The following is a 57,671-nucleotide window of genomic DNA, read 5'->3' as shown; positions in this document are numbered from 1 at the left end:
GTTTATCAGATACGAAACGCGCAACATCAGACATTGAATTGCCCCGGATCACGACAGACAGGTCGTATACGCCCGACATCAGGTAGACTGATTCTACCTCCTGGAATCGGTAAATCCGCTCCGCCACTTCGTCAAAACCGACTCCGCGCTTCGGAGTGACTTTAACATCAATCATGGCTGTTACGCCTTCATGGCCGTCCACCTTCCGCCAGTCGATCATAGCGGAATAATCGATGATAACCTTTTCTTTTTCCAATTTGTCAATGATCGCTTTTACTTCATTTACAGGGATACCGGCCATCTTTGCGATTGTTTCTAGGTCGGCGCGGCTGTTTTCGTCTAAAATTTCTAATATTTCTGTTTCTTTCTCAGTCAATTTCATTCAATTCACACCTTTGCAATGTCAAGAAATCTCATGACATTATATCACGTTTTTTGACGAATGCTAAGAAAAAACGAAGAGAAACTTCCGCTAGAACTGACAATTTCAGGGCATAATACAGGACATCCTATGAAGGGAGTGACGGCAAAATGGAGGCGGTTACACCAATAAGGCGTGTTAAAGTCGGAGGAGTACATGTATATTATGAGCACTATCAAAACCCGGGCAAACAAACAATTGTCTGCGTACACGGGTTTTTATCTTCTGCTTTCAGCTTCAGAAAATTAATCCCCTTGCTTCGGGACCAGTATGACATCATCGCGCTCGATTTGCCTCCTTTCGGCCAATCAGAAAAATCAAGGACATTTATATATACCTATCAAAACCTCGCCATGCTTATCATCGGACTCCTGGAGCACTTGCAAGTCAAACAGGCGGCGCTTGTCGGGCATTCGATGGGAGGACAGATATCGCTGTCGGCTGCTCTATTAAAGCCTGAACTCATCTCGAAGATTGTGCTTCTTTGCAGTTCAGGTTATTTAAAACGCTCGCACCCGACGATTATCTTCGGGACTCACCTCCCATATTTTCATCTTTATATAAAACGCTGGCTTTCCAAAGAAGGCGTGATCAAAAACTTATTAAATGTCGTCCACAACAAATCGCTGATTGACGAGGCGATGATTGACGGCTACGGCAAACCTTTTCAAGATGAACAGATTTTCAAAGCAATGACAAGGTTCATCCGGCACAGAGAAGGAGATTTACAGTCTGAGGAATTGAAAAAGATCAACAAACCCGCTTTATTGATTTGGGGCGAGGAAGACAAGGTGGTTCCGTTGAAAATCGGCGAACGCCTGCACCGGGACCTGCCGGATTCCAAACTGTATTCATTGCGGGAAACAGGGCATTTGGTGCCGGAGGAACGCCCTGAATTCGTTTCCGAACGAATTGCAGAGTTTATCACAGAATAAAAAAACCGGTTTGTATACCGGTTTTTTCAAGGCGTGCAAGAGCTGCTGTCTTTAATGAACAGCAGCTGGCCAGCCACATTCCGGCAGCTGTCGATCGGAAGTGTTTGTTCAAAAGAAGCTTCGAAAATATGCTGTATGCTTTTCGCTAACACTTCAGGATCGTCTTCATCATAGACGGCCTGTACGACATCAACAGCCTCCGTGTCATAAAAATCTTCACCATATTTAAACGGGTCCCATTTGGCAATGACATTGATCATTTCCCTGACCGCTTGACTTTCTTCCATTTTCATCACCGCTTATAATAAAATTTGCAGATCTATTTTATCATAGTTACGCTAAGAAAAATAAACATACATAAGAGGTGGAACAGAATGAACTTTGACAAACAAGAACAGCGCCTCGGCACCCAATCCGTCAAATGGGACAAGACGGGCGAATTGTTCGGCGTGACAGACGCACTCCCGATGTGGGTGGCGGATATGGATTTTCGTGCGCCGGAAGCGATAACAGAAGCATTAAAACAGCGCCTAGAACAAGGGATTTTCGGATATACAGCTCCAGATCAGAAAACAAAAGATGCAGTGTGTGCATGGATGCATAACCGGCACAGCTGGAAGGTGAACCCGGAAAGCATTGCATTCAGTCCCGGTGTTGTCACAGCTTTGGGCATGGCGGTACAGGCTTTTACAGAACCAAAGGATCAAGTGATTGTCCAATCCCCTGTCTACACGCCTTTTTACCATATGATTGAGAAAAACGGCCGGCGTATTTTACATAATCCGCTTAAAGAAAAAGACGGAACATATGTAATGGATTTTGAAGATTTGGAGACAAAAATCAGTGATCCGAGCGTCAAAATGTTTATTTTATGCAATCCGCATAACCCTTCAGGGCGTGCCTGGGGCCGGGAAGATTTGCTGAAGCTCGGCGAATTATGCCTGGAACACGGCGTTACAGTCGTTTCAGATGAAATTCATTCCGATTTGATGCTCTACGGAAATACCCATACACCGTTTGCCTCTCTTTCTGACGATTTCGCTGAGATTTCTGTGACTTGCGCAGCACCGAGCAAAACGTTTAACATCGCGGGTTTGCAGGCGTCAGCAATCATTATTCCAGACCGGCTGAAGCGCGCTAAATTTTCAGCAAGCCTGCAGCGAAACGGTTTAGGCGGATTAAACGCGTTTGCCGTGAGCGCAATCGAAGCCGCTTACTCAAAAGGCGGGCCGTGGCTTGATGAACTGATTTCATATCTTGAGAAAAATATGGATGAAGCGGCCGCCTTTTTGACCAGCGAGCTCCCGAATGTCAAGATGATGAAGCCTGATGCGTCTTACCTGATCTGGCTCGATTTCCGCGCATACGGCCTGTCTGATGCGGAGCTGCAGCAAAAGATGCTGCACAAAGGGAAAATTATTTTGGAGCCCGGCAAGAAATACGGCCCTGGCGGAGAAGGATTTATGCGTTTGAATGCAGGGTGCCCTCTGGCAACCTTGCAGGACGGACTGCGCCGGATAAAAACAGCGTTGGAGTAAATATTCGTCACAAACGCCTTTACGCATCAATCGTAAAGGCGTTCTTTATAAAGAAATTTTGTATTTTACTTCTAATGATAAGTGTTATAATAGATTCATATTTTATACGAAAGGATTTCACTCGAATGGAAATTCTAAAAGACTATCTCCTGCATATTTGCTTTATTTTGTTTCCCATTCTTCTTTACCAAGTGTTTTGGCTTGGAAAACCTTCAATCCTTGTACCAAAAATCAACAACGGATTGGTCACGTTATTTGCATGCGGCGCCTCCGTTTTATGCATTATCTTCCCTATACAGGAAATGGACTACATCCAATACGGTCTTCAAATCATTCCTGTCATCATTTGTTTATTTTACATAAACACTGCTTCCGGGCTAACAGTCGCCGCATCCGTCTTATGTTTTGAACTGCTGTTTTTTGAGCCTTCCGCCATTTTTGTTTTCACTTTGCTGCCTTTTCATATCATCATCCCAATTTTGCTTCAAAAAAAGTGGCCATTCATGTCCAAAGCGAGAAAACTGCTGCTGTCTTTATTCATCGGTTGCTTGGAGATCTTCTTATTTTTCGCCTCCATCTTGGGTTTTTCCGCCGTGAATATTTTAAATTTTCAAAATTCCGAATCCTTATATTATGAGGCAGCTGTATCGGGTTTGTTCCGCTGCACCGTTCTTCTTTTAAGCATTTATATTATAGAAAGCATCGCAGAAAATATCGCCCTGCGTTCCCAGCTTATTCATTCGGAAAAAATGGAGATTGTGAGTGAACTTGCGGCAAGTGTGGCTCATGAAGTTAGAAATCCGCTGACAGTTGTCCGGGGATTTGTCCAGCTGCTTTTTAATGATGAATCCTTTCAAAACAAATCCAGTGCGGATTATAAAAAGCTTGTGCTGTCAGAGCTTGACCGGGCTCAGGGCATTATTACAAATTATCTTGATATCGCCAAACAGCAATTATATGAAAAAGAGATTTTTGATTTATCTTCTCTTATCAGAGAGACGAGCTCCCTCATGATTTCGTATGCCAATTACAAATCTGTGACAGTAGAGGCGGACGCCGAGCCGGACCTTTTGGTATACGGGGATGCAACAAAGCTGAAGCAGGCTGTGATCAACCTCATGAAAAACAGCATTGAAGCCGTTCCCCCTGGTAAAGGGGTCATCCAAGTTTCAGCCAAAAGAAGCGGCCATATGATCGTAATCAAAATCTCAGATAACGGTGTCGGCATGACGGATCACCAAATGCAGAAGCTGGGTGAACCTTATTACTCTTTAAAAACGAACGGAACGGGACTTGGACTGACTGTGACGTTTTCCATCATTGAACATCATCACGGTACCATTTCGTTCAGCAGCAGCTTTCAAAGAGGAACCATTGTGACGATCAAGCTCCCTGCCGACCTTCCTCACTAGCAAATCAATTGGAACTTTTATAGAATGAATGCGAGGTGATAACAGATGAGTACATTTGAGAAAGGCTCTATCGTAAAAGGATTTTACAAAACAGGTGTATACATAGGAGAAATAACAGATTGCAGACCGCAGCATTATTTAGTCAAAATCAAGGCGGTTCTTACCCATCCCGCTCAAGGAGACCTTCACAATCCAAAACAGGCAGATGTGCCGTTTTTCCATGAGAGAAGAGCGCTCGCTTTCGGCGAACAGACCAATATCCCTCATCATATGGTGAAGCCCTATGACAGTGAAGTGCCGGATTATAACGAGTCTTTGCGGGAAGCGGTTGCACAGCTGAGAGCCAAACTGACCGGAGATGATTCAGAATGGGCCAAGCGCTCCCTGAACAATCTGGACGTTTTAGAAAAAGAATACTTTACCCGGCCATAACCCAGTCTGACGAAAGATTGGGTTTTTTATGTGGCGCGCCGGAACAGTTCAGATAAATCAATCCTCTCGCCGATTGTCGGCGGTTTTGGTTTTTCAAGATACTGCTTATCCTGCTCGACAAGCTTAAAAAGCTTATAGGCTGTAAGAGCATCGTCAAGCGCCTTATGATGGGTGCCGGTTCCTTTATCTCCGTACTCTTCCGCGGCCTTCCACAAGCCGGTCAGTGTCCGGTCTCCAAAAAAGTTTTTATATTCAAGCGATAAATCTCTCATCTCCCCTTTAAAAGGGAAAGGAATATGGTTAAACATACAATTTTGCTTCAGCACTTTCATATCCATGTTTCCCCACGTGATGATCGTGCAATTTTTTTCAGGATCAAGCTCATTTAATTTACGGATAAAGTCCTCGAACCTCATCCCCTCATCTACCTGGTTTTGCGTAATGTTTAAAAATGATCTGCAGCGTTTCGTCAGCTTGGGGAATTTTTTCGGCCTGATATAACTCGAAAACGTCTCAACTACTTCACCATTAACCGACTTTACAATTCCTGCTTCAATGATTTCCGGAAAAAAATTTTGCGGACTGTATTTTCCTTCGGGCATCGTAAATTCGAAATCAATAATGAGTAAGTTGCCTGCCTCCACTATTTTTACACCTGCCTTTCCTCCGATCAGAAGAATGCTATCTTTATAGTATATCAATTCTCCTTCTCTTCATTTCTTCATTTTCTAAAAATAATGAATTTTCCCAGCCGCATTGTTTCTTTTAAATGGTGCACTGTTTCTTTATAATTAGTAAGGAACCCGAAATAATAAGAAGGTGATGTTATTTCTATCCGCAAGAAAAACTTTGTCATTGTGTGGCTGGCGAATTTCTTTGTATCAGCCAGCACAACGATGATCGTCCCTTTTCTCTCCTTGTATATTGAGACGCTCAGCACCTTTTCCAACGGCTTTGTGCAAAGGTGGAGCGGTTATGTGTTCGGCATTACATTTTTAATGGCTTTTTTGGTATCCCCATTCTGGGGGCGATTCGGAGACAAACGCGGTTACAAGAAAATCCTTTTGACAACCGGAACCGGCATTGCCGTCAGCATTTTATTAATGGGCTTTGTCACGTCGGTTTATCAATTGTTTTTTCTGCGTATGGCAATGGGGCTTGTAACCGGATTTATCCCGACATCCCTTGCGATGATTTCCGCACAGACGCCTAAAAGCTCAGCCGGCAAAACGCTTGGCACGCTCCAAATGGGGCAAGTGTCCGGAAGCTTGTTCGGCCCGCTTTTGGGAGGCGTTCTTGCTGACCACTTCGGCTTTACGTATACCTTTTTTATCACATCCTTTGTGATTTTCTCAGCCGTTCTTCTCGTGTTATTCGGGGTCAAAGAACAGCCGCTCACAGAGAAGATAAATAAACGTCAGTCTTATACGAGAAAAGAAGTGCTCTCCTATATTTTTCACCAGCCCGCGCTTTGGGTCATGATGCTGTTAACCATGCTGATTCAAACAGGAAATTTCAGTATCCAGCCGTTGCTCGCTTTATATGTAAACGAGCTGCACGGATCTGACAATCTGACCTTTTTCTCCGGCATGGCATTTTCGGCAACCGGACTCGGCAGTTTGCTGCTGGCAAGAAAATGGGGAGATTTAGGAGACCGCTACGGCCACCGCCGCATTTTAATCGGGCTTTTAATCGCCGCCTCTTTATTTTTTATTCCGCAGGCACTCGCTTCTTCATTCAGTGTGCTGCTAGTTTTCAGGTTTTTATTCGGGATGGCGATGGGCGGCCTTCTGCCATGCATCACGGCGGCGATCCGCGTTCAGGCTCCCGGCTCCATCCAGGGAGAAGTCCTCGGCTACAATGTCAGCTTTCGCTTTTTAGGAAACGTTCTCGGACCTCTTCTCGGCGGTATTATATCAAGTCACTTCAATATCTCTGCAGCCTTTTATGTCACAGCATTTCTCTTTTTCGCAGGTGCCTGCCTGCTTTGGATCATGAAGAAATTCCAAAAAGAATCGTATGCCAAAGCAAGCTGATTCTCAGCAAAAATTGAGGAGTCTTCTAAATTTAACCTTCTCGTAAACTCAAAAGAATGGTACGATATGGCTAGAATTTAGGAGAAAAGAGAGTGACCATGTTACGAAAAATGATCGGATGGATTTTGCTCCTTTGCATAATCCCATTGTTTGCATTTACAGTTATCGCTTCCGGAAAAGAAGTAAAACAAATGAAGTCCCTGGATCAGGTGCTTGATAAGAATATTGATTTGAAAGAGATCAGCCTTGTTCAGAACAGCTACATGTACGACAGGGACGGATCTCTGGTCTCGGAAATCGTCAGCGATGATGAGAACCGTGTGCTGGTTCCCTTCAAGAAGATTCCCGAAGAAGTCAAACAGATATTTTTAACGTCCGAGGACCGCCATTTTTACGAACATAAAGGCTTTGACTTTATGGGGATGGTGCGGGCGGCCGCTTCCAACGTGAAGGACAAAAAGATTGACCAGGGGGCCAGCACCATCACACAGCAGCTTACAAGAAACTTGTATTTGAGCCACGAGCGCTCCTTCAGCCGCAAACTGACTGAGCTCGCGTACTCCTATCAGCTTGAGAAAAAGTATACGAAAAATGAGATTCTTGAAGCCTACCTAAATACGATTTATTTTAATAACGGCGTTTATGGCGTCGGATCAGCTGCTGAATTCTATTTCAGCAAACCGCTGAAATCTCTCACACTGGGAGAAATGGCTTTTATTTGCGCTATACCTAATAACCCTACATTATATGATCCTCTCAAGCATTTTGACTACACGAAAAGCCGTCAAGAACGCTTGCTTAAAGGGTTAAAAAATGCCGGAGTCATTACGGACAAAGAGCTGAAAAAAGCCGTAAAACAAAAAATCAAACTGGATGTCGAAGAGAAAGAAGACAAATATCCGGACTACGTTTCCTACGTAAATGATGAATTCACTCAACTAGTGTCTGAATCTGAAGGCTTTGATAAGCGTCTTCAAAAAGCGTCAGGAAAACAAAAAGACAAGATAGAAAACGAGCTGTCCGCCAGAGTCAGCACACTTCTGAAAGACGGCGTAAAAATTTATACCGCACTTGATCCGTACATGCAAAATCAAGTCGTGGCACAAATGAATTCGAAGCTTCCGTATGCGGGCGTACAGGGCGGAGCGGCTGTGATTAATCACCAGACGCATCAAGTTGTCGCTCTATCCGGCGGCAAAAACTATCATAAGTATGATTTTAACCGTGCCTACCAAGCATACAGACAGCCAGGGTCATCCATTAAGCCGCTTCTCGATTACGGACCTTATATTGAACAGACAGGTGCGACGGCAAGCAGCACAATTGATGCCGGCAAATTTTGCAGCAGGGACTACTGTCCGCAAAACTACAATAACCGCACATACGGCACAGTAACGCTCGATACAGCGTTTAAAAACTCGTATAATACACCGGCCATCAGAATGCTGGACCGCGTTGGCATCCAAAAAGCATTCAGCTATATTGAGCCGTATCATTTTTCAAAGCTTGTCAACAGCGACTATCTTCTGCCGGCGGCGCTTGGCGGATTTACACACGGCATGACGCCTCTTGAGATGACAAAGGCGTATACAACATTCGGCAACAGCGGAAGCTACTCGCCGAGCCACGCGATTACAAAAGTGACGGATTTAAAAGGAAAAACGATTTATAAATGGAATGACAAAGCGACACAGATATTCAGCGTCCGCACAAACATGCAGCTGAAAAAACTGATGTCTTCCGTTGTTAAAAGCGGGACAGGGAAAAAAGCATATTTCAAAGCGCCTTATATCGGCGGTAAAACGGGAACCTCAAATGATTATCATGATATGTGGTTCGTCGGCCTGACAGATACGTACACAATGGGTGTCTGGGTCGGAAAAGATACACCGAGCAGCGTTGAATACCTTCACAGTATCAGCCCTCAGCTTTCCATCTGGAAAGGAACGCTGCAGGCAGCTTATTAAAGAATCGGAGGGGATCTGCAGTGACATCAAAACAAATTCCAAATCGCGTATTGCTGTTTGACGGTGTGTGCAACTTATGCAACGGTGCCGTTCAATTTATCATAAAGCGTGATCCAAACGGTTTGATTTCATTTGCATCGCTTCAATCGGAAACAGGACAGAGCCTGCTGAAAAAAAGCGGGCTTCCGACTGAGCATTTTGACAGCTTTGTCTTTATTGAAGACGGCCAGGTTTACACTAAGTCAACTGCAGCCATAAAGGTTTTCAGGCATCTGCGGGGCCCATGGCGGCTCTTCGTCCTGTTTTTTGCAGTGCCGAAACCTGTCAGAGATATGCTCTATTCTTTTATTGCCAAAAACCGCTATAAGTGGTTCGGCAAAAAAAATGAATGTATGCTCCCCTCCCCTTCTATAAAAAATAGATTTTTACCATAAACGAAAAAATGGCTAGCTTACACAGGTAAGCTAGCCATTATGCTATTATAAAGCTTGATAAATATGAACAGAATACCGATAACAAATGTAAACCAAAACAGCAGTTCCAACAGAATGAATCCTACCAATGACATGATAGAAAGTGTTGAATAAATCCGGTAAACAACGAACACAAAGTAAGCAAGTGTAACAACTGCAAACCAGATCACAATCCAGATGACATTTTGCAATAGCACAAAGGATAAGATCCCGCCGCCTAAATATATGATAGAGCCCATTCTGACTGTTTTCAGGTTTTTTCCTTCCGGATCATTTGCGAAAAACAGCAGTGACAGCTCAGTCACGGTATTTGCAATTAATTTCAGAGCGGACAGAACCATAAAATATAAAAGTGCAAAGGCCGCAAATAACGCAAGTCTGATTCCTTTCTCTGAGAAGTAATCGAGCATCCCATCGTACATTCCAAATGAAGACAGCATCTTCAATGCATAGAGTGAAGTTGAAATGGATAAAGACGAACTAAAAAGCAGGATCGCAATCAGCGGAAAGTATCCTGTCAAATAAGTATTTTTCATATAAAAAAGTCCCTTTCTGTAATCTACCTCATTTATTATGGAGGACTTAAAACACATTGACAAGATAAATTATTCCATTTTTTCTCCTTTTTACGAATTACGGTCCCAAATCTTCACAAAGCGGCATTTTGAGAGTAAAGTAGTACGCAGGAATCATAAAACGTAAGGAAGTTTTATATGAAAAAAACATTAAAACTGCAAACCAGACTCACCATATTTGTCTGTATCGTCGTGTTAATCGCACTGCTCATCACCTTTTTTACCGTCGGTGCCCAAACCTCTAAAAGGATACGTGATCAGGAAAGAGACACAGCGCTGCAAACGGCTGAAATGGTTGCCGACGCACCGATTACTGCCTCCGCTTTGGAGAGCGGAAAAAACCAGAAGGAACTGCTCAGCTACACGCTGGACGTCCAGAAAATTACCGGTACAGAATTTGTCGTTGTCATGGATATGAACGGCATTCGCAGAACCCATCCGGACCACAGCAAAATCGGAAAAAAATTCAGGGGCGGAGATGAAGCCGAAGTATTAAAAGGACATGTCCATATCAGCACCGCCTCAGGCACGCTTGGGAAATCGCAGAGAGCGTTCGTGCCTGTCTACGCCAAGAATGGAAAACAAGTCGGAGCCGTTGCGGTCGGCATCACAGTGAATGAAATTGACGAAGTCATCAGCCACAGCTTACGGCCGCTCTATTTTATTATTTGCGTCAGTATATTCGTCGGCGTCATCGGAGCTGTTATCGTCGCACGCACGGTGAAAAATATCATGTACGGACTTGAACCGTATGAAATCGCGACACTTCTTCAAGAACGAAGCGCGATGCTTGAATCAACGAAAGAAGGCATACTCGCTGTCGACGAACACGGTAAAATCAAGCTTGCCAATGCGGAAGCAAAGCGCCTTTTCATTAAAATGGGCATAGAAACAAATCCCGTCGATCAGGATGTCAATGACATCCTGCCGAAGAGCCGTCTGAAAAATGTCATTGAGACCCGAAAACCTCTTCAAGACAGAGATGTGCGTATTAACGGATTAGAGCTTGTATTTAATGAAGTGCCCATCCAGCTAAAAGGACAAACCGTCGGAGCGATTGCGACATTCCGGGACAAAACCGAGGTAAAACATTTAGCTGAACAGCTTTCCGGTGTTAAAATGTATGCAAACGCACTGAGAGCGCAGTCTCATGAATTTATGAACAAACTGCATGTGATATTAGGTCTCGTCCAGCTGAAAGAGTATGACGATCTTGGAGATTATATTAAAGATATTGCCATTCAGCAAAAATCAGAAACAAGTGAAATCATAAATGATGTCAAAAGCTCCGTGCTGGCCGGATTTCTGTTGGGAAAACAGAGCTACATACGAGAGCAGGGCGCAAATCTCGATATTGAATGCAGCGGAGTTATTCCAAACGCAGCAGATCCTTCAGTCATTCATGAACTGATTACGATTATCGGAAATCTCATCAACAACGCCTTGGACGCTGTTGCCAATATGCCGAAAAAACAAATCACGATGTCCATGCGTTTTCATGACAAGATATTGGACATCGAAATTACTGATACAGGAGCCGGCATGTCCGAAGAAGACCAAGTCAAGGTATTCGAACAAGGCTATTCAACAAAGGGCAAAAACCGGGGATTCGGCCTTTATTTCACCCAGCAAAGCATGGAGAATTTAAAGGGCCAAATGATTATCACCAGCGAAAAAAATGAAGGAACCACATTCAGTCTTCGCATCCCGTACGAACCGAAGGAGGAAAACCATGATTAATGTACTAATAGTTGAAGATGACCCCATGGTGGGTGAATTAAATAAACGATATTTAAGCCAAATAGAAGGCTTTCAGCTGAAAGGAATCGCCTCTTCCTTTCAAAGCGCTCTGCATATTTTAGGAGAGCATCACATCGATCTTATTTTGCTTGATATTTATATGCCGGGCAAAAACGGGCTTGAGCTGCTGACGGAATTGAGAGCCCAAAATGAAGCGGTTGACGTGATTGTCATCTCTGCGGCAAGCGAGCTGGACGTCATCAAAAAAACACTTCGTTACGGAGCTGTGGATTACTTAATCAAACCGTTTGAATTTGAACGTTTTCAGACTGCCCTTTCTGATTACAGACGAAAACAAAAAGTGTATTCCACCCATCGAAACATGAGCCAAAAAGAATTGGACGCGGAACTGTTTCATAAGAAGGAGGCGACAGAAAAAGTGCACCTGCCAAAAGGGCTGACAAAAAGCACGCTGAAGCTGATTTGGTCCAGCATTCAATCCTTTGAAAACGAGTCCTTTACGACAGAAGACCTGGCAAATCATACTGAAATATCTCAAGTATCCATCCGAAAATACTTAAAATTTCTTGAGGATATACAGGTTCTGAATGTCGAAATGGCGTACGGCACGATCGGAAGACCGGTGTTTCAGTACAATGTCAATACAGGCAACCTTAACGGAATTAAGCAATATTTATAAAAAAACGCACTGTTCATGTCGAGCAGTGCGTTTTTTTCTGTCACATCTCTTGCCAAGGTGCTTGAACATTTCGCCAATAAGCTATACAAGAATAATAAAGGACTTTTTTGCATATCTGATTACACAATTCCAAAAATACATATTTTTTAAAAAATTATGCGTAATTCTATTTATTTCTTGTAAGTAAAATGATAAATTATGAGTGGTTAGTTGATCCCTAGACTAAGTCATAAGTCACACTTCAGAAAGAGATGTCTCGGTTTTCCGCCCGGAACACCTTCAACATCCTTCTCTTCCCCGCCTTTCGAAGGAAACACTCACGCCACACTTACTAAGGGAAGATCAGAACTGTCTCAGCTCATTCTAATTGTTATTATCTGAAAATTTTATCGATTCTAAGAATTGAGTGAGGCATCCCATCTCATGACTGTCCGGATCAGCTCAGGCCAAATTTTCCTGGGGGGTTTTATCTTGAATAAACGCAAAATCGGATTGGCGATGTCACTTGTAATCGCAGCGGGCACCATTTTAGGCGCATGCGGAAACAGCGAAAAAAGCAGCGGAAACAGTGAGGGCAAAAACAAATTCAGTGTGGCGATGGTCACCGACATTGGCGGGGTGGATGACAAATCCTTTAACCAATCAGCATGGGAAGGCATCCAAGCCTTCGGTAAAGATAATGGTCTGGAAAAAGGAAAAAACGGATACGACTACCTGCAATCTAAATCAGATGCAGATTATACAACAAACTTAAATAAATTAGCGCGTGAGAATTTCGACTTGATCTATGGCGTTGGTTATTTGATGGAAGATTCAATCAGTGAAATCGCCGATCAGCGCAAAAATACAAACTTTGCGATTATTGACGCAGTCGTCGATAAAGACAACGTCGCAAGCATTACGTTTAAAGAGCAGGAAGGCTCATTTCTCGTCGGAGTGGCCGCAGCTTTAACAAGCAAATCAGGAAAAATCGGATTTGTGGGCGGCATGGAATCCGAGTTAATCAAAAAATTCGAAGTCGGCTTCCGTGCAGGGGTTCAGGCTGTAAAACCTGACGCAACTGTCCAGGTGAAGTATGCGGGCGGATTTGATAAAGCGGACGTTGGAAAAGCAACCGCCGAGAGCATGTATAAATCAGGCGTTGATGTGATTTACCACTCCGCAGGCGCCACCGGCACAGGTGTCTTTACAGAAGCCAAGAACCTGAAAAAAGAAGACCCGAAGCGTGATGTTTGGGTGATCGGAGTCGATAAAGATCAATACGCAGAAGGCCAAGTAGAAGGAACAGACGATAACGTCACCCTTACTTCCATGGTCAAAAAGGTTGATACAGCAGTTGAAGATTTAACAAAGAAAGCAAGCGAAGGCAAATTCCCCGGCGGAGAAACGCTTACATACGGACTTGATCAAGACGGAGTCGGCATTTCTTCCTCTAAACAAAACCTATCGGATGATGTAATCAAAGCAGTTGATGATTGGAAGAAAAAAATCATCGACGGATTAGAAGTGCCGGGAACAGAGAAAGAGCTGAAAAATTTCAAAGCTGAATAAGAATCGCGGGGATAAGGAGAAGAGCCCTTATCCCTTGTTTTTCTTTCAGAGCAAAGCTGCACATGTCCTTGCGGCTTTGTTAAAAGCATCTTGAAAAAAGGAGCGGTCAATTCTGTGGAATATGTCATTGAAATGCTCAATATACGCAAGGAGTTTCCCGGTATCGTCGCAAATGACAACATTAATCTTCAGGTCAAAAAAGGCGAAATCCACGCGCTGCTCGGTGAAAACGGAGCGGGCAAATCAACTTTGATGAACGTCCTTTTCGGGCTGTATCAGCCAGAAAAGGGAGAAATTCGGGTCCGCGGTGAGAAGGTGCACATCAACAGCCCGAACAAAGCGAATGATCTCGGAATCGGCATGGTGCATCAGCATTTTATGCTTGTCGATACATTTACAGTTGCTGAAAACATTATTCTCGGGAAGGAGCCGAAAAAGCTCGGGCGGATTGACCGAAAACGCGCTGTCCGAGAAGTTCAGGACATTTCCGACCGATACGGACTTCAAATTAATCCCGAGGCAAAAGTAGCTGACATATCCGTCGGCATGCAGCAGCGTGCAGAAATTTTAAAAACCCTCTACCGCGGGGCTGACATTCTGATTTTTGATGAACCGACAGCTGTGCTGACGCCTCATGAAATCAAAGAACTCATTCAAATCATGAAGAACCTCGTTAACGAGGGAAAATCAATTATTTTAATTACCCATAAACTGAAAGAAATCATGGAGGTTTGTGACCGCGTTACCATTATCCGCAAAGGAAAAGGCATCAAATCACTGGATGTCCGGGATACAAATCAAGACGAGCTCGCCAGTCTGATGGTCGGCCGCGAGGTATCGTTCAAAACAGAAAAAAAAGCGGCTCAGCCGGGATCTGAAGTGCTGGCGATTGACAGAATCACTGTAAAAGATACTCGCGGAGTAGAAGCTGTAAGGAATTTATCGCTTTCTGTCAATGCCGGAGAAATTGTCGGCATAGCCGGCGTTGACGGAAACGGACAGTCAGAGCTGATTGAAGCGATTACAGGACTCCGAAAAACGGAGTCTGGAACCATTTCCTTAAACGGAAAACAGATACAAAACCTGACGCCGAGAAAAGTAACGGAATCCGGAATCGGGCATATTCCACAGGACCGCCATAAACACGGCCTCGTTTTGGATTTTCCGATCGGTGAGAATATCGTGCTCCAAAGCTATTACAAAAAGCCTTATTCAGCATTCGGTGTTTTACATAAAGGCGAAATGTATAAGAAAGCACGCAGCCTGATCAGCGAGTACGATGTCAGAACCCCCGATGAATATACACAGGCGCGGGCATTGTCAGGCGGAAACCAGCAAAAAGCAATTATCGGAAGGGAAATTGACCGCAATCCTGACTTGTTAATCGCCGCCCAGCCGACTCGCGGCCTTGATGTCGGAGCGATTGAATTTGTCCATAAAAAACTCATTGAACAGCGTGATGCCGGAAAAGCCGTTCTTCTTCTATCGTTTGAGCTGGATGAAATCATGAATCTCAGTGACAGAATCGCTGTCATTTTTGAAGGCAGCATCATATCCAGCGTCAATCCGCAGGATACGACTGAGCAAGAGCTCGGCCTCTTGATGGCGGGAAGCACGCAAAAGGAAGCGGGGAAAGCAAATGGTTAAACGACTCTCTCATTTACTCGTGCCGCTCATTGCAATCATGCTCGGCTTGCTGGCCGGCGCACTTATTATGCTTGCGAGCGGATACAGTGTGATCAGCGGCTATTCCGCTTTATGGAATGGGATATTTGGAGAAATCTATTACATCGGGGAAACCGTCCGGCAGATTACACCTTATATTTTATCCGGATTAGCTGTTGCTTTCGCTTTCCGAACCGGGCTTTTCAATATCGGGGTAGAGGGACAGCTGCTAGTGGGCTGGACAGCTGCCGTTTGGGTTGGAACGGTGTTTGACGGACCGGCATATATTCATATGCCGCTTGCACTGATCACAGCGGCTGCAGCAGGCGGTTTATGGGGATTTATTCCCGGCTTTTTAAAAGCACGGTTCTATGTTCATGAGGTCATTGTCACCATTATGATGAATTATATCGCGCTGCATATGACCAATTATTTGATTTCAAAAGTTATGACAGACAATCAGGATAAGACGGAAAAAATTCACGAATCGGCCTCACTGCGCTCGCCGTTTCTTGAGCAGATTACGGATTATTCAAGGCTTCACTGGGGGATCGTCATCGCCCTTCTCGCAGCTGTTGTTATGTGGTTTATGATTAACAAAACAACGAAAGGCTTTGAGCTTCGGGCAGTCGGATTCAACCAGCACGCGTCCCAGTACGCCGGTATGAGCGTGCGGAAGAATATTATGACCTCCATGCTCATTTCAGGAGCTTTTGCAGGCCTTGCAGGTGCCATGGAAGGTCTGGGAACGTTTGAATACGCAGCTGTCAAAGGCGCATTTACCGGCGTCGGCTTTGACGGTATTGCCGTCGCTCTTCTGGGCGGGAACACTGCGGTCGGTGTTGTGCTTGCGGCAGCTTTGCTTGGCGGACTCAAAATCGGGGCATTAAATATGCCAATTGAATCAGGCGTACCTTCTGAGGTTGTCGATATTGTGATTGCCATTATCATTCTGTTTGTTGCTTCAAGCTATGCCATTCGTTTTGTCGCGGATAAATTGAAGAAAAAGGGGGCGAACTAAGTGGACTTTCTGCAGATTGTATCAATCATTGTCCCTGCCACACTCGTATACGCAGCCCCGCTTATTTTAACCGCTCTCGGCGGCGTATTTTCCGAGAGATCAGGCGTCGTCAATATCGGCCTTGAAGGCCTTATGATTATCGGAGCGTTCACCAGTGTTTTATTCAATTTATTTTTAGGCCCTGAATTGGGAGCCGCAGCACCTTGGCTTTCGCTCATTGCCGCTATGGCAGCCGGCGCGCTGTTTTCACTGATTCATGCGGCAGCGGCGATATCGTTTCGCGCTGATCAGACAGTCAGCGGCGTCGCCATTAATATGCTGGCGCTTGGGGCTACTTTATTTATCGTAAAGCTGATTTACGGAAAAGCGCAAACTGACAAAATTCCCGAGCCTTTTTATAAAACAAGTATTCCCGGCTTGAGCGACATCCCCGTATTGGGAAAAATCTTCTTTTCAGATGTCTATTATACGTCTATTCTCGCAATTGTCCTGGCCTTCATTTCGTGGTTTATCTTGTTTAAAACCCCGTTCGGCCTCCGTATTCGTTCCGTCGGAGAACATCCGATGGCGGCCGATACTATGGGGATCAATGTTTACAAAATGCGCTATATCGGCGTGATGATCAGCGGATTGTTCGGCGGCCTCGGGGGCGGCGTATATGCGTCAACAATTGCCCTCGACTTTACGCACTCTACTATTTCCGGGCAAGGCTTTATCGCACTCGCCGCCCTTGTATTCGGAAAATGGCATCCGATCGGCGCACTCGGCGCTGCCCTGTTTTTCGGATTCGCGCAAAGCTTAAGCATTATCGGCTCACTGCTCCCTCTTTTTAAGGACATACCGAATGTATATATGCTGATTGCCCCTTACGTATTAACCATTCTCGCCTTAACCGGCTTTATCGGACGCGCAGATGCGCCAAAAGCAAATGGTGTGCCTTATATCAAAGGAAAACGGTAACCATATCTCCCTGGGAAGCGGCTTCTCAGGGATTTTTCTGCTCCAAAATACCCAATTAATTTAGTTGTTTATTAATTATTTAACTTAAAAAAATATCCTTTGTTAGCGCTTTCTTGTAGACTGTAACAAACAATACATGGGGGTGTATGACAATGGGAGCAATTCACAAAACAGAGGAAGTTTTACCTGAGCACAAAGACACACAGGAGAAAAGCCTGTTTAAAAAAATATGGACTTGGGAAATCGGCGTGATTCCTCTCCCATTATATACAGCATTAGCTGTCATTATTATTCTTGCGGCCTATTACAACGAGCTGCCTGCAAACATGCTGGGCGGGTTTGCCATCATTATGATTTTAGGTGTCTTTCTTGGCGATATCGGCCAGCGGATTCCAATTTTAAAGGATATTGGCGGGCCTGCTATTTTATCTTTGTTTGTGCCATCTTTTTTAGTTTTTTATAATGTGTTGAATCCATCATCGTTAGATGCTGTAACCAATTTAATGAAAACGTCTAACTTTCTTTATTTCTATATCGCTTGTCTTGTTGTAGGAAGCATTCTTGGAATGAACAGAACTGTTTTAATACAGGGATTCATCAGAATGTTCGTTCCTTTAGTAGCGGGCACAATTGCGGCGGTTGCGGCCGGCGTGCTCGTCGGATTCATCTTCGGCTACAGTGCCTATGATTCCTTTTTCTTTGTCGTTGTGCCGATTATTGCCGGGGGAATAGGTGAAGGAATTTTGCCGCTCTCGATCGCTTATTCGCAAATATTGGGGTCTTCCGCTGATGTGTATGTGTCTCAGCTGGTTCCTGCCGCTATCATTGGAAACGTTTTTGCTATTATCTGTGCTGCTTTAATGAAAAAACTGGGCGAAAAACGTCCTGACCTAAACGGCAATGGGCGTCTCGTTAAATCTAAGAAAGCGAACGATATTTTCAATCAAAAAGAGGCTGAAGCTAAAATTGACTTTAAACTGATGGGAGCCGGAGTTCTGCTCGCTTGTACGTTCTTTATTTTCGGCGGTTTACTGGAGAAATTTATCTTCATCCCGGGCGCTATTTTAATGATTATTTCAGCAGCTGCAATCAAATATGCAAATATCCTTCCGAAAAAAATGGAGGATGGCGCGTACCAGCTTTATAAGTTTATTTCATCAAGCTTTACATGGCCGCTTATGGTAGGCCTCGGGATTCTCTTTATCCCTTTAGATGACGTGGCGTCTGTGATTTCTATTCCGTTTGTCATCATTTGTATTTCAGTTGTCGTTGCCATGATTTCTTCCGGATATTTTGTAGGCAAGCTGATGAACATGTACCCTGTTGAATCCGCAATCGTTACCTGCTGTCACAGCGGTCTCGGCGGAACGGGAGATGTCGCCATTTTGTCCGCTTCAGGAAGAATGGGCCTTATGCCATTCGCCCAAATTTCTACCCGCCTCGGCGGAGCTGGAACTGTCATTTGCGCGACGATTTTACTTCGCTTTTTCACTTCATAATCAGAAAAAGAGTTCCGTCTTAGACGGAACTCTTTTTTTATTTGTTCACAATCCGCATATACTCCCTGGGCCCAAACGGCCTATCCTTAGATTCCGCCTCACTCATTTTAGTTGACAGGTGGTGCTCCAATAAATACAGTTCCCAATCATCATTGTCTGCCACACCGGCACGGCCGTCATATTGATTCAGCATGAATGCCCCTGCACATATCGAGCAGAATAAACCTGAGCACATAAGGACCTTTCTCTTCACCATGATCAGCTCCTTACATACAGCTTGATCAGGAGCGATTTTAAATATACAAATGACCTGATTTTTGCTAAACTTATTTTAAGGTCAAGAGAACTTGTAAAATTCATTCGCGGCAGGTTGAAGCATGGCGGCTTCCAAAAAAGTGCGATATAATTTGGACTGGGTCGTTTGACCGTATATTCTAATGATTTATACATAGAACAGGTTTCAATTAAAGAAAAGGAGGTCTTGTCTTTGCAGCTCTTACACTTTGCTATTTTATCGCCTTTTGTATTTGCTTTTATCATTCCCTTTCTGGCAAAATACGCAAAAAGAGTGCATACGGGCTGGTTTGTTCTGATCCTACCCGTCTTGCTGTTTATATACTTTCTTCCAATGATCAGAATGACTCAGTCGGGAGAAACATTACGATCGGTATTGGAGTGGATTCCTTCATTAGGCATTAACTTTACCGTTTATGTAGACGGTCTCGGACTGCTATTCGCCTTACTGATAACAGGGATCGGCTCGTTGGTCACTCTTTACAGTATTTTTTATTTATCGAAAGAAAAAGAACAGCTTGGGCCTTTTTATGTCTATTTATTAATGTTCATGGGCGCTATGCTCGGTGTTGTTCTTGTTGACAACGTCATGGTTCTCTACATGTTTTGGGAGCTTACCAGCCTTTCGTCCTTTTTGCTCATTGGATATTGGTACAAGCGTGAAAAATCTCGCTACGGCGCCGCAAAATCGCTCTTGATTACGGTAAGCGGCGGACTGTGTATGCTGGGAGGATTCATTCTCCTTTATCTGATCACAGATTCTTTCAGTATCAGAGAAATGATCAATCAGGTTCAGTTAATTGCCGGCCATGATCTATTTATTCCGGCGATGATTTTGATTTTACTAGGCGCATTTACAAAGTCCGCCCAGTTTCCTTTTTACATTTGGCTGCCTGACGCCATGGAAGCGCCGACGCCTGTCAGCGCGTATCTCCATTCAGCCACAATGGTCAAAGCGGGAATTTATGTGATTGCAAGATTCAGCCCTATTTTCGCCTTTTCAGCTCAGTGGTTTTGGATTGTTTCTCTCGTCGGGATTTTCACCATGGTTTGGGGTTCATTCCATGCCGTCAAACAAACCGACTTAAAATCCATTTTGGCGTTTTCAACCGTCAGCCAGCTCGGCATGATCATCTCGATGCTTGGTGTCAGCGCTGCAGCCCTGCATTACGGCCATACAGAATATTACACAGTTGCCGCCATGGCTGCCATTTTCCATCTCATCAATCATGCTACCTTTAAAGGAAGCTTGTTTATGGCAGTCGGCATCATTGATCATGAAACAGGCACACGGGACGTCAGAAAGCTCGGCGGACTGATGGCGATCATGCCGATTACATTTACGATTTCCTTGATTGGCACATTTTCAATGGCTGGTCTCCCGCCGTTTAACGGATTTTTGAGTAAAGAAATGTTTTTCACCAGCATGCTTCGTGTGACACATGTCGATTTGTTCAACGTCCAGACGTGGGGAGCGCTGTTCCCTGTCCTCGCTTGGGCAGGAAGTGTGTTTACATTTATCTACAGCATGAAACTGCTGTTTAAAACATTTAAAGGCAATTACCAGCCTGAAAAACTCGAAAAACAGGCTCATGAAGCGCCGATCGGAATGCTCGTATCACCTGTCATTCTTGTTGCGCTCGCTGTCAGTCTCTTCTTTTTCCCGAATATATTGTCCTACAGCTTGATAGAGCCTGCGATGAATTCAATCTATCCGACACTGCTGGACAGCCATGAGAAGTTTCATGTTCATATTTCGCAGTGGCACGGGTTTACAGCCGAAGTTCTGATGACACTGGGCATTATCGCTGTCGGTACGATCGGATATTTGACGATGAACAAGTGGAAAGGGATCTATAAGCTGTTTCCATCGAAACTCACGCTCAATCGGTTATACGAGAAGCTCCTGACCATCATGGAAAAAGGCTCTTATCGAGTGACAAAACAATATATGACCGGATTTTTGCGGGATTATCTTCTGTATATCTTCGCTGGATTTATCATTCTGATGAGCGGGGCTCTCGTTTTGAAAGGCGGATTTTCCTTTGCAACTGAGGGTATGGCGAAAATCGGCATATACGAAATGATTCTGACACTTGTCATGATCAGCGCGACAGCGGCGACTGTATTCGCCCGATCCAGACTGACGGCGATTATTTCACTTGGTGTTGTCGGTTATACGCTTGCATTGTTTTTTGTTATTTTCAGAGCGCCCGATTTGGCTTTGACCCAGTTGGTCATTGAGACGATTTCCGTCGCCCTGTTTCTGCTTTGTTTCTATCATTTGCCGAAACTGCGGCTGAAAAAGAAAACGAGAACGTTCCGAATGACAAACTTTATCATTGCTTTAGGAGTCGGCATTATTGTCACCCTGCTCGGTATTGCATCCTCAAGCCAGCGGACAAAAGACAGTATCGCCTCCTTCTTTACAAAGCACAGCCACGATCTTGGCGGAGGAGATAATGTCGTCAATGTCATTCTCGTTGATTTCAGGGGCTTTGATACAATGTTTGAAATTACGGTATTAACGATTGCCGCTCTCGGCATCTTCAGCATGATTAAAACAAAAGTAAAAGAGGAGGGGAAAAGCGGTGAATGAACAAAAAACAAACGACCTCATTTTGCAGACCGTGACAAAGCTTGTATCCTTTATCATATTGCTTTTCTCTTTCTATTTATTTTTATCAGGCCATAACGCGCCTGGAGGAGGCTTTGTCGGCGGGCTGATCACATCCTCTTCCATCGTTTTGCTGCTGCTGGCTTATGATTTAAAAACAGTGCGTTCCATTTTGCCGGTTAATTTCATTTACGTCGCGGGAGCCGGTCTTCTGCTCGCTGTCTTAACAGGAGTTGGCTCCTTTGTCTTCGGGGCGCCCTTCTTAACCCACACATTCGGTTACTTTCATCTGCCGATTTTCGGGAAAACGGAGCTCGCCACGGCGACGCTTTTTGATTTAGGCGTTTATCTTGTTGTCGTAGGCATTACGATGACCATTATTCAAACGATTGGAGAGGAAGAATAATGGAAATCTTAATGGCTGTTACAGCCGGTATTATTTTTATGGCTGCTACGTATTTGCTGCTGTCTAAAAGCCTGCTTCGGGTCATTATCGGAACAGCGCTTTTGAGCCACGGCGTTCATTTAATGCTTTTAACTATGGGAGGATTAAAACAAGGCGCCGCTCCGATTTTGAGCGAGCATGCCAAGTCATTTGTCGATCCGCTTCCGCAAGCCCTGATTTTGACGGCTATTGTCATTTCATTTGGAGTTACATCCTTTATCCTCGTCATGGCGTTTCGGGCCTATCAGGAATTGAAAACGGACGATTTGGATCAAATGAGGGGAAATGATCAACATGAATAATTTTGTTATATTGCCAATTCTGATCCCGCTCCTGTCCGCCATTCTGCTGATTTTCATGAACAAACACATCATGCTCATGCGGATCTTCAGCACTGCGGCATCCGCACTCGGGATTGTGATCAGCGTTTTACTCGTGCAGACTGTTTTTACAAACGGCATTCAGACACTGAGTTTGGGCGGCTGGAAAGCCCCCTACGGAATTGTGCTTGTTGCAGATCAATTTGCCAGCCTGCTTGTTCTGACCACAGCAGTCATCGGCTTATTGGTTGTGCTTTATTCCTTCCGTTCTATCGGTGAAAAACGGGAACGTGCCTTTTATTACTCCGGCGTTCAGTTTTTGCTGGCTGGTGTAAGCGGAGCGTTTTTAACAGGCGATTTATTTAATATGTACGTATTTTTCGAGCTTCTGCTTATTGCTTCTTATATGCTGATTGTATTAGGCGGCACAAAAATTCAGCTGCGGGAGTCGCTTAAATACATTGTGTTTAATATCGTGTCATCAGCATTGTTTGTCATCGGCGTCGGCTTTTTATACGCTGTGACCGGCACATTAAACATGGCGGATTTAAGTGTGAGAATCAGCGAATCCGGACAAACTGGGCTGATTACTGTAATCGGTGTCCTCTTACTCATCGTGTTTGGAATGAAGGGCGGGATCTTCCCTCTCTACTTTTGGCTTCCCGGCTCTTATTACGCGCCGCCGGCAGCCATCTCCGCATTGTTCGGCGCCTTGCTGACAAAGGTCGGGTTATATGCGATCACAAGAGTGTTCACACTGATTTTCATTCACGATACAGCGTTTACCCACCAGCTGATGATATGGCTCGCGGCTCTCACTGTCATCTTCGGTGTCATCGGTTCACTTGCCTATCAGAATGTCATGAAAATCGTGATCTATAATATTATTACCGCTGTCGGCGTTATTTTGTTCGGTGTTGCAGTTCAAACGCCCGCTTCCATTCAAGGTGCGATTTACTACCTGATTCACGACATGCTGATTAAAGGCGCATTATTTATGCTGGCAGGCACGCTGATTGCTTTGACAGGAACAGCAAGCCTGCAACGAATGGGCGGGCTGATCAAGCGATACCCCGTTCTTGGATGGATGTTCTTCATGTCGGCTGTATCTCTTGCCGGCATCCCGCCTCTCAGCGGATTTGTAGGCAAATTTAAAATTGCAGAAGGCGGCTTCGCTGAAGGTGAATTTACGATTTCCATGCTGATCCTGCTTTCAAGCCTGCTCGTCCTGTATTCCGTGTTAAGAATCTTTATCCATGCGTTTTGGGGCGAAGAAAAAGAAACACCAAAGCAAAATCTTAGAACAGCTAAAGGGCTTCTATATCCGGCAGCTATTTTTCTCTTGCTGTCTCTTCTCTTCGGATTGGGTACAGAATGGGTGTCACCGTACGTTGATCAAGCGGCCGAGACTTTGCTGAATCCGGAAAAATATATTGAAGCTGTTTTGAAGGAGTAGATCGCATGGCATTTCAAATTTTATTAAATGTGTTTCTCGCTTTTTGCTGGATGTTCCTGAGCAATGACGCAAGCGCCGCCGGATTCATCACAGGCTTTATCCTGGGAATGATCTCTCTCTTCTTCTTCCGGCGCTTCCTTGCTCAACCGTTTTATCTATGGAAAATGTTTTCGATTATCAAACTTTTTTTGATCTTTATAAGGGAATTATACCTTGCCAACGTCAGTGTGCTGAAAACAGTCCTGTCGCCAAAACTGGATATCAAACCAGGCATATTCGCATTTAAAACAGAGCTGACAAAGGATTGGGAAATCACCCTGCTTTCACTGCTTATTACATTAACGCCGGGAACATTGGTCATGGATATTTCCGATGACCGGACCATTCTCTATATTCACGCGATGGATATTGAGGATGCGGAAAAAGCGATTTTTGATATTCGTGAGTCATTTGAAAAAGCCATACAGGAGGTGAGCCGCTGATGTTTACGTTAATCCTTCAAATCGCGCTCGGCATTATGGCGGTGTCCACCCTGTTGTATGTCGTTCGTGTCATCAAAGGGCCGACTGTTCCGGACCGGGTTGTGGCTCTGGATGCAATCGGCATTAATCTGATAGCAATGACAGCGCTTGTCTCCATCCTGCTGAATACGAGTATTTTTCTTGATATCATATTATTGCTGGGTATTTTGTCTTTTATCGGAACCATTGCGTTTTCTAAGTTCTTAGAGAAAGGAGAGATTATCGAAAATGATCGTGATCGCTAAAATAGCAGTAGCGATATTTATCCTAATGGGGGCGCTAATCTGTCTTGCGGCTTCCTTCGGGACGCTTCGCCTTCCCGATATGTACACACGCTCTCACGCTGCTTCTAAAGGCTCAACGTTAGGGGTAAATATGATTTTGCTCGGTGTCTTCTTCTTTTTGTGGTTTATTACAGGAGAGATATCAGCAAAAATTCTGCTCGGGATTTTCTTTATCTTTATTACGGCGCCGGTCGGGGGACACTTGATCTGCCGAGCTGCGTACAACTCTGGCGTCAAGCTGGATGAAAGAAGTGTACAGGACGACTATAACGGAATCAGAAACTTTGTGATTAAACGAAAAGAGGATTCTTACCTATAAAAATGAGCAGCCGGACAGGCAGAGTTCCGGCTGTTTTTTTATTTTGTGATGACAGCCAGCGTGCATCTGGATATACAGATCAGCCTCTCTTGCCCGTCATAAATGTGAATCTGATACACAATGGTCGTTCTGCCTTTATGAACGGGCTCGGCTACCGCCTTTACCGTTCCTTCCTTGACAGATTTCAGATGATTGGCGTTAATCTCCAAACCGACACAAGCTTGTGTACGAGAATCGATTAGATGCTGGGCACCCACGCTTGCCGCAGTTTCCGCAAGAGCCACTGAAGCGCCTCCATGCAAATAACCAAAGGGCTGGACGGTCCGGTGGTCCACCGGCATCACTGCCACGCAGCGTTCCGCTGTGCTTTCTACAATTTCAATTCCCAGCGCGCCAAGCAATGTATGTTTCATATCCATAGTTTTAACTCCCTTATTTAAAGCACACCGTCTGATTTTGCAATCAACACCGCTTCCGTCCGGGAACCGACATTAAGCTTGTTGAAAATCGACGTCAGGCTGTATTCAATGGACCGCTTGCTTAAATGAAGCGCATCTGCAATTTCTTGGTTGGTAAAACCTTTTTCAACTTCTTGAAGAATCAGGCATTCTCTTGGTGTGAGCACATCTTGTTCTTTTTGAGAGGAAGGGGCCGGCTTTGTTTTTTGCTGAGTCATCAGCTGTTTAAAGTAAGCGAAATCGACTAAAATTTCTCCGTTGAGCACGTGATATATGTATTGGGTGATCTTTTCCTTTGATTCGGTTTTGCTGATGGCGCCGTGCAGACCCGCACGAATCGCTTCCTCAAAATAATCCTCGACCTCATAACCGGTATATACGATAATTTTACAATGAGGATTCTCTTGTAAAATCTGTTTAGAAAGCTCCATCCCATTGACATCGCCGCCTAAGTTCAAATCCATTAAGATGAGATCATATGATGAGAAATCATGCTGGTGTATGAACTGTTCGCTGGGTTCAGGACTGAGACAATCCACAGACAAATTCGAATCCGTTTCCAAAATTGTCTTGGTGCCTTCCATGACAGCCGGATGGTCATCAATCACTAGTATCTTTTTCATGTTTTCCTCCCTTTTACTCACTCATTTCCATTTTATAAAAAAGACTTGGCTTCTGCCAAGTCGTTTACGTTATAAAACCATTACAATTCCATTTCAATATCGGCCTTAAAGCCCTTTCCTTCACTTGTTTCGATTCGGAGGCGTCCATCTAAAGCCCTGACTCGCTCCTTAATGCCAGAAAGACCCATACTCATGGAATGTTCGTTATTTTTCTCTAGATCAAATCCGACACCATCGTCCTCATAATGAAGAACAATTTTGTTCTGAATACTGATCAGCATGATAAGCACTTCCGTCGCCTGAGAGTGTTTCACTGCATTTGATAAAAACTCTTGAATGATCCGGTACAAATTCAGCTGCGAATCCAAATCAAGCGACGCCGTAAATCTGCCGGTATTTAAGCGGATATGAAACGGAACCCGCTCCTGCTGCTACGCCACCAGCTTAGACAGCGCCTTCACCAGTCCCAAATCATACAAAAGCTGCGGCCGCAATTCATGACACGTCTCCCTCGTCATCGAAATCACATCAGACATCTGCTCATTCATCTGTACGAGCTTGTCCTGCACCTCTTCACGACATGGATCATCATCCTTCTTAAAATCAGCCAAAAACAGTTCACACTGCCGTTTTAATGAAATCAAATCCTGAAGAACTGAATCGTGGAGATCGCGGGCGAGATCAGAACGTTGTTTTTCTTCGATCGTGTACATGAGTTTTTTGAGCCAAACGGGGTTTGATTCCTGTTGTTTTATTTCTTCTAAATGACTCATCAGCTCTTCAATTTTCATGACGTTTTCGATTGAGACATTTGTATAAAAAGCCAAGGTTTTCAGCCAAGAAAGTTCTTCAAGTGTGAGACGGGGCGTATTCATTTTAGATAAACAAAGAATCACAAATGATTTACCGCCGCGTTCACCTATCTTCATGACAAAGCCTTTATTGAATTCAACGGTTTTCCCTATTTCGGATGTTACTTTTCTAAATTCTTTTTGATAGACTTTTTCGAATGAATGTTGGTTAAGCTCTTCATAGAGTTTTATACTTCCATCAGCTGAAACCTCATAAATATGGGCTCGGCTTACAAGCGAAACCTCAAGTATGGTGGTTTTCAGTTCCTCAAATACTTGGGTCAAAGAAGTTGAATCTCTAATCAGCTGTGTAAATTTATATATGCTGTCTTGATAATTAAATTTTTCCGAGACTCTTTTTAATCTAAATCTGAAATCAAGTACTTCTTTATAATAAAAGACCGCCAACATGATAATATAAATTAAAAAGGTTAGTTTAACACTATAAAAATCATTATCAGGGCTACTAATTAATTCAATTGTAGAGATTAGAATAATTGTTGGCGTTAAAGCTAAAAAGCCATAATATCTTAATCTGCTTAAAATAAAATCTATATTATAGATTTTATTTGTCATGAATTGATATACCAATGAGAATGGTATTAGCAGCATAAATGAAGCCGCTAAAAAAGAAGAAACATAATGTGCATTTAAAAACACGTAAGGTATCAAATATAAACACAGAAAAGGTGAAAATGAAAAGATATTAATGATAGTGAGGACCTTAATAATATGCGCTTGTTCAGTATCTTTATTTTTAATTAAAATGATACAAAAATAAATCCCTACTATAATAAACAAAAAGAAAAAAGCAAGTAAATTTAATTTAGGAACATAATCACGAAAGAAAAGATGTGAACGAAACATTTCACATATTACATTTATGACCGGAATTAAATATAAAATAAAAACTTTTTTATCAAATAATTTGGTGCCTAACTCTTTAAAATATTGATAAAGAAAGAGAAGATAGTTTAGCGGCACAGATATTAATGTTACTACCATTATAAGCCTGCTCAGCATATCTCCCTTAGCAGATCCTCCAGCGCTTATATAAGCAATAGAGGCAGATAACAGAAAGATAATTAAAACTACAGCTGAGAGGAGGTTCTTTGATTCATTTATTTTCAATATAAAAAAGCAACAAAATAAACAAACAATATAAAATATTAATGGTATTAAGTAAGTAGTAAAATTTTTATCATTAAATAAGGTCATCTTCAGCTCATGGTTCTGGCCATTTCTCTCTACAATCATTGAACTTACATTTTTCAGTTTGTTCATTTTTATTTCGTTTGTATTTATCTTTTTATTATTAATGCTTCTTACAATATCTCCTTTTTCTATACCACTGTATGATGCCATTGAAAATTCATCTACATTCGTAATTACAATGTCACCATTTTTATCTTTAGTAACAGTTGCCCCAACTAATAAATTATTATTGCTTATATAGGTCAAATAAATAACATATATCAGACTTAATAAAACTAACACTACAGAAATTTGGTTATTTCTAGACTTCATTTAACCCTCAGTACTTCCAATCAAGCATTGAATAAATTTCTAATCCTTTAAAGCCATTTATTATACATTCAGATTGATCTTTATCAACACCTACTAAACAAGCATTACCTTCCATTACTTCCACTAAAACATTTGGGTATTTAATTAAATATCCTACCATTTCTTGCACAATAAATCCCCTCCTTATTTAATCATAACAGACAATAATTTTTCAGTTTTATCATCTTCTAGTTTTAATAGTGACATTTCTTTTTTTATTTTCTGGAGAGATAAATGTTTCATCACCAGCAAATATTGTATTACACCTGCTTCTGTTAATTTTTGTTTCAAAGCTTTAGTATCCATTGAAACAAATTCCTCTGGTTTTTGATATAAATTTAGAAGCTCAACTGATGCATCATTAAATTGTTTGTTTAAGTATAAGTATGCCAATGTATTTTTTTTCTGAACAAAATCGTTATTTAAGTAAAACAAACCTTTATAATCATTATCAATCTGTGACATAATGCCAAGTTCATAAGAATATGAAGCCACAATGGGATGGTATTTGCCGGTTGCCAACATTACTCCCATTACACAGGGCAACGCCGTTAGCGCTCCTGACTTATTTTTGATCATGTCAAGACAGGTTTCTTCCGTTTGCGGCGCATTCACAATATCATCATGCTGGCCTTGAATTGATTGTAACGCAAAATTCAATATCTCTTGTGAAAATTCTGGTTCATGACTAGCTTGGCACATCACTTGTATACTTAGGGTGTAAAGAGCTGTAACTGCATTTAAAGCGATAGACGAGTCAATCTTCATCCATACAGCATTTCTATTATCTTTATCCTCTAAGTCATCATAAATATCGAATGAGAGTATAAGCAATTCAATTCCGGCAGCTAGCAATTCAATTGCTTTTTTGTCCTGACCGTTAAAAGCTAGATAATGATGAAAAGCCAAATCAGCAAACTCAAAAGTATCCTTGGATCCAATAAAATCCTGAAGATAGTGATTCAAGTCTTGATTCATTATTTTTTGGCTTACAATATCCTTCATTTTCTCCTTGATCCGGACAGTATCTAAACACATCTGCTCAATAACGACTTCCCCCTTCCCATTCCATTTTACTAAATGGGACATTTAAAGGACAGCAGGTTTTTCGTTTTTTAACAATCATATAATACTTTATCCATTTATTGTACGGGAAGAACGAAAAAAAAGACTTGTTTCCAAGTCTTTTTTACGAAATTTTCATTGCGTATGTGTATTTATCGAGCTGATCAATGCTTTTGTTAATGTTTCGTAATGAATCTGTCGTTTCTTTAATATCAAGTTCGAGTCGGAATAATAATTGTTTTACTTCTTCAAGTTTCTTTTCCATCGTTTCCACACTCCTTTTTTTGAAAGATCAATGAATTGTGTATGGTGAACGAGTCCTAGGTATTTGATCTGTTACTAATAGTGTATCTGGTTTCGGCTTATTTTTCACCGAAAAGTATACAAAAAGATCCTGCGTGACACCGCAAATATCAATAGGTCCTTGTACTCAAAGGAATCACAATAAGAACGGGACTATTTTTCTATGTGAAAAAACGGTGATTTCGGATGAAATTGAGAAAGATTCTTAATTTCCTTGATTTTATTGTGTTTATCTGTTTCACAATGTAAGACTATAGTCCCCCTCGCCGCTTTTTCAAAATTCAATATGCGATTCTTGGCGTATCGTGACCGACAAACACCGAAAAGACCGCAACGCAAAGTTGTGGCCTTTTCGCTTTGTCATATCCGGCACCTGAGTGATCTATACATATAGACATATCCCCTTATTGCGAGGTGCTTCCATGAGATATCCTTATCCTTGGTTTTACGTCTATCCGTACGCCATACGCCGTCCGCCCGCTCCTGCCGCCAATACAGAGATCTTTATCCGTTCCGCCCAGGATGCCGCTGGGCTGCTCGCTGATGCTCAGCTTGTGCTTAGGCGCATTGCGGGGTCACAGGAGCTTTCGCGCCGCCTCATGACCGCAGCGGAGCAGTCAGATAAACAAACAGTAAAGCGTCTGATCAAACAGACAGGCGTCCGGCATGATGTGGATTCGGTCTTTAATCCCGATGGCATATACATCAGCCTGATCAGCACGCAAAGCCGAATTATCGTGGCATTGCGGTGGTCAGAAGACCGCAATTACTTTTCGCCCATGAGCTTATGACACCACTCCAAGGCTTCCAAATAACAGTCGTACGCTTCTTCCTTGTCCAATTCTTTTGCTAATTCTCCGCAAGTGTCCCAATTGTTGGTTTCGATTAACTTCACAAGCTCAAGCATTTGGTAATAGTCATTTTGATGACCTAATAACGCTTGACCTACTTCATCTATTAAAGGCAATTCTTGAATAATCTCTTCTATTTCTCTGTGCAAAAGGGTGTCTATGAGAGAAAACATCCCGATCAGCATATACGAGGCCGGCTGCGGGCGCGCTGTTTTTCTTGCCAACAGTTCACATAGCTTTGCTCTCATTAAAGAAATTTTTATGATTTCGTGTTTGCTCGAATTCCCTTTTCTGCTTAAATCCTTAAAGGAAAGGATGTAAATCCACCGTTTGATTTCGTTAAACCCAAGAAGCATGATAGCCTGCTTAATGCTGTCGATCTTTTGGGTTAAGCGGCTATGAGAAGAGTTTAAGAATTTTAAAATTTGATATGACAGCGATAAATCACGTTCTATGTACTCAGTTACACGCTGGATGTTAGGCTGCTCTTTGCTTAATTCGTTGAGCAATTCATAGTAAGAATAAAAATGGGTCGACAGATCATGGCCGCTGATGATGCGCGGTTCGCTGAAAAAGTAGCCTTGGAATAACTGAAAGCCATCTTGCGCCGCTTGTTCATATTCTTTGCGTGTTTCTACTTTTTCAGCTAAAAAAATCAGGCCGCAATAGCTGTAGGTTTGCAAAATGTTTCGGCGTTCCATTCGGGTGGTTTTAAGAAAATCAACTTTCAATATATCAATATAGCTCATGAGCTTTTCCAATAATTTCTCATTTTTCGGGTTTATCGCGTAAAAATCATCGAGTGCCAGCGTATACCCCATTTTTTTCAGCTCTCTGCACCTTGAGACGAGAGCCGGAGTGATCGGTATATCTTCAAGGATTTCAATCACAAGCTGTTTTGGATTGAAGGAGGTGGGGAGATCCGAAAACATCAGGCTTTCAGTGAAATTGACAAAACAGCGTTTTCCTTCCGTCAGCTTCTCGATTCCGATGTTTAAAAAGCTGTTAATCACCAAATCTGTTGTAGCCTGATCGCCGTCTGCAGCGGAATACACATTCTCTTCGCTCTCTCTATATAAAAGTTCATAAGCGACAACCTGTTCTTTTCTATTAAATATAGGCTGTCTTGCAACAAACACCCTCATTGATTTATCCTCCTTACAAAACACGCGGCTTTCCACCCTAAGTATATCAAATAATTTGACGAAATTTGTCTAAACATGAAAAATATTATTCCCACAAAAAAACTGGCCTCTTCGCGAACGAAAGGCCAGTTTGCTTTATTCTTCGAGCTCTTCTTCCAGTCTGCTTTTCACTTCATGGATCCGCTGCATTTTGTTGCTCCAGCAGTCCTCGCTTAAATCAACCGGGTATTCTTCAGGTTTGCTGATTCTCTTATATTCCTCCCACAGAAGGCTGAGGTTGTCTTGTACATATTGCTGAATGTCAGAAATCTCAGGGTTCTGGTAGCATAAGATGCCTTTTTCAAAAATCAGCTCGTGAAGATCCTTCGCATAGAAATTCGTGACGAATTTGCTGATGAAGGTATGAACCGGGTGGAACATTCTCAGCCGCTTCTGGTCATTCACCTGCTCGTCATAAAGCGCAATGTAATCTCCTTCAGAATGATGATTTAACTGATTAATAATCCGGTATACTTTCTTTCTGCCAGGTGTCGTCACTTTGTCAGGGTTGGATGAAATTTTAATCGTGTCGACCATTTCTCCGTTTTCTTCGATGGAGACGAGCTTATAAACCGCGCCGAGAGCCGGCTGGTCATAAGCTGTAATCAACTTCGTGCCGACACCCCAGACATCTATGCGGGCTCCCTGAGCCTTTAAATTCATAATGGTATGCTCATCCAAGTCGCTTGACGCAATGACTTTCGCGTCTGTAAAACCTGCTTCATCAAGCATTTTCCGGGCTTTTTTTGACAGGTAAGCCAAATCGCCGCTATCCAGGCGGATGCCAATGAAGTTGATGCGGTCTCCGAATTCCTTGGCAACTTTAATCGCATTCGGCATGCCTGAACGAAGCGTATCATACGTGTCGACTAAGAAGACGCAATCCTTATGCGTTTCCGCGTATTTTTTGAACGCTGTATATTCATCGCGGTAGGCCTGCACAAGCGCATGGGCATGTGTGCCTGATACCGGGATATTAAAGCGCTTTCCGGCTCTTACATTGCTTGTCGCGCTGAAGCCGCCGATTAACGCTGCTCTCGCTCCCCACATAGCCGCATCCATTTCATGCGCCCGTCTTGTTCCGAATTCAAGTGCAATTTCGTCACCAATGACGCCCTTGATGCGCGCTGCTTTTGTCGCGATTAATGTTTGGTAATTCACAATGTTAAGCAAAGCTGTTTCAATAAGCTGCGCTTCTACAAGGGGAGCTTCCACCCTCATAATCGGCTCATTGTTAAAAACCAGCTCTCCTTCTTTCATGGAATAAAGAGAACCTGTAAAAGATAAACCGCTCAAATAATCAATAAAATCTTCATGGTAGCCAAGCTCATCTCGTAAATAAGTCAGGTCACTATCGGTAAACTTGAAGTTCTCCAGATATTCAATGGCTTTTTCCAAGCCCGCAAAAACCGCATAGCCATTCTCAAACGGAAGCTTTCTGAAAAAAAGCTCAAAAATCGCTTTCTTTTCATGAATGCCGTCTCTCCAGTAAGTTTCCGCCATATTGATTTGATAAAGGTCTGTATGTAATGACAGGCTGTCATCTTTAAAACCGTACTCTAACACTGTTTTTCCCCTTCCTTACTCTGCCACTTGCGCTCCGATGCTGTTTGCAAAATGGGAAAGAGCCCACGTATGCCCCTCCTGATTAAAGCTGGCAACAGCCTGTTTATGCACAACAATCCGGAAACCTTTGTTGTATGCATCAACCACTGTATGCAAGACACAGATATCTGTGCAGACGCCGGCTAAATGCAGCTCGTCAATCTGCCGCTCTCTGAGTTTCAGTTCTAAGTCAGTACCCGCAAAAGCAGAATATCTCGTTTTTTCCATGTAATATACATTATGATCATGTGCATGTTTCTGATATAGAGGCAAAAGCTTTCCGTACAGGTCTTTTCCTTCCGTACCCTTAATATTATGCGGTGGGAACAGACGGGTTTCAGGATGATATTGATCCCCTTCATTGTGAGAATCTACTGCAAATACGACGTAATCACCGTTTGTGATAAAGTGTTCTGTCAAATTGACGATCGCCTCTTCAATCATTCTGCCGGGCTCCCCGCAGGTCAATTTTCCATCACTCGCCACAAAATCATTCGTATAATCAATACAAATAAGTGCTTTTTTCATAGCCGGCCTCCCCGCCATCAGTATGAGAACATTATATCTTATCTCCCGTTGTAAGGGAATTGCCATGAATAAAAAGACAAACGGTCCGTTTGTCTCTTAAGATTTCAGCACCGACCTGTTAAAAATGTCGTCCTGAATATATATAGATTCATGATTTACCGCACTGTCCGCCGCAATGACAAGGCCTAAAGGCGTATGAAACTGAAGATCAGATACGACTTTAAAAGGCACTCCGTTTCGGTTCGCCATTTTTACATAAGGTGAATAAGACTGATACTGAAGCTCTCCATTGATAAGAAGAGATATATTTTTATTGCGTTTAAACGCTTGCTCCGCTTCGTCATACGGTTTGCTTCTGAGCACCTGCCCTTTCGTCAGTGCCAAAAGCACTCTTTCCCGCAATGAGCCTAAAAACAAATGGCGCTCGTCAGGTTTTGTTTCCAGCGGCCCGTACATTCCTTGCTGTAAATAGAGATCCAGCGTTTCATCACTCAAAAGCTCGTCCTCCCGTCTTGTTTGTCTTCATTATCGCCTGATCCTGCGGGGGCTAAACTTTCAAGGGCTGTTACATTTCCGTTACCCAGTGAATGATTTTTTTTGCCAGCTCACCAGCAGGCTCGTCCTCTGTATGCCGGCGCAAAGAAGCCTCCAGCCGTTCAGGCAGCGATGATTTTTCTTCCTCGTATGAAATAATCGTGCTCCACTCCAGCTGCGGAACGGCTACTAGCGTATGCAGCTCTTTTCTGTTTTCATGCAGATATACATCAGTGATCATTCCTGTTTGTGTGCTGATATTTGCTTTTCTGATTTTCATAACATGACCTCGCTATTTAAAAGACTATCCATATTATACAATAAAAAAGCAACAGCCTCTCTAGAAAAGGCTGTTACCCGTTAAACGAAACGGTATCATCAATGATATCGGCATCGTTTAAAATTGTTTTACTATATTCGTTATTGATCTTCACAAAATCCCCCAGCTGAAATGTGCCAGACCCAGCACCTGTGTGATCGACGCTTTTCGGCGCAATCGCAAACACATCTCCAAAGCTGGCCGCAGCATCACCTGATATAGACATAATATATATCGGCCCTACAATCGCAGGCATTTCCCCACCTCCGCACTGATTTACAGCATCATATGCGGAAAGGAGCCAATGGTGCCCGCCTATTCAGCGGGACGTTCGTTTTCTTCAAGGCGTGACCGCTGGCGCAGCTTGATCAGCCGCACGATATTCAGGAAAAACGCTTTGACTACCGCATACACCGGCACAGCTAAAATCATGCCGAGAATGCCGCCGAAGCTTCCTGCTCCAATCAACAGCAAAATGATGGTAAGCGGGTGCGTATTCAAACGTTTTCCGATAACGAGCGGAGAAAGCAGATTTCCGTCGAGCTGCTGAACGATCACAACCACAATGATCGCAAAAAGCGCTTTGGCCGGTGAATCCATAAAGCCGATAATAACAGCCGGCGCAGCGCCGAGAAAAGGCCCGACATAAGGAATGATATTTGTAATGGCCATGACAATTCCAAGAATCAGCGCATATGGCAGCCCTGTTATCAAGTATCCGATAAAGCACGCTGTCCCTACAAAAAGACAGATTAACAGCTGTCCCTGAAAATACGCAGCGAGTGTGTCGGTTAAATCCTTAAAGATCTTTAGACCTTCTGTCCGGTATGAAGCCGGAAGTATTTTGACTGCCAGGTGCGGAAAGCGGTGTCCATCCTTCAGCATATAAAAGAGGATAAACGGAACAGTGATAATGACAAGTGTGATATTTGTCACGACACCAAACACCGCCGATAAACTGGATGTAATATTTTGCGGCAGGTTTTGGAGAAAGCTTGTCAGAGACTGCTCAATTTTTGATATGGATACATAATCCTGTGTCATCATCCAGGTAAACCACTGAGAGTGAGATAAATCTTTTGTTAATGCCTGAATCTGTTTTATATATTCAGGAAGATTGTTAAACAGCCCGGTCACCTGCGATGTAATGACAGGCCCGACTGCCGCAGAAACAAAGGCTAGCAAACCGATAAATACTAAATAGATGAGCAGAATCGATAATGTCCGCGGCATTTTTTTCTCAAGCAGTCGGACGACCGGATTAAAAATAAAATACAGAATTCCGGCAATCAGCATCGGGAAAAACAATGTCGAGATAAACACGATGAACGGCTGAAACACAAATGAAACTTTTGTTGCTACGAAAATAATCAGCAAAACAAATAAAATTTGCAATGTCCAAAAATGGACTTTTGATTTCAACAAGCTTGTTCCTCCTAGTTTTTCTTTGTCTATCAGATAAAAGAACTTGCACCCCATCATTGTAACAAAAATGAACTGATATCAGAACTCTTAATCAGTGAATGGACTGTTGATTATGCAAGCTGTGACATACGGCAGGGACGCCGCACTGATTTATGTACTTGCGGACTAGCTTAACGTTTAGATTTTATCCTGCTTGATGTGAATCAAAACGATAGAATGACTGAGAGGCAGCGGCGCTCCGTTTATATGTAAAGGATGCGGGCGGGTATCACTTCGGTTGTTGTTCACGCTTTATTTCAGATAACCGCTCCGGTTTTGATCTTGGCGGCACAATTTATGACGGGGCGTTTTTACAGCGCTTAACTGAAAAATAGGACGTCCCGGTGTACGCCTATTTTTCAAGTGCAAGCACTGTTACACCCGTTCACTGTAATCTGGCGTGACGGAAACCATGTGCTGGATACTGATTAAAAAAACAGAATTTCGGGCTGCTTCAATGATGATATGGTCCGGTTTTACATCAATCAGTCTGCCTCTGACCGTGTCTCGTACTGTCTGGATAATGAATTTTGAGCCGATGAGCTTTTTGATGGTCTGATAGACATAAGGATCGACTAATGAGACCAGTTGCGGACTACCTTGGTTGGCCATACTTCAATCCCCTTTATATGTTTTATCTCAGCTTATGCCACGGTTAAGGATAATGACACAGGCTTACCGGATAACACCAGGGGATGCGGAGACGATTGGGGAGTGTGATTCACGCGGGTGTGAGGAAATGGTGATGAAACGGAGACAGCGAAGAAAGCGGACGCTGTTCCGAATACAGGCGGGACTATACAGGCTTTTTTATAGAAGACTGGGCTTGGTCGATTAATCGGTCCAGCTTTTCTATTTTTTTCAGTGCGGTTGCTTCGTCAATTTGTCGGTAATGATGGTGGCCGCCAGGTTCTTCATCAAGTTCGTCCGCTTTTTTGACAATCTGCTGCAGCGTATTTTTATCGAGTTCACCTTCAGGCAGATAGGAATCGGTATGAAGCAATATGGCAAGGGCAATCTCTTTTGCCGCTTTCGGTTCTTCACCAAGACGAATCAAGAGCTTATGCGCCCGTTCCGCCCCTTTAATGGCATGGATGTCATTTCTTCTGTATTTCTCATAATCCCATTTTCCGTCTGTATACCATTCATAATGGCCGATGTCATGCAGCAATGCCGCTTTTGCGGCTAAATCAGGGCTGATATCAGCCTTTACAGACAGCCTGTATGCATGATAGGCGCAGGCAATCGCATGAGCCACGCCGGAACGGTGTAAATATTTTTGTGCAATTGGATGGGTGAAGACATCCATTAATGTAACCTTTCTCATGGAAACCCCTCCTTTAGATATTTTTAGAATCCTAACATAATTTGCAGAGAAACTCAATTCTTATGTCATATCATTTTTGTTTACTTTTCATGTTTGTTATACCCTAAAAGCAGAGTTTCAGTCAGTATATGCAGCCGAACTCCGGAATGCTTAAGCTATCGCCTTTTTATATAAAAAAAAGAGCAGATTCACTCTGCTCTACAAAAACTCTTTAATATCATATATGCGCCCGTTTTCCGCGCCTTTCTCTAATAAAGAAAGCAGCGTGCCGGCAATAAAGGCCGGACTGCGAAGGCTTCCTGTTTCATTCAATTTCCGGAACCGCTCGATATCGTGGAAATCCTTTTTCGATGATGAACGGATGACGGCCTGCATGTCAGTGTCCATGACACCCGGTGAGAAAGAAATCATGTTCACCGGCCGTTCTTCGTCTTCCTGTTCAAATCCGAACGTTCTCGTAAACATATCAAGTCCGGCTTTTGAGCTGCAATACGCGCTCCACCCCTTGTATGGGTTTTTTGCCGCGCCAGAGGTAATATTTACGATTGTTTTTCTTCCGCTGAAAGCAGCAAACTGTTTTGTAAACAGCTGGCTCAAGAGCACGGGCGCTGTCAGATTAAGCTGATAATGGCGCTGCAGCTCTTCAAGAGACGCTTCTCCGGCGCGTTTGATCGGCGTTACCATTCCAGCATTATTGATCAGTGTGATGGCTGAATAATCAGCCGGATTGATGGATGAAAGCAATATTTTGAATTGCTGCTCAGCCTCTGTGAGATTGATCAGGTCGATCTGGTGCTGTGTCAGTTTCTCATGAGAAACATCTGTTGTTGTTCTGGACAGGGCATGGACTTCATGGCCTTTTTCCAGAGCCTGTAATGCAATGGCTTTCCCCAGTCCTTTTGACGCTCCGGTGATGATATAAAGTTCCATTGGAAACCTCCTCCTTCCGTTCTTATTGTACGGACCGCTTTTATGCAAAACAAGCGCGGGCGCTTACGCCTTTTTATTTTCCTGCACGATAACCTTTGGTATAAGAAAAACAATGCCTGCGATCCCGAGCAGAATCAGCACGCTATAGATGATCGGAAGCAGGAGTGAAGATGAATCTTTTTCTTTCATTTCCGTTGATGACGCTTTTGTGATCGGTTTCTCGGCAAATGTAATCCCAAGCTGTTTAGATTGAGCGGCGATGGTGTTGGAGCCCTCGGCATCTGTTGATGTAAACAAATCCTTTATCAGCTCGGCGTCCCGATCCTTCGGCTTATCAAAGGTAATATCCTTTTGCTCCTCAGGCAGTTCTGTTTTCTCCTCATAGGAAGAATCTTCATGCAAATAATTCGTATCGATTTCAATATCTTTCTTTTCATATTGGTTTGGCGCGACATCCGTATTTTCTTCGGTTTCGGCAGCAGCGGCAGAGGGTATGAAAAGGGAAAAGGAGAGCATACACATCATGATCCCCTTTTCCAAGCTGCGATTACGCTTCATACGTTTCATCGCTTTCCGCAGTTTTTTCTGCTATCAAGCGAATGACAAGCGGCAGAGCCGCTGCAATCAACGTAATGATCAGCAGAACCGATATTCCCATTGTAAACAAATGCCCTGTTCCGTACTGGATGTCGATATATACCTTCGACACCGGATCTTCAAATGTGAAGTTTGGCATAATTAAATCAATAAGCGGCGCAACATAGAATAAAATCATTGCCGCTGAAGCAACCCATCCAGGAATTGACCCGAACCGGAATGCCGCCCGGATAAAGGCAGAGCTTGCGACCAGCAATAAAATCGTAAACACAGACCACTTAATTGTCTGATCGTCCGGCAGTGAATAAATATTCAAACCGAACAAGCTGATCATCAAGCCGACAAGGATATTCAGAATTCCGAAAAGCGCTCCTTTGACGAGCAGCGGCGCATTTTGATAATACGAGCTGAAATATCCGATTAACAGACTGCTGATCAAAATAATAACCAGGATGACAACCGGCGGCACCGTCTGAATTTTTTCTTCCGGAACCTGACCGCTGATTTTAAGCGGGTTTGCCAAGTAATCATATACATAGCCGTTGTTTTGGCCATCTACTAATGTATTGCCCAGAATGCCGTATACGTCACTGCGTACAAGCTTCGTGGAGGCAACATTTTTACCCCAGTTGTTATTTAATGTGTCAGCTTTCGTTTGTACATCATTTACGCTTTGCTGCATGTTGGTTGTGTAATCAATAATGCCTGACTGGCGTTCCGATAATGAGCCCATCATGTCTGACATTTGCAGCACTTCCTGGCCGACCGTATCTTGCACGCTCAGTGCCATTGTGCCTGACAGCCCATCATTATTGAACGTTGCAGATTCCTGCGCTGCACCCGTTACAAGCTGTTCTGACGCTTTTGACGCACTCTCAGAGATCTTCGTCAGTTCGTCGAGAACACCGGCTTGAGAATCACGGATATAGCTGCCGTAGTTGTCTGCAAACTCGGTCATGCCATTGATGAAATTGTCGATGTCTTCATCGGTTTGCATCGTGTTGTTTTTGAGATCTTCCCAGCTTGCTGATTCTTCAGGTGAGAGAGCCAGTACGGAAGAAACTTTATCCTGTTGTTCATTTAAAACGTTTTTCTTTACCCAGGATAACGATCCTTGGTCTAGTGAATCATAAAGAGTAGCTTCGTATAAAGATAAATCATTATAGTAGCTCATTAGTTGAGATACATTTTTCGTTGTGATAGGCAAAGAAAACAAATCACTTAAACTGTTTTTAATATTTTGGTTATATTCAAGATACGGTGATTTTAATATGTTATTTTCAGCACGTGTTATAATTCCATAAATAGTTTTAAAATCATCTTCTCTAGCAGTAACTATTTTATTCAAATGAACAATTTTTTTGTCTAACTCTTCAATTTTTTCTTGCAGTTTATCAACTAGTTTAGTGACTTTTTCATTATGTGAGTCTTGTTTTTCTTTAAGCCTTTCTTCAATTTGCTTGATTCGCTCAGACGCTTTGCTGAGCTGTTCTTTCGCTTTTGCGATATCAGAAACCTCATCGTTTCCGGTTTGACCTTCGTCTCCAGGCTGAGTCGTGCCGCCGTCGCTTCCGGTACCTCCTGAATCTCCGGTTCCGTCTTCATTTGCCAGCTGGATCAATTGAAGGGCTGAGTCAGTTGAAGCAGTCTGTTCAGCAGATGTGCCCGTTTCGGTTTGTCCGCTATCCGAATCGCCATTAGAGGATTCGCCGTTCTGCTCCTGACCGTCAGTTTCCTGTTGCTGGTCTTGATCCTGGGTATTGCCGTCCGTTTGTCCGTCATTACCGGTATCACTGCTGTTACTATCGTTCTCGGTGTCTCCCTGTGTATCATCGGGATTGGTGCTGCCCCCGTCATCTGGATTTTCCGGATTGTCAGTGGGCGGCTCATCAGTTCCCGGTTTTTCAGTTCCCGGGTTCTCTGGTGTCGGATCCTCTTTTTCAGGCTCTTTTAGACTGTCTGAAATCTCCTGAATAACAGCGGCGATGTTTTTCAGTTCTTCACGCTGTTCATCTAAATCAATATCTAAATCTTCTATTTTTTCATCTTCCTGATCATTCAGATCTTCGTCATCTAAATTTTCATCAGATTGAGTCAACGGCTTTCGATCAATAGTCATCAAATACTTAATTTTTTCTAATGCAGCAGCTTTAGAAGCTGCTTTATATTGTACCAAGTAATTATTAATTAAATCACTCTGGATTTTCGCCATACCCATTTCTTGCAATGGCACTTGATCCTGCCTTGCCTTTTTAGCATCATCCATCGCAAGACCAGCAATCCCAAGCTGTGTTTTCACTTGGCTGATCCCTGTTGACAGGCCGCTCATCTGCTCGCTGAACTGATTGGCCTTTTGCTGTGCTGAAATGGCATCCAATCCTGTCTGGATTTGCTGCTGAGTTGAATCCTGGGCTGCCAATAGCAGCTTTTTTTGATTTTCTTGATATTCTTTGTATCGTTCAACTGTATCAACGAAGTCTTTCAGCGTGTTTTTTGCTTCCTCCGCTGTCGATGCTTTTTCTTTTGTCGTGCCTTGGGCTTCATTCATTGATTTCTTCAGCTCATCGATTAGGTCTTTCTGGCGTTTGATCTCACCTGCCAAATCGTTAGAGCTTGGTTTATAGAAATTGTACATGACATTTTGGAATTCAGATTCTTTATTGACGATCTTGTCAAACTCTCCTCTGATATTGTCCACTTTTTGTGAGACAAAGTTCCAATATAAGGCCGACATTTTTTTGTTCATTGTTTTCTGGGCATCTTCAAGCTCACGCTGCACTTTTTCTTTGTTGACCGCATTCAGGTTATCTTGAATGCTGAACTCAAGCGTGGCTTTTTGAGGACGCTCTTTGTCATAGCTCAAAATGTTTTTTGAGAAATCTGAGGGAATGTAGACGATCGCATCGTATTTTTTCGATTTCAGGCCTGTTTCGGCTGCACTTCGGTTCACGACCGTCCAAGAATAATCAGGACGTTCCCCCAGAACGGCAGCTACTTCCTTACCGAACTGGGCGGATTGATCATCCTCATCGTCCGCTTTCACCTCATCACTCAATACGCCTGTGTCTTCATTCACCACTGCGATTTGCCGCGTGGAATTGGCTGCTTTTTTCGCCGGATCTTCCCCGATGAACCGGAAAAACAAAACCGGCAGCAGCAAAATAATGATGACGGCGGATATTAACTTGATCAAGTTTTTTCGTTGTTCTGTCATCTAGCACTCTCCCTTTCAGCAGAACATAAAGGAATTTGAACTTTTTGCTCCTTCCCGTTTTCCACAACATATCCGAAGCCCGGCTGAATCTCCGGCTCCTGTCTTTGGTACGGAAGAGGAATGACATTTTGTTCAGATTTTTTCATCAGCAGGATAGCGTGTCTGATTTGCTTCATCTCAGTCGTCAGGGAATCATAGCCTTTGGAGAACTCACTGTGATTGCCTGCCGGAATAAAGCTGAAGCCAAGATGCGCGTAAGATTTCATAAAGTTCGCCAAGCGGTCTTGAATTCTCGTATCAATCGTCTGCTGGAATCTCGTAATTCCGTCAATCATCAGAACCACTTGAGAGAATCGCAGGCTTTGTGCGTCTCCCTGGCGAACGGCTTCTACATACATTGCTTCTCTTGTTTTAAAAATGTCTTCTGCTGTTTCAATCCACTGTTCAATATCATCTTTTGTTTCCATATATGCGACATCTGTTTCTTTGGCATATTTGGATAAACCGCGGTCGATCGAGTCAAACAAACCGATCATTTCCGTTTCATCATCAAGCAGATGCTCAAGCATCACTTTTAAGACGTTTGTTTTTCCTCGCTGTGTCTGCCCTAATATCAGGCAATGCTTGTGCTTAGCCAAGTCAAAGTACACCGGGCTGACGCTTTCTTCATGAAGCCCGATCGGCACAGATAAAGGCTTGCGTTCCAGATTGAAGCGGAGAGAAAACTCTCTCGTCGACAGGCTTTCCGGCAGCATCGGAATCGGAGCCGGCTGCTGCAGTGAAGCATAGCGATCCTGAAGAACCTGCACTTCTGCTTTCAGCTCGTTGAACATGCCGATATCATCCTCTGCTTCAACAGGCAGGAACATTTGGGCGAAATAAAGCTCTTCCTTTTGAATGATCACGCGCCCCGGAATCGGCTCAAGGCTGAACTTCGGCCGTCCGTAAATGGAATATCCCTCAGATTGATCCATCAGATAATGGACAACCTTTGTTTTCAGGTTGTTCAAGAGCGACTGGCGGACAGCATTTACGCGCGTTGCCGTCAGCATAAAGTAAATCCCCAAGCTTTGTCCGTCTCTGGAAAGCTGGACAAATTCCGATTCAAGCTCATGCATCTCATCCTTGACGATATCAAAGTTGTCGATTGTGATGAAAATGAATGGAAGCTCTTCTTCGCTCAGCGCATTGTACATTTTGATATGGCTGATTTCTTTTTCACGGAACAGACGTTTTCGGCGGTCGATTTCCTCTTTGATCCGGATCATGAACTTTTCAATTTTTCTCGACTGATCCATCAGGAAGTAATCCGCCGTGTGCGGCAGCTTCGCTAATGGCAGGAGCGTTCCGTTCCCGAAATCAAAGATATAGACATGAAGCTCTTCAGGCGTGTAGACGTCTGCAAAACTCATCAGGAATGTTGCCGCTGCTATCGATTTTCCATAGCCTGAGGAGCCGAAAATGCCGATATTTCCGTCTTCCATCATTTTATAAGCAATCGGCGCCTGTCTTTGCAGATCAGGTTCATCAACATAGGCAAAGTGGAAATGGTCCTTTTCTTCTGATGGGAAAAGGGTGCGCGGGATACGTTCCGCAAGCGGCGGCAGCCAAGGGCTCGGCAGCTTCTCGATTCCCATTTCCTCTTGAATGCGTTCGATTTCGTCAACCACTGCTTCGATTTCTGACTGAACCTCTTTTTTCGCCATTTCTTCCGTGTCGACCTCAGAAAGCGGTATCAGGCCGGTATCCGTGACAATCGCGATTTCATCCTCTGTTCCGTAAACTTCCTCTAAGTAAGGGGCCCCGCTCCAGGCGGATTGGAACAGCTCGTACACTTCATTGTTTCCGACCTGCAAATAACCGCGTCCGGTAACCGTGATGTTCGCGGCATCGCTGTTTTTCAAAATCTCTTTACTATCGGTGGCATCCTGAACTTTAAGCGCTACTTTAAAGCGCGAGTTACTCCAGATTTGGTCGTCGATGATACCGCCCGGCTTCTGTGTCGCCAAAATCAAATGTACGCCAAGGCTTCGGCCGATACGTGCGGCACTGACAAGCTCTCTGATAAAGTCGGGCTCTTCGCTTTTCAGCTCTGCAAACTCATCTGAAATTAAGAATAAGTGCGGCATTGCTACTTCTGCTTTCCCCTGCTTGTACAGCTTTGTATAGTCATTGATGTGATTGACTTGATATTGATCAAACAGACGCTGCCTTTTTTTCAGCTCGCTTTTAATCGAAGCGAGCGCACGCATACTGAAGTTTTGGCTGCCTTCAATATTGGTGATCGTGCCGAGCAGGTGGGGAATATTGCGGAACGGCTGCGCCATTCCTCCGCCTTTATAGTCAATTAATAAGAAAGCCGCTTCATGCGGGTGAAAATGCACCGCAAGTGACAAGATGTAGGTCTGGAGAAATTCACTTTTCCCCGAACCTGTCGTCCCCGCAAGCAAACCGTGCGGCCCGTGGGCTTTTTCGTGAAGGTTCAGATGCACAATGTCATCCTTCCCTTTATAGCCGATCGGCACCGACAGCGACTTTGACGATTCACTCGTCAGCCACCTTTGCTGGATTCCGATTTCTTTTACTTCCTTCGCATGGAAAAGCTCCAGGAACGAGACCATTTCCGGAATGGAGTTCGTAATGCCCACCTGGTGATTCAGCGTGCGAAGCGTGCGTGAAAACCGTTCGTTGTCCTCGCGCTGATGATGATCGAGCCGGAACGGAATTCTTACTGCTTTTTTCTTTTGTATTAAAATGTCGCCTTCATTTTCGTTGATATAGCGGACAAGGGTCGTAATGTTTTCTGATAAACTTTCCTTTGTTTCCGCGGCGACAATTGTAGAGATGCCCAGCTGCTCATGCTGCCCTTCTAAATATTCAAGAATGACGTGCTCTGAAATCAGCTGCTGATTCGTAATGACAAATACAAAATGCGGTTTAAACTGCAGTTTTTCTTTGTCATCTTCGAGATCGCGCTCTCTGATCAATTCATAAAGTGAAGACAGGAGCTGGTCACGCGTTTGTTCATTATAAATAAAGCCTTTCGCATAAATATGTGGCATCTGAAATTGCGGAAGCCACTTCATCCACTCCCAGTCTTTATACTCCTCTTCATGAAAAATAAAGACGAAGCGCAAATCGTGATAGCTGTTGAAAAACGAAAGCTGGCCGATCAGCTGGTGAATCTCATTCTTAACAATCTGCGATTTCCCGACAAGGCCCATCGGCCCCTCCGCCAAATCGACCGTAACCGGCGCATTGCGAATGTCCTTATAGACACGCTGCATGTGCTGCGATTTCTCCATAAGGTCATCAATATCACGGTTCGCCAAGTCTCCGCCGCTCATATTGATTTCATAGCTTGCAGGAACTGTTCCGGTCCCGAGCCGAACCTGGAGATAATCCTTGCTTTCGAGCGATTTTTCCCAAATTCGGTCACTGATTTCACTTGTTAAGTACTTCATTTGTTCAAAAGAAGGAAAATGAAAGTCAAGAACCTGCTTTTGCTTTTCAGCAAGCGCCTGAAGCTCTTTTCTCTTATTATCTAAGTAAAGCTTATACACGCGCTCACGCTTTTCCTCGCGTTTTTTCCGCTGGTTTTTATCCCGGAAATATTGAACGGTCGAGGTAATAAGGGTCATCATAAACATCGCCAGAGAAACGAGTATAAATATGCCTCGCGGCTGGATGATGGCGACAACGCCCATCACGATCAGCATCACAAGCGGAGGCAGGATGACGAGCCACAGCCCTCTATTGGTTTGATCGCTCTCCTGAGAGGGAAAACTGAAGGACACACGGTCATCTGGCAAATCGTACACCATCCGCGGCGTTCTTCTGTACTGCGGATATTTCTTCTGCATTTCTGTGCTTGGTTTGACGGTTTTGGTTAACACTGTTTCAAGCGGTGTGTAATGAACGATTTCTAAGAGATCTTGTTCAGTTACTCTCATTTGCGTAAAGTTCCAGAATATTTCATCCCCCGGCTTGAGCGGCGCAGCACCTATTACCTTCTCTCCGTTCAAGAACACATTCCCGCTTTTTGAGAGAATCGACCATTTCTCGCCGATATGCAGTAATGAAAATGTGCTTTGCTCCGCAAAAGCAAAATCATTCGGGTTCAGATAGATATCTGCATCTGTCTTTTCTGAGGAACATGTCATTTCGTCTCTGTTTCCTGTAAAATAAACGGATTTTTCAGGTTTTCCGGCAATTAAAAACAGACGTATATCCTGCTGATCCGTTTGAAGAGAAAATGATGTATCAGTTTCAAGACTGCCCAGGCAATCATTTCCCAGGAAAACATCGTACTGGCCGCCGGATTCCTTCCTTTGAAGAGAAATTACCCCGTTCTCAAACGGAATGGTGCCGATCGTAATGGAATCCTTCACATCAGGCCCTATGGTCACCGGCTGGGACGCCGGGAGATCAGACAGTTTTAGTTTTTGGACGTTTTGCTGATAGAAAACCCATAATAGACTCAAATGGCGAACCCCCTAACGGCCGAAATACGGCGTGCGATGACCTGAACTTCATGTTTCACTTTATTTGTCATCTTTTTTCTCATCTTTCTTTTCTTTCTCTTTTTTCTCTTGTTCTTCTTTTTTCGCTTTTTCCTCGGCTGCGGCTTTTTCCTCTGCCGCTTTCTCTTCAGCTTGCTGCTTTTCTTTATCTGATTGTTCTTCAGCGGCTTGGCTGGCTGTATCAGTTTCTGCCGTGTCTGTTATCGCTTCTTCTTTTTGTTCTTTCATTTGTTTGGTAATTTGGTCGATCTCGCTTTGTACCGTATCCAATTCTTTTTGCTTTTCATCATCTTTCATACTGTCATCTGCTAAGATCTCAGCCTTATATCGGATCAGCCCCAGCCCTATGTACGGGTTATACTCCAGCTTTCTTCCGATACTAATGGCTTCTTTATTCTCGCCTCTCCCTATGTCTATCCAATAAAGAAAGTGCTGTGGATCTGATTGCAGCGTAACCAGATTATTTTCAATTTGTTTCTTTTGAGTGTCGCCTAATTTTTCAACCTCAACATAAGACATTGCAAGCTGATACTGCACTGATTCAGGCAGGCTTTCCGCATCATATTTAGCCAGCGTGTTGATGACCCCGCTGTACTGCTTGTTCAAGAAAGCGCGGTTGCTTTCCACAATCGCCTGATGCTTCGGCTGCGCGAAAAATAAGGCATACATCGAATAAATCAGAGCCGGCACAAGCAACACAATGAGTCCCAGGCCGATATATCTTTGGATGTTCCATTTCTTTTTCGGGATATGTATGTATGTTTTTGCTTTGGCTTCGAGCTCATCGATATGTGTCTGAATCAGCTCGAGCAGTTCATCATAGGACTTCGCGTCCAATATCGCTTTTGCCTCCGGAGAGAATGTCAGCGTTTCATTGAATTTCAAATAGTCCTCAAATGCAAAAGCGCCGTCGACTGCCAAAGCCGCTGCGGCTTTCAGCTCCTGCCAGACTCTTTCCTCATCATGCTCGTAAGGCGGAATGCTTTCTTTTACGCCGTAATGAAGAAAATATGGGGTCAGTCCTTTATCGAATACAATGTTTTCCGGGGCCACAATCAAATGCAGCCTTGATAACTTGTGCTGCTGTACAGCCTGAACAAGCTGATAGGCAAACTGCCATTTGCTTTTTTTATCTTTAGCTTTTATTAAGCGAAATTCTTTATAGGAGGGAGGAGGTTGGATTGTGATGATCACTTCGTCTTCCGTCACATCGATCTCTTTATGAAAAGATGGATTTACATCCTTGATCACGTTCGCTTCGAGACCGTCCAGAAGCTTTATTTTTTCCCGTTGAAAGGTAAATGTATAGCCGTCTTCCGTTTTCTGAGAAACAGCTTCTAATTGGTTTTCTAAATATGATGTTTGTTCACCTGACATTCAACCAGATCCTTTCATAATATTTCAAGCCGGTCTCCGCTTGTAATGCCGCAATCAGATAGCTTGCATTCTCCGGAAAACACCGTATCCTTATTGACCACTCTGATCCAGTGCCCTTCGCGCGGAGGTATGGAAACGCTTTGGGCCTGCCAAGCGATGTCAATCACTTTTTTCACCGGGTGGTAATCTGACAATCTGAGATCAAAGACACTTCCGTTATAATGTTTCAAATCTATCGTAATATCAATATACATGTTCATTCACCCTTACATAGAAAGAGCGCCGTCTTCTGGTGAATCAGGCGCTCCTTCCCTTTCATACTGTTATCCGCGGATTTGATTTGCGATGTCTTGGTCAGTAGACTCAAGAGTATTTGCTGTTTGATCAAGCTGCTGGTTTACATCTTGAAGCAAATCTGACATTTTGATAAATGAAGGTTTGAGCTGCTCGTATTGATCTGCGAACGCTTCGCTAGAAGCACCTTCCCACATGCTTTTTAAATCAGAGATCATTCGGTTTAAACGATCAACCTGATTTAATACTTCTTGGCTTTCAACGCCATATTGCTTCGCCATCGCTCTTAGCTCTTCGGGTGTGACACGAATTAATCCTGCCATATTCCTCATTACCTCCTGTGCCATCAGCCTAAATATGGGCTAATTCACTTATTTTTAGAACGTAATTATTATAAAAACAGTTTTTCGGTACAGTCAAACAAATATGTTTTAATTTTACAAAATGAGTCCAATGGTTTACCTCTCGCCTCTTAAAAATTACATATTTTGTTAAACAAGTAGGTTTATTTTCTCAATCCACTCCGCCTTCTTCGAATAATCCAAAAGACCCAAATGATTCTCTAACTCCCAAAAAAAACCTTTCAGAAAATTTGATGCTACAGCACCATCTCTGAAAGGTTCAGTTTTTCAGAAATATTCATCAGTCAGTTCCTGGCCCAAGCAGAACATGTCTCTCATTATATTTAAAAAGTGTTTTTTGACTTTATTCACTTCTATTATACTGTCATTCTTTGTTGTTGATTTTCACAAACAAGAACAATCATAATAAAAGCAAGACGATTTGATGTCAAAGAGAGCAAAGAATAAAAGGATGGAAAAGTAGGGATAATGATGACCATGCCAAAGGATCCGTTTAAATACAGTTTTGACAGACTGGAAGATGTGGCTGACCATATCAGTGAAGTGCTGCAATGTCCGATCACCATTGAAGATGTGAACCACAAACTGCTAGCCTACAGCACCCACAGCGATTGTACTGATCCTGCACGGACGTCTACGATCATTGGCAGAAGAGTGCCAGAGAAGGTTATTAATAAATTGTGGAAAGACGGGACGATTCCCGCACTGCTAAAAACGGACCAGCCGATCAGAGTGAAGGAAATTGACGAAGTCGGACTAAGCAACCGCGTCGCGATTTCGATTTGGAAGAACAACCAGGTGCTGGGGTTTATTTGGGCGCTTGAAATTCAAAAAACACTGTCGGATGATGATCTGCTGACATTAAAAATGGCGGCTAATGCAGTCAGAAACAAGCTGCTTAAGCTCCAAATCCGAAAAACGAAAAATGAGGAGCGCAGCCAAGAATTTTTCTGGAAAATGCTGACCGGACACATCTATCAAGAACAGGACATGACGGATGGGTTTAACAAGCTTGGAATGGTCGTTCCCTCTGAATTTTCCGTGATGATCATCCGGGTAAACGGCGAGCTGACCGAAAAAACAGAACAGCAGCTTCATTATCTGCAGGAAACGACCCAGCAGGTTCATGCTCTGCTGACGACCGTTGATTCCAATGAACTTATCATTTTAACCGCGCCAAAAACGGATCGTCCTTTTCAAGATTTAAAACAGTTCGCTTTCAGCACGCAAAGGCAGCTGAGGGAACGTTATAAAATAGAGGATGCTTCTATTGCAATTGGCGGAATATACAACTCCATTTCGTTTGTCTGCCGTTCATATCAGGAAGCATTGTCCGTATTAAAAGCAAAGGAACGGTTTGCTGAAGAAACCAAGCATCTTTTCAGTTTTTCAGAATTAGGCATCTATCAATACTTGGACGTGTTAGATGAGAAACGGAAGCACACGGGATATTTCAATTACTCCCTTTCAAAACTCGAGCAGTACGACCGGGATCACCAGTCCAATATGGTCGAAACGCTCGAACGTTTTATTGAAGCCGACAGCAATGTGAATACCGCCTCTAAGATCTTGAATATTCACGTTAATACATTGAATTACCGGCTGAAGCGAATCAGCCAGATCGCTGAGATCGATTTAAAAAATGTGAATCAAAAGTTTACTATATATTTGGATATCAAACTTCGAAACAAGGGTTTGTGAAATTTCACAAACCCTTGTTTTTTTATTTTCTTTTTCAAACAAAGAATTTTCCAAAAAATCAAGCTACACTAAACATATCACATATACGGGAGGAAATAGATATGATCATTGGGGTTCCTAAAGAGATAAAAAACAATGAAAACCGTGTCGCATTGACGCCTGGGGGCGTTTCACAGCTCGTTTCAAACGGTCACCGCGTGCTGGTTGAATCAGGCGCAGGCCTTGGAAGCGGCTTTGAAAATGAAGCTTATGAGTCAGCAGGAGCGGAAATCATTGCTGATCCGAAACAGGTATGGGACGCTGAAATGGTCATGAAGGTCAAAGAGCCGCTTCCGGAAGAATATGCATACTTCCGGAAAGGGCTTGTACTGTTTACTTACCTCCACTTAGCGGCTGAACCGGAGCTTGCACAGGCACTGAAGGATAAAGGCGTCACAGCGATCGCATATGAAACGGTAAGTGAGGGACGGACATTGCCGCTGCTTACCCCGATGTCCGAGGTGGCAGGCAGAATGGCAGCGCAAATCGGAGCTCAGTTCCTAGAGAAACCTAAAGGCGGAAAAGGAATCCTCCTTGCCGGAGTGCCTGGCGTTGCCCGCGGAAAGGTAACCATTATCGGTGGGGGTGTAGTCGGAACCAACGCGGCGAAAATGGCTGTCGGCCTGGGTGCAGATGTGACAATCATCGACTTAAACGCGGATCGCCTGCGTCAGCTTGATGATATATTCGGCCATCAAATTAAAACGTTAATTTCTAACCCGGTCAATATCGCCGACTCGGTAGCCGAAGCGGACCTTCTCATTTGCGCCGTGTTAATCCCTGGTGCTAAAGCTCCGACGCTTGTCACAGAGGAAATGGTGAAACAAATGAAGCCTGGTTCAGTGATTGTGGACGTTGCAATTGACCAAGGCGGCATCGTCGAAACTGTCGATCACATTACGACACACGATCAGCCGACATATGAAAAACACGGCGTCGTTCACTATGCTGTTGCGAACATGCCGGGCGCTGTGCCCCGCACATCAACAATTGCTTTAACGAACGTCACGGTTCCATACGCGCTGCAAATCGCAAACAAAGGGGCAGCACAAGCACTCGCGGACAATGCGGCACTAAGAGCGGGATTAAACACAGCAAACGGCCACGTGACCTATGAGGCGGTTGCCAAAGATTTAGGATACGAATATGTCCCTGCCGAGAAAGCCTTACAGGATGAATCATCTGTGGCGGGCGCTTAATTCATATGGAGCTTGCAGAAAAATTTCTGCAGGCTTTTTTTATCTTTTAAAAAGGAAAAAGGAAATGATTTCTCGAATTAAAACGAAGAACTTGATCATAAAGGAGGATTCATATGGCTGTTCAGCAATATGGCGTGTTAAAAGGCGTTGTCTTAGATATGAAGCGGGAAACAGATGATGACAGTCCTCATTTCCAAGTGAAGATGCTCGGTGAAGAGAATACGTATTACAGGTGCGCCATCAATGTCATGTCCAGTTCCGAGGAATCAGAAGTATTGTATTTAGCTGATGATCAGTTTGATTCGAGCTCAATTACCATTCTTCCGAACATGCCGTATGGATATACGAAGATCAATGACGAAAATCGTGAAGTAGCCCTGGATTACGTGCGGGGCAATCTTTTTGATTCACGGGAAATGAAGCCTTTGCCTCATGAAATCACGGGGCCTGATAATGATTTAAATGACTTTATTGAAACGTATATGAAGAAAGCGAAAGAAGAGAAAGCGCCGGTTTATATATTTGGATCAAAATTTGGACCTGAACAGGCGGCAGATAAAATATTCGGCTTTACCCCGACAAACGGTATGCACAATATCCACATGAATCAAGGCAATGCGCTGGATACCCGCTGGAAAAAAGACAACGGCTCTTGGCATGACGGAGGTATTCTGATTCAATTTGCCGATCAGTGGGCGGCCGTGTTTTTGGCGTTTTTATCCCAGTCATGGTGTACGGATGAAAACGGGAACCCCGTCAGAGATTGCGATCATACCCAAACGTCTGCGTAAGATAGAAAAAGAGACTGCCTGCTGCAGTCTCTTTTTTTTACCCTCAATATATTTAGACATTTTCGACAGGCTTTAGGCTGTTCGGCCTCATATCGCTCCAATGTGATTGGATGTAGTCCAGACAAGCCTCACGCCCTTTTTGTTCATGAACGACTGTCCAGCCGCTCGGCACATCGATAAAGCCGGGCCACAAGGAATATTGGCCCTCTTCATTGATGAGAACAAGGTATATGCCATCCGCATTTTCAAAAGGATTTGTCATTGCTTTTCCTCCTTTATTGATTCATTTCTTCCAATTTAGCCGCCAGAACCCGGCCGATGACTGCGAGCGGTTCCGGCTGACAGAGATCTTTATGGCGGCAGTCAATGTCGATTTGTTCAATTTGTCCGTCAATATAAGGCTTCCAAGAATCAGGTTCAATCGGGTCAAACCATTCAGGAATGATAGTTGATCTGAAAAACAGAACATTTCCACGGAAGGTTTTCGGTGCATATGAGCCTAAAATGCCGACAGAATTGACGTACGTATTCTTTAGATTCAAAATGACCGATTCGTCCAGACTGGCAAGTGCGCTTCCGTCTCGCCGCAGAATCTCAATGGCTGTTTCAAAATCAAGCGGTTTGTCTCCTAAGCTGTCTGGGTCGTACCCGCCTAACGCGAGGAGGGCAATAAGCGCTTCCTCATCATCCGGTGCCTCTTTTATAGGAAGGAAGTGGTTTGGGTAGGCGTCCAGCATCACCAATAGAGAAACGTCTTCCCCTTGCTTTTGCAGCTGTGTTGCCATTGCTTGAACGACATTTCCGCCTAGGGACCAGCCAAGCAAATGGTACGGCCCTTTCGGCTGGATCGTCCGAATCTGTTCTATATAGTCGGCAGCCATGTCATCGAGTGTTTTCGGAAGCGCCTCCTGCTGTCCAATTCCCCGCGCTTGCAGTCCATAGATGGGATAATCCGTTCCTAAAGATGTCATCAGTCCGGCATAACACCAGCTAAGTCCGCCCGCCGGATGTACGCAAAACAACGGAAGCCGGTCTCCGCTTGTTCGGAGCGGCAGCAAAACATCAAGTGCGCTTTGGCTTGATCCCATCTCCAGTCTTTCGGCAAGCCCTGCCACAGTCGGCGCTTCAAATAGATTGCCAATGCTGAGTTCAACCCCGAGCGCTTCACGTATGCGGCTCATCAGCTGAACTGCGAGCAGGGAATGTCCGCCCAAATCAAAGAAACGGTCATCAATACCGACACGCGGCAAATGAAGCACTTCCATAAACAAGTCACAAAGGATTTCTTCTTGCGGGGTTCTCGGCCCGCGACCTGTCACCGCTGCAGCAAAATCTGGAGCAGGCAGCGCTTTACGGTCAAGCTTTCCATTCGGCGTCAGCGGCAATTCTTTCATCGTCACAAAGGCTGAAGGCACCATGTAATCTGGCAGTCTCTCAGCAGCATACCTGCGCAGTTCCGCCGTATCAAACGTTTCTTCCGAGGAAGGTATGACATAAGCGGCCAAACGTTTATCTCCCGGCTGGTCCTCACGAACGATCACTGCCGCATCTTCAAGCTGTGAATGCTGAACAAGCGCAGCTTCAATTTCTCCCAGTTCAATCCGGAAGCCCCGGATTTTCACTTGATGATCGGCACGGCCGACATAATCCAGAGAACCGTCAGCACGCCTGCGGGCTACATCTCCCGTGCGGTACATCCGTGTGCCCGGAGGCCCGAACGGGTCAGCGATGAAGCGTTCCGCCGTTAAACCGGGCCGTCCTAAATAGCCTCGGGCCAATCCGGCGCCTGACACATACAGTTCTCCAGCCACACCCGGCGGAACCGGCTGTAAACGCTCATCCAGCACATACACCCCAAGATCAGGAATTCCGCAGCCGATCAGGCTGTTTGCTCTTAAAGCTGCAATATTCCGGTCTAATTCGATATAGCTGACATGCACTGTTGTTTCAGTAATACCATACATATTGATCAGTTTCGGCGCCTGTTCAGGGTGGCGATGATACCAATCCTCTAAACGGCTGAGTTCAAGCGCTTCTCCGCCAAAAACAACATATCGAAGGCTGAGCGCCTGTCCGAGATCAGGCTGCTCCCTTTCCGCCTGCATAAACTGATAGAACGCTGATGGTGTCTGGTTCAAAACAGTCACACCCTCTTTTACCAGCAGACGCAGAAACGCTTCCGGAGATCTGCTGATGTCATGAGGCACGATAACAAGGCGGCCGCCGTGCAGCAAAGGTCCCCAAATCTCCCAAACAGAAAAGTCAAACGCGTAGGAATGGAACATTGTCCACACGTCGTCTGAACCGAAATGGAACCAGTGATCGGTCGCTCCAAATAACCTCGTCACATTTTGGTGAGGAATCATGACGCCTTTTGGAACGCCTGTTGAACCGGATGTATAAATAACATAAGCCGTGCTGAAAGGTGACAGCGGGCGATTCCTGTCCGTATTATCCGGATTCAAAGGGCTGTATGTTTTTAGTTTCTCGCGTAATTCCGGATCATCGAGCACAATGTTCTGCACATTTTCTGCATGCGGGATTTGATTTTCCGCCTGTGAGCTCGTGATGATAAATGCAGGCCGCGCATCGCTCAGCATAAAAGCGATGCGGTCAGCCGGATAGTCCGGATCAAGCGGCAGGTATGCAGCTCCCGCTTTTAGTACCGCTAACAGGCTAACAGTCATATCCAATGAGCGAGGCAAAGCTAATGCCACAAATTGCTCCGGTCCGACGCCTTTGCTGATCAGCAGCCTGGCAAGCCGGTTCGCCCTTTCATTCAGCTCCATATAGCTCATCGCCTGATCTTCATAAACGACAGCAATGGAATCAGGGCTCAGCGCAGCTTGTTTCTCAAACAGCTCCGGAAGACACGCTTGCGGAATCTTTTCAGAAACACTTTGCCAATCCGTTACCGTGATGCTGCGTTCCTCTTGTGCAAGAATATCCAGTCTTCCGATTTCCTGATCAGGATCAGCCTCGGCAGCCTCAAGCAGCCGCAGAAGGCGATCAGCAAGAGCTTGAACAGTTTCCCGTTTAAATAGATCGGTGCTGTACTCAAGCAGGCCTTCCAGTCCATTTGGTGTCCCGTCATCAAGACGGCTTTCACTGATTTCTAATGTTAAATCAAATTTGGCAGATCCTACGCTGTGAATGCGCAGGCTGCTTTCTGTACCAGGCAGGCTCAGCTCTGCGTCAGGTGTGTTCTGGAACGCGAGCATGACTTGGAATAATGGATGCGTCGCCCGGGAGCGAGCAGGATTGAGCACCTCTACAAGTCTTTCAAACGGCAGATCCTGATTTTCATATGCTGCCAGATTCACTTCCCGCACTCTGTCAAGAAGCTCACGGAAACTCGGATCACCAGAGGTGTCTGTTCTGAGCACCAATGTATTGATAAACAGTCCCACAAGATCACTAAGCGCATCGTCATTCCGCCCCGCAATCGGGCTTCCAATCGGAATATCAGTACCAGCTCCGAGCCTTGTCAGCAAGGCGGCAAGTCCTGATTGTAGCACCATAAACAGACTTACTCTATTGGCACGGGCCAGCTCCAGCAATCGGCTGTGAAGCTCTGAGTCTATATGGAAATGGATTGTATCTCCTTGATGACTCGGCTCAGCAGGCCGTGAATAATCGGTTGGCAGCTCGAGCTGATCGGGCAAATCTTTCAGTCTTTCTTTCCAGAAAGCAAGCTGACCGGCAATCAAACTGTCTGGATCATGCTCGCTTCCGAGCAGACTTTGCTGCCAGAGCGCATAATCCGCATACTGCACAGCAAGCGGTGTCCATTCGGGAGCTCTCCCGTGACAGCGGGCAGTATAAGCAGCAGCCAGATCACGAGTCAGAGGAGTCAATGACCATCCGTCTCCGACAATATGGTGCACGAGCAGCAGCAGCACGTACTCGTCGGGACCGATAACAAAAAGCTCGGCCCTGAAAGCAGGCTCAGCTGCAAGGTCAAAGCTGTAGCGAGCAGCATCGGCAAGCCTCTCAGAAAGCTCCTCTTTCTTCATTTCGGTAACATATAAATCAGGACGGGCTTGATCGGCGTCCAAAATGCGCTGATAAGATGTCCCCTGTGATTCAGGGAAAATGGTCCGAAGGCTTTCATGGCGGCTGATGAGATCATATAGGGCCGCTTGAAGCGCTTCTTGGTTCAGTTCACCTGAAAGACGGACGGCAACCGGGATATTATATGTAGGACTTGGCCCTTCCAGACAATGGAGGAACCATAGCCGGCGCTGTGCAAAAGAAAGCGGAATGTTCTCGGGACGTTCCGCTCTTTGCAAAGCGGGACGGACACTCTGCGCCTGATCAAGATGTGCAGCAAGTCCGGCAACTGTCGGTTCGTCAAAGAGCTTGGCGATGCCCAGCTCAGCTCCCATCGTCTCACGAATACGGCTCATCAAACGGGCAGCAAGGAGAGAATGGCCGCCCAGCTCGAAGAAACTGTCATCGATGCCTACGCGTGCAAGACCTAGAACCTCCGCAAACAGATCACACAGTATCTCTTCTTGAGGCGTTCGCGGTCCCCGATCAGTGACAGACGCCCCAAAATCAGGTGCCGGCAATGCTTTCCGGTCAAGCTTGCCGTTAGGTGTTAATGGCAGTTCATCGATCTCCACAAATGCCGCAGGCACCATATAATCAGGCAGGCTGGCACCGACATAACGGCGAAGCTCAGCAATATCTAGAGCTGAAGAAACGACCAGATACGCCACCAATCGTTTATCTCCCGGCTGGTCCTCTCGAACGACAACCGCAGCCTGTTTCATTTGCGGA

54 protein-coding genes and 1 pseudogene (2 of these 55 cut by a window edge) are annotated in these 57,671 nt (G+C 44.2%); 25 read left to right on the top strand and 30 right to left on the bottom strand.

The features are described 5' to 3' along the window. A protein-coding gene (locus tag MTN95_RS10220) for an Lrp/AsnC family transcriptional regulator (protein ID WP_024122653.1) crosses the window boundary here: on the bottom strand, positions 1–382 show its 5' portion. It extends 119 nt beyond the left edge of the window; 382 of the gene's 501 nt are visible here — the first part of the coding sequence; it begins with the start codon at positions 380–382; its stop codon lies off the left edge, out of view. A gap of 149 nt (positions 383–531) precedes the next feature. On the opposite strand from MTN95_RS10220, the gene MTN95_RS10215 reads away from it, so the two are divergent. Then, on the top strand, positions 532–1,356 hold the full coding sequence (locus tag MTN95_RS10215) for an alpha/beta fold hydrolase (RefSeq protein WP_248338040.1): 825 nt from the start codon (positions 532–534) through the stop codon (positions 1,354–1,356). Between the two features lie 26 nt (positions 1,357–1,382). Here the strand turns inward: MTN95_RS10215 and MTN95_RS10210 are convergent, their stop codons facing one another. Next, positions 1,383–1,643 (bottom strand): YugE family protein, encoded by a 261-nt coding sequence (locus MTN95_RS10210; RefSeq protein ID WP_105955462.1) that lies wholly within the window; start codon positions 1,641–1,643, stop codon positions 1,383–1,385. A gap of 87 nt (positions 1,644–1,730) precedes the next feature. Here MTN95_RS10210 and MTN95_RS10205 point away from each other — a divergent pair, with 87 nt between their 5' ends. The 3 genes from MTN95_RS10205 (at position 1,731) to kapB (ending at position 4,738) form a co-directional block, all read left to right on the top strand. Beyond that, positions 1,731–2,894 (top strand): MalY/PatB family protein, encoded by a 1,164-nt coding sequence (locus MTN95_RS10205; protein ID WP_105991656.1) that lies wholly within the window; start codon positions 1,731–1,733, stop codon positions 2,892–2,894. A 125-nt stretch (positions 2,895–3,019) separates the two neighbouring features. Further along, positions 3,020–4,306 (top strand): sensor histidine kinase, encoded by a 1,287-nt coding sequence (locus MTN95_RS10200; protein WP_105991655.1) that lies wholly within the window; start codon positions 3,020–3,022, stop codon positions 4,304–4,306. 45 nt (positions 4,307–4,351) lie between these two features. Continuing rightward, a complete protein-coding gene (gene kapB, locus MTN95_RS10195) occupies positions 4,352–4,738 on the top strand; it encodes a kinase-associated lipoprotein KapB (protein WP_059334744.1) in 387 nt (128 codons plus the stop codon). A gap of 26 nt (positions 4,739–4,764) precedes the next feature. On the opposite strand, the gene kapD is transcribed toward kapB, so the two are convergent. Then, a complete protein-coding gene (gene kapD, locus MTN95_RS10190; RefSeq protein WP_024122659.1) occupies positions 4,765–5,382 on the bottom strand; it encodes a 3'-5' exonuclease KapD in 618 nt (205 codons plus the stop codon). Positions 5,383–5,459: 77 nt separating this feature from the next. Next, the gene (locus MTN95_RS10185; protein WP_044160312.1) at positions 5,460–5,663 is read right to left on the bottom strand and encodes a hypothetical protein; all 204 of its coding nucleotides are present in this window, start codon (positions 5,661–5,663) and stop codon (positions 5,460–5,462) included. Between MTN95_RS10185 and MTN95_RS10180 the strand changes: the two genes are divergently transcribed. The 3 genes from MTN95_RS10180 to MTN95_RS10170 all read left to right on the top strand — a co-directional run bounded on the left by MTN95_RS10180 (position 5,566) and on the right by MTN95_RS10170 (position 9,175). Next, positions 5,566–6,774 carry a multidrug efflux MFS transporter gene (locus tag MTN95_RS10180; RefSeq protein ID WP_396022373.1) on the top strand — a complete coding sequence of 403 codons (1,209 nt, stop codon included), beginning with the start codon at positions 5,566–5,568 and terminating at the stop codon, positions 6,772–6,774. The genes MTN95_RS10185 and MTN95_RS10180 overlap by 98 nt on opposite strands. A gap of 92 nt (positions 6,775–6,866) precedes the next feature. After that, positions 6,867–8,741, top strand: a complete 1,875-nt coding sequence (locus MTN95_RS10175; RefSeq protein ID WP_248338036.1) for a transglycosylase domain-containing protein — start codon at positions 6,867–6,869, stop codon at positions 8,739–8,741. A 20-nt stretch (positions 8,742–8,761) separates the two neighbouring features. Next, the gene (locus MTN95_RS10170; protein ID WP_059292652.1) at positions 8,762–9,175 is read left to right on the top strand and encodes a thiol-disulfide oxidoreductase DCC family protein; all 414 of its coding nucleotides are present in this window, start codon (positions 8,762–8,764) and stop codon (positions 9,173–9,175) included. Positions 9,176–9,192: 17 nt separating this feature from the next. Here MTN95_RS10170 and MTN95_RS10165 read toward each other — a convergent pair whose 3' ends face one another. Next, entirely contained in the window at positions 9,193–9,750 is a 558-nt protein-coding gene (locus MTN95_RS10165; RefSeq protein WP_095713969.1) for a YufK family protein, read from the bottom strand. A gap of 177 nt (positions 9,751–9,927) precedes the next feature. Here MTN95_RS10165 and maeL point away from each other — a divergent pair, with 177 nt between their 5' ends. From maeL to maeN, 7 genes are all read left to right on the top strand, one after another. Beyond that, on the top strand, positions 9,928–11,529 hold the full coding sequence (gene maeL, locus MTN95_RS10160; RefSeq protein ID WP_024122664.1) for a two-component system sensor histidine kinase MaeL: 1,602 nt from the start codon (positions 9,928–9,930) through the stop codon (positions 11,527–11,529). Continuing rightward, a complete protein-coding gene (maeM, locus tag MTN95_RS10155; protein WP_024122665.1) occupies positions 11,522–12,229 on the top strand; it encodes a two-component system response regulator MaeM in 708 nt (235 codons plus the stop codon). The genes maeL and maeM overlap by 8 nt, the downstream gene beginning before the upstream one ends. Before the next feature lie 471 nt (positions 12,230–12,700). Continuing rightward, positions 12,701–13,780 (top strand): guanosine ABC transporter substrate-binding protein NupN, encoded by a 1,080-nt coding sequence (nupN, locus tag MTN95_RS10150; protein WP_024122666.1) that lies wholly within the window; start codon positions 12,701–12,703, stop codon positions 13,778–13,780. 114 nt (positions 13,781–13,894) lie between these two features. After that, a complete protein-coding gene (locus MTN95_RS10145) occupies positions 13,895–15,427 on the top strand; it encodes an ABC transporter ATP-binding protein (RefSeq protein ID WP_105955467.1) in 1,533 nt (510 codons plus the stop codon). Next, positions 15,420–16,466, top strand: a complete 1,047-nt coding sequence (locus tag MTN95_RS10140; protein ID WP_105955468.1) for an ABC transporter permease — start codon at positions 15,420–15,422, stop codon at positions 16,464–16,466. Before MTN95_RS10145 ends, MTN95_RS10140 begins: the two co-directional genes overlap by 8 nt. After that, positions 16,467–17,426: a guanosine ABC transporter permease NupQ gene (nupQ, locus tag MTN95_RS10135; protein ID WP_024122669.1), complete on the top strand. Its 960-nt coding sequence runs from the start codon at positions 16,467–16,469 to the stop codon at positions 17,424–17,426. It begins immediately after the preceding gene. 152 nt (positions 17,427–17,578) lie between these two features. After that, positions 17,579–18,925 carry a sodium/malate symporter MaeN gene (gene maeN / locus MTN95_RS10130; RefSeq protein WP_024122670.1) on the top strand — a complete coding sequence of 449 codons (1,347 nt, stop codon included), beginning with the start codon at positions 17,579–17,581 and terminating at the stop codon, positions 18,923–18,925. Between the two features lie 37 nt (positions 18,926–18,962). Here maeN and MTN95_RS10125 read toward each other — a convergent pair whose 3' ends face one another. Beyond that, positions 18,963–19,178: a hypothetical protein gene (locus MTN95_RS10125; RefSeq protein ID WP_105955502.1), complete on the bottom strand. Its 216-nt coding sequence runs from the start codon at positions 19,176–19,178 to the stop codon at positions 18,963–18,965. A gap of 234 nt (positions 19,179–19,412) precedes the next feature. On the opposite strand from MTN95_RS10125, the gene MTN95_RS10120 reads away from it, so the two are divergent. The 7 genes from MTN95_RS10120 to mnhG are packed head-to-tail and all read left to right on the top strand — an operon-like array spanning position 19,413 to position 25,181. Beyond that, entirely contained in the window at positions 19,413–21,818 is a 2,406-nt protein-coding gene (locus tag MTN95_RS10120; RefSeq protein ID WP_248338034.1) for a Na+/H+ antiporter subunit A, read from the top strand. Beyond that, positions 21,811–22,242, top strand: a complete 432-nt coding sequence (locus MTN95_RS10115; protein ID WP_044158935.1) for a Na(+)/H(+) antiporter subunit B — start codon at positions 21,811–21,813, stop codon at positions 22,240–22,242. The genes MTN95_RS10120 and MTN95_RS10115 overlap by 8 nt, the downstream gene beginning before the upstream one ends. Next, positions 22,242–22,583, top strand: a complete 342-nt coding sequence (locus tag MTN95_RS10110) for a Na(+)/H(+) antiporter subunit C (protein WP_105955471.1) — start codon at positions 22,242–22,244, stop codon at positions 22,581–22,583. Before MTN95_RS10115 ends, MTN95_RS10110 begins: the two co-directional genes overlap by 1 nt. After that, entirely contained in the window at positions 22,576–24,057 is a 1,482-nt protein-coding gene (locus MTN95_RS10105) for a Na+/H+ antiporter subunit D (RefSeq protein WP_024122675.1), read from the top strand. Before MTN95_RS10110 ends, MTN95_RS10105 begins: the two co-directional genes overlap by 8 nt. Before the next feature lie 5 nt (positions 24,058–24,062). Beyond that, positions 24,063–24,539: a Na+/H+ antiporter subunit E gene (locus MTN95_RS10100; protein ID WP_101864138.1), complete on the top strand. Its 477-nt coding sequence runs from the start codon at positions 24,063–24,065 to the stop codon at positions 24,537–24,539. After that, on the top strand, positions 24,539–24,823 hold the full coding sequence (locus MTN95_RS10095; RefSeq protein WP_024122677.1) for a Na(+)/H(+) antiporter subunit F1: 285 nt from the start codon (positions 24,539–24,541) through the stop codon (positions 24,821–24,823). Before MTN95_RS10100 ends, MTN95_RS10095 begins: the two co-directional genes overlap by 1 nt. Next, positions 24,807–25,181: a monovalent cation/H(+) antiporter subunit G gene (gene mnhG, locus MTN95_RS10090; protein ID WP_105991650.1), complete on the top strand. Its 375-nt coding sequence runs from the start codon at positions 24,807–24,809 to the stop codon at positions 25,179–25,181. The genes MTN95_RS10095 and mnhG overlap by 17 nt, the downstream gene beginning before the upstream one ends. A gap of 38 nt (positions 25,182–25,219) precedes the next feature. Here the strand turns inward: mnhG and MTN95_RS10085 are convergent, their stop codons facing one another. The 6 genes and pseudogenes from MTN95_RS10085 to degQ form a co-directional block, all read right to left on the bottom strand. Next, positions 25,220–25,600 carry a hotdog fold thioesterase gene (locus MTN95_RS10085; RefSeq protein WP_024122679.1) on the bottom strand — a complete coding sequence of 127 codons (381 nt, stop codon included), beginning with the start codon at positions 25,598–25,600 and terminating at the stop codon, positions 25,220–25,222. A 17-nt stretch (positions 25,601–25,617) separates the two neighbouring features. Continuing rightward, entirely contained in the window at positions 25,618–26,262 is a 645-nt protein-coding gene (gene comA / locus MTN95_RS10080; RefSeq protein ID WP_101864137.1) for a two-component system response regulator ComA, read from the bottom strand. A gap of 80 nt (positions 26,263–26,342) precedes the next feature. Continuing rightward, positions 26,343–28,640 (bottom strand): annotated as a pseudogene (locus tag MTN95_RS10075) (histidine kinase). A gap of 7 nt (positions 28,641–28,647) precedes the next feature. Then, entirely contained in the window at positions 28,648–28,800 is a 153-nt protein-coding gene (locus MTN95_RS10070; protein WP_282459461.1) for a competence pheromone ComX, read from the bottom strand. 23 nt (positions 28,801–28,823) lie between these two features. Further along, positions 28,824–29,684, bottom strand: coding sequence for a polyprenyl synthetase family protein (locus tag MTN95_RS10065; protein ID WP_105955476.1), 861 nt, complete (start codon positions 29,682–29,684; stop codon positions 28,824–28,826). A gap of 184 nt (positions 29,685–29,868) precedes the next feature. Beyond that, the gene (gene degQ / locus MTN95_RS10060) at positions 29,869–30,009 is read right to left on the bottom strand and encodes a degradation enzyme regulation protein DegQ (protein WP_024122683.1); all 141 of its coding nucleotides are present in this window, start codon (positions 30,007–30,009) and stop codon (positions 29,869–29,871) included. Between the two features lie 460 nt (positions 30,010–30,469). Between degQ and MTN95_RS10055 the strand changes: the two genes are divergently transcribed. After that, on the top strand, positions 30,470–30,838 hold the full coding sequence (locus MTN95_RS10055) for a YuzC family spore coat inner layer protein (protein WP_105955477.1): 369 nt from the start codon (positions 30,470–30,472) through the stop codon (positions 30,836–30,838). Here the strand turns inward: MTN95_RS10055 and MTN95_RS10050 are convergent. The 16 genes from MTN95_RS10050 to MTN95_RS09975 all read right to left on the bottom strand — a co-directional run bounded on the left by MTN95_RS10050 (position 30,814) and on the right by MTN95_RS09975 (position 49,117). After that, complete coding sequence (locus MTN95_RS10050) at positions 30,814–32,043, bottom strand: EAL and HDOD domain-containing protein (protein ID WP_044158949.1); 1,230 nt, start codon at positions 32,041–32,043, stop codon at positions 30,814–30,816. The two genes, MTN95_RS10055 and MTN95_RS10050, sit on opposite strands and share 25 nt — an antisense overlap. Before the next feature lie 135 nt (positions 32,044–32,178). After that, complete coding sequence (locus tag MTN95_RS10045) at positions 32,179–33,648, bottom strand: nicotinate phosphoribosyltransferase (protein ID WP_024122686.1); 1,470 nt, start codon at positions 33,646–33,648, stop codon at positions 32,179–32,181. Positions 33,649–33,663: 15 nt separating this feature from the next. Next, entirely contained in the window at positions 33,664–34,215 is a 552-nt protein-coding gene (locus tag MTN95_RS10040; RefSeq protein ID WP_248338032.1) for a cysteine hydrolase family protein, read from the bottom strand. Positions 34,216–34,311: 96 nt separating this feature from the next. After that, entirely contained in the window at positions 34,312–34,710 is a 399-nt protein-coding gene (locus MTN95_RS10035; protein ID WP_105955479.1) for a YueI family protein, read from the bottom strand. Between the two features lie 70 nt (positions 34,711–34,780). Then, the gene (locus tag MTN95_RS10030; protein WP_024122689.1) at positions 34,781–35,029 is read right to left on the bottom strand and encodes a YueH family protein; all 249 of its coding nucleotides are present in this window, start codon (positions 35,027–35,029) and stop codon (positions 34,781–34,783) included. Positions 35,030–35,102: 73 nt separating this feature from the next. After that, positions 35,103–35,324 carry a spore germination protein gene (locus tag MTN95_RS10025; protein WP_044158952.1) on the bottom strand — a complete coding sequence of 74 codons (222 nt, stop codon included), beginning with the start codon at positions 35,322–35,324 and terminating at the stop codon, positions 35,103–35,105. A gap of 59 nt (positions 35,325–35,383) precedes the next feature. Then, positions 35,384–36,493: an AI-2E family transporter gene (locus MTN95_RS10020; RefSeq protein WP_105955480.1), complete on the bottom strand. Its 1,110-nt coding sequence runs from the start codon at positions 36,491–36,493 to the stop codon at positions 35,384–35,386. Positions 36,494–36,907: 414 nt separating this feature from the next. Next, positions 36,908–37,144, bottom strand: a complete 237-nt coding sequence (locus tag MTN95_RS10015) for a YuzF family protein (protein ID WP_010331703.1) — start codon at positions 37,142–37,144, stop codon at positions 36,908–36,910. 184 nt (positions 37,145–37,328) lie between these two features. Beyond that, entirely contained in the window at positions 37,329–37,859 is a 531-nt protein-coding gene (locus tag MTN95_RS10010) for an HD domain-containing protein (protein ID WP_105991645.1), read from the bottom strand. Positions 37,860–38,057: 198 nt separating this feature from the next. Continuing rightward, on the bottom strand, positions 38,058–38,789 hold the full coding sequence (locus tag MTN95_RS10005; RefSeq protein WP_248338030.1) for a (S)-benzoin forming benzil reductase: 732 nt from the start codon (positions 38,787–38,789) through the stop codon (positions 38,058–38,060). A 63-nt stretch (positions 38,790–38,852) separates the two neighbouring features. Then, the gene (gene essA, locus MTN95_RS10000) at positions 38,853–39,305 is read right to left on the bottom strand and encodes a type VII secretion protein EssA (RefSeq protein WP_081638360.1); all 453 of its coding nucleotides are present in this window, start codon (positions 39,303–39,305) and stop codon (positions 38,853–38,855) included. Between the two features lie 31 nt (positions 39,306–39,336). Further along, positions 39,337–42,600 carry a type VII secretion protein EsaA gene (gene esaA, locus MTN95_RS09995; protein WP_248338028.1) on the bottom strand — a complete coding sequence of 1,088 codons (3,264 nt, stop codon included), beginning with the start codon at positions 42,598–42,600 and terminating at the stop codon, positions 39,337–39,339. Next, complete coding sequence (gene essC, locus MTN95_RS09990) at positions 42,597–47,084, bottom strand: type VII secretion protein EssC (RefSeq protein ID WP_248338024.1); 4,488 nt, start codon at positions 47,082–47,084, stop codon at positions 42,597–42,599. The genes esaA and essC overlap by 4 nt, the downstream gene beginning before the upstream one ends. A 60-nt stretch (positions 47,085–47,144) precedes the next feature. Next, positions 47,145–48,500, bottom strand: a complete 1,356-nt coding sequence (essB, locus tag MTN95_RS09985) for a type VII secretion protein EssB (protein ID WP_248338022.1) — start codon at positions 48,498–48,500, stop codon at positions 47,145–47,147. A gap of 14 nt (positions 48,501–48,514) precedes the next feature. Beyond that, a complete protein-coding gene (yukD, locus tag MTN95_RS09980) occupies positions 48,515–48,754 on the bottom strand; it encodes an ESX secretion system protein YukD (protein ID WP_010331710.1) in 240 nt (79 codons plus the stop codon). A gap of 69 nt (positions 48,755–48,823) precedes the next feature. Beyond that, a complete protein-coding gene (locus tag MTN95_RS09975; protein ID WP_003220661.1) occupies positions 48,824–49,117 on the bottom strand; it encodes a WXG100 family type VII secretion target in 294 nt (97 codons plus the stop codon). 516 nt (positions 49,118–49,633) lie between these two features. Between MTN95_RS09975 and MTN95_RS09970 the strand changes: the two genes are divergently transcribed. From MTN95_RS09970 to MTN95_RS09960, 3 genes are all read left to right on the top strand, one after another. Beyond that, positions 49,634–50,857 carry a sporulation transcriptional activator AdeR gene (locus MTN95_RS09970; RefSeq protein WP_227598905.1) on the top strand — a complete coding sequence of 408 codons (1,224 nt, stop codon included), beginning with the start codon at positions 49,634–49,636 and terminating at the stop codon, positions 50,855–50,857. A 101-nt stretch (positions 50,858–50,958) separates the two neighbouring features. Beyond that, on the top strand, positions 50,959–52,095 hold the full coding sequence (gene ald, locus MTN95_RS09965) for an alanine dehydrogenase (RefSeq protein WP_248338020.1): 1,137 nt from the start codon (positions 50,959–50,961) through the stop codon (positions 52,093–52,095). Positions 52,096–52,208: 113 nt separating this feature from the next. Continuing rightward, entirely contained in the window at positions 52,209–52,886 is a 678-nt protein-coding gene (locus MTN95_RS09960) for a YukJ family protein (protein ID WP_010331713.1), read from the top strand. A gap of 52 nt (positions 52,887–52,938) precedes the next feature. Here MTN95_RS09960 and MTN95_RS09955 read toward each other — a convergent pair whose 3' ends face one another. Both MTN95_RS09955 and MTN95_RS09950 read right to left on the bottom strand, forming a co-directional pair. Next, positions 52,939–53,148, bottom strand: coding sequence for an MbtH family protein (locus MTN95_RS09955; RefSeq protein WP_248338018.1), 210 nt, complete (start codon positions 53,146–53,148; stop codon positions 52,939–52,941). 13 nt (positions 53,149–53,161) lie between these two features. After that, positions 53,162–57,671, bottom strand: the 3' portion of a protein-coding gene (locus MTN95_RS09950; protein ID WP_248338016.1) for an amino acid adenylation domain-containing protein. 2,630 nt of this gene lie beyond the right edge of the window; only the last 4,510 of its 7,140 coding nucleotides appear in the window; its start codon lies beyond the right edge, outside the window — the gene reads right to left on this strand; its stop codon occupies positions 53,162–53,164.

Origin of the sequence: Bacillus sp. 2CMS4F, assembly GCF_023161785.1 — a bacterium.
GTDB classification, from domain to species: domain Bacteria; phylum Bacillota; class Bacilli; order Bacillales; family Bacillaceae; genus Bacillus; species Bacillus halotolerans.
The sequence above is the reverse complement of the archived record's forward strand: the minus strand, read 5'-3'. Positions and strand labels throughout refer to the sequence as shown.

What these genes read in the sequence shown, in the direction of transcription:
- MTN95_RS10040 (WP_248338032.1), bottom strand. Translation starts at nt 34,215, where the DNA reads ATGAAAAAAGCACTTATTTGTATTGATTATACGAATGATTTTGTGGCG.
- MTN95_RS10005 (WP_248338030.1), bottom strand. Translation starts at nt 38,789, where the DNA reads ATGGAACTTTATATCATCACCGGAGCGTCAAAAGGACTGGGGAAAGCC.
- essB (WP_248338022.1), bottom strand. Translation starts at nt 48,500, where the DNA reads ATGTCAGGTGAACAAACATCATATTTAGAAAACCAATTAGAAGCTGTT.
- comA (WP_101864137.1), bottom strand. Translation starts at nt 26,262, where the DNA reads ATGAAAAAGATACTAGTGATTGATGACCATCCGGCTGTCATGGAAGGC.
- maeL (WP_024122664.1), top strand. Translation starts at nt 9,928, where the DNA reads ATGAAAAAAACATTAAAACTGCAAACCAGACTCACCATATTTGTCTGT.
- kapB (WP_059334744.1), top strand. Translation starts at nt 4,352, where the DNA reads ATGAGTACATTTGAGAAAGGCTCTATCGTAAAAGGATTTTACAAAACA.
- maeN (WP_024122670.1), top strand. Translation starts at nt 17,579, where the DNA reads ATGGGAGCAATTCACAAAACAGAGGAAGTTTTACCTGAGCACAAAGAC.
- yukD (WP_010331710.1), bottom strand. Translation starts at nt 48,754, where the DNA reads ATGTATATTGATATTACGATAGATTTGAAACATTATAACGGAAGTGTC.
- MTN95_RS10110 (WP_105955471.1), top strand. Translation starts at nt 22,242, where the DNA reads ATGGAAATCTTAATGGCTGTTACAGCCGGTATTATTTTTATGGCTGCT.
- MTN95_RS10215 (WP_248338040.1), top strand. Translation starts at nt 532, where the DNA reads ATGGAGGCGGTTACACCAATAAGGCGTGTTAAAGTCGGAGGAGTACAT.
- esaA (WP_248338028.1), bottom strand. Translation starts at nt 42,600, where the DNA reads ATGACAGAACAACGAAAAAACTTGATCAAGTTAATATCCGCCGTCATC.
- MTN95_RS10010 (WP_105991645.1), bottom strand. Translation starts at nt 37,859, where the DNA reads ATGAGAAAGGTTACATTAATGGATGTCTTCACCCATCCAATTGCACAA.
- MTN95_RS10100 (WP_101864138.1), top strand. Translation starts at nt 24,063, where the DNA reads ATGGCATTTCAAATTTTATTAAATGTGTTTCTCGCTTTTTGCTGGATG.
- MTN95_RS10095 (WP_024122677.1), top strand. Translation starts at nt 24,539, where the DNA reads ATGTTTACGTTAATCCTTCAAATCGCGCTCGGCATTATGGCGGTGTCC.
- essA (WP_081638360.1), bottom strand. Translation starts at nt 39,305, where the DNA reads ATGCTCTCCTTTTCCCTTTTCATACCCTCTGCCGCTGCTGCCGAAACC.
- MTN95_RS09960 (WP_010331713.1), top strand. Translation starts at nt 52,209, where the DNA reads ATGGCTGTTCAGCAATATGGCGTGTTAAAAGGCGTTGTCTTAGATATG.
- MTN95_RS10055 (WP_105955477.1), top strand. Translation starts at nt 30,470, where the DNA reads ATGAGATATCCTTATCCTTGGTTTTACGTCTATCCGTACGCCATACGC.
- MTN95_RS10200 (WP_105991655.1), top strand. Translation starts at nt 3,020, where the DNA reads ATGGAAATTCTAAAAGACTATCTCCTGCATATTTGCTTTATTTTGTTT.
- MTN95_RS10025 (WP_044158952.1), bottom strand. Translation starts at nt 35,324, where the DNA reads ATGCCTGCGATTGTAGGGCCGATATATATTATGTCTATATCAGGTGAT.
- MTN95_RS10140 (WP_105955468.1), top strand. Translation starts at nt 15,420, where the DNA reads ATGGTTAAACGACTCTCTCATTTACTCGTGCCGCTCATTGCAATCATG.
- MTN95_RS10050 (WP_044158949.1), bottom strand. Translation starts at nt 32,043, where the DNA reads ATGAGGGTGTTTGTTGCAAGACAGCCTATATTTAATAGAAAAGAACAG.
- MTN95_RS10085 (WP_024122679.1), bottom strand. Translation starts at nt 25,600, where the DNA reads ATGGATATGAAACATACATTGCTTGGCGCGCTGGGAATTGAAATTGTA.
- degQ (WP_024122683.1), bottom strand. Translation starts at nt 30,009, where the DNA reads ATGGAAAAGAAACTTGAAGAAGTAAAACAATTATTATTCCGACTCGAA.
- MTN95_RS09975 (WP_003220661.1), bottom strand. Translation starts at nt 49,117, where the DNA reads ATGGCAGGATTAATTCGTGTCACACCCGAAGAGCTAAGAGCGATGGCG.
- MTN95_RS09955 (WP_248338018.1), bottom strand. Translation starts at nt 53,148, where the DNA reads ATGACAAATCCTTTTGAAAATGCGGATGGCATATACCTTGTTCTCATC.
- MTN95_RS09970 (WP_227598905.1), top strand. Translation starts at nt 49,634, where the DNA reads ATGCCAAAGGATCCGTTTAAATACAGTTTTGACAGACTGGAAGATGTG.
- MTN95_RS10015 (WP_010331703.1), bottom strand. Translation starts at nt 37,144, where the DNA reads ATGGCCAACCAAGGTAGTCCGCAACTGGTCTCATTAGTCGATCCTTAT.
- MTN95_RS10065 (WP_105955476.1), bottom strand. Translation starts at nt 29,684, where the DNA reads ATGAAGGATATTGTAAGCCAAAAAATAATGAATCAAGACTTGAATCAC.
- maeM (WP_024122665.1), top strand. Translation starts at nt 11,522, where the DNA reads ATGATTAATGTACTAATAGTTGAAGATGACCCCATGGTGGGTGAATTA.
- MTN95_RS10205 (WP_105991656.1), top strand. Translation starts at nt 1,731, where the DNA reads ATGAACTTTGACAAACAAGAACAGCGCCTCGGCACCCAATCCGTCAAA.
- MTN95_RS10165 (WP_095713969.1), bottom strand. Translation starts at nt 9,750, where the DNA reads ATGAAAAATACTTATTTGACAGGATACTTTCCGCTGATTGCGATCCTG.
- MTN95_RS10105 (WP_024122675.1), top strand. Translation starts at nt 22,576, where the DNA reads ATGAATAATTTTGTTATATTGCCAATTCTGATCCCGCTCCTGTCCGCC.
- mnhG (WP_105991650.1), top strand. Translation starts at nt 24,807, where the DNA reads ATGATCGTGATCGCTAAAATAGCAGTAGCGATATTTATCCTAATGGGG.
- MTN95_RS10210 (WP_105955462.1), bottom strand. Translation starts at nt 1,643, where the DNA reads ATGGAAGAAAGTCAAGCGGTCAGGGAAATGATCAATGTCATTGCCAAA.
- ald (WP_248338020.1), top strand. Translation starts at nt 50,959, where the DNA reads ATGATCATTGGGGTTCCTAAAGAGATAAAAAACAATGAAAACCGTGTC.
- MTN95_RS10070 (WP_282459461.1), bottom strand. Translation starts at nt 28,800, where the DNA reads ATGGTAGGATATTTAATTAAATACCCAAATGTTTTAGTGGAAGTAATG.
- MTN95_RS10030 (WP_024122689.1), bottom strand. Translation starts at nt 35,029, where the DNA reads ATGAAAATCAGAAAAGCAAATATCAGCACACAAACAGGAATGATCACT.